This is a genomic window from Aliidiomarina minuta, from assembly GCF_003987145.1.
GTDB classification, from domain to species: Bacteria; Pseudomonadota; Gammaproteobacteria; order Enterobacterales; family Alteromonadaceae; genus Aliidiomarina; species Aliidiomarina minuta.
Map to the genome: position 1 here is coordinate 1090292 of NZ_PIPL01000001.1, position 57073 is coordinate 1147364.

Annotated in this window: 57 protein-coding genes and 9 tRNA genes (2 of these 66 cut by a window edge); 25 read left to right on the forward strand and 41 right to left on the reverse strand. The window is 49.9% G+C overall.

Going from position 1 to position 57073, the window contains the following annotated elements; translation table 11 throughout:
• On the reverse strand, positions 1–810 hold the 5' portion of the coding sequence (alaS, locus tag CWE09_RS05220; RefSeq protein WP_126802942.1) for an alanine--tRNA ligase. The gene continues 1791 nt to the left of window position 1, outside the view; 810 of the gene's 2601 nt are visible here — the first part of the coding sequence; it begins with the start codon at positions 808–810; its stop codon lies beyond the left edge, outside the window.
• A 115-nt stretch (positions 811–925) separates the two neighbouring features.
• On the reverse strand, positions 926–1399 hold the full coding sequence (locus tag CWE09_RS05225; protein WP_126802943.1) for a regulatory protein RecX: 474 nt from the start codon (positions 1397–1399) through the stop codon (positions 926–928).
• 81 nt (positions 1400–1480) lie between these two features.
• Between CWE09_RS05225 and CWE09_RS05230 the strand changes: the two genes are divergently transcribed.
• A complete protein-coding gene (locus CWE09_RS05230) occupies positions 1481–2152 on the forward strand; it encodes an SIMPL domain-containing protein (protein WP_126802944.1) in 672 nt (223 codons plus the stop codon).
• Here the strand turns inward: CWE09_RS05230 and CWE09_RS05235 are convergent.
• From CWE09_RS05235 to CWE09_RS05260, 6 genes are read right to left on the reverse strand one after another with little or no spacing between them, the layout of a single operon-like run.
• The gene (locus CWE09_RS05235; RefSeq protein WP_126802945.1) at positions 2133–3188 is read right to left on the reverse strand and encodes an agmatine deiminase family protein; all 1056 of its coding nucleotides are present in this window, start codon (positions 3186–3188) and stop codon (positions 2133–2135) included. The genes CWE09_RS05230 and CWE09_RS05235 overlap by 20 nt on opposite strands.
• The gene (gene rluB, locus CWE09_RS05240) at positions 3169–4143 is read right to left on the reverse strand and encodes a 23S rRNA pseudouridine(2605) synthase RluB (RefSeq protein WP_126802946.1); all 975 of its coding nucleotides are present in this window, start codon (positions 4141–4143) and stop codon (positions 3169–3171) included. The genes CWE09_RS05235 and rluB overlap by 20 nt, the downstream gene beginning before the upstream one ends.
• A 2-nt stretch (positions 4144–4145) precedes the next feature.
• A complete protein-coding gene (gene scpB / locus CWE09_RS05245) occupies positions 4146–4757 on the reverse strand; it encodes an SMC-Scp complex subunit ScpB (protein ID WP_126802947.1) in 612 nt (203 codons plus the stop codon).
• Complete coding sequence (locus tag CWE09_RS05250) at positions 4754–5578, reverse strand: segregation and condensation protein A (protein WP_126802948.1); 825 nt, start codon at positions 5576–5578, stop codon at positions 4754–4756. Before CWE09_RS05250 ends, scpB begins: the two co-directional genes overlap by 4 nt.
• An 18-nt stretch (positions 5579–5596) precedes the next feature.
• The gene (locus CWE09_RS05255) at positions 5597–6220 is read right to left on the reverse strand and encodes an L-threonylcarbamoyladenylate synthase (RefSeq protein WP_126802949.1); all 624 of its coding nucleotides are present in this window, start codon (positions 6218–6220) and stop codon (positions 5597–5599) included.
• Between the two features lie 7 nt (positions 6221–6227).
• Positions 6228–7073, reverse strand: a complete 846-nt coding sequence (locus CWE09_RS05260) for a PHP domain-containing protein (protein ID WP_126802950.1) — start codon at positions 7071–7073, stop codon at positions 6228–6230.
• Positions 7074–7426: 353 nt separating this feature from the next.
• Here CWE09_RS05260 and CWE09_RS05265 point away from each other — a divergent pair, with 353 nt between their 5' ends.
• The 6 genes from CWE09_RS05265 to trpA are packed head-to-tail and all read left to right on the forward strand — an operon-like array spanning position 7427 to position 14023.
• Positions 7427–9007, forward strand: a complete 1581-nt coding sequence (locus CWE09_RS05265) for an anthranilate synthase component 1 (RefSeq protein WP_126802951.1) — start codon at positions 7427–7429, stop codon at positions 9005–9007.
• Positions 9007–9627 carry an aminodeoxychorismate/anthranilate synthase component II gene (locus CWE09_RS05270; RefSeq protein WP_126802952.1) on the forward strand — a complete coding sequence of 207 codons (621 nt, stop codon included), beginning with the start codon at positions 9007–9009 and terminating at the stop codon, positions 9625–9627. The genes CWE09_RS05265 and CWE09_RS05270 overlap by 1 nt, the downstream gene beginning before the upstream one ends.
• A complete protein-coding gene (gene trpD / locus CWE09_RS05275) occupies positions 9615–10616 on the forward strand; it encodes an anthranilate phosphoribosyltransferase (protein WP_126802953.1) in 1002 nt (333 codons plus the stop codon). The genes CWE09_RS05270 and trpD overlap by 13 nt, the downstream gene beginning before the upstream one ends.
• Before the next feature lie 4 nt (positions 10617–10620).
• Positions 10621–12024 (forward strand): bifunctional indole-3-glycerol-phosphate synthase TrpC/phosphoribosylanthranilate isomerase TrpF, encoded by a 1404-nt coding sequence (gene trpCF / locus CWE09_RS05280; RefSeq protein ID WP_126802954.1) that lies wholly within the window; start codon positions 10621–10623, stop codon positions 12022–12024.
• Positions 12021–13211 (forward strand): tryptophan synthase subunit beta, encoded by a 1191-nt coding sequence (gene trpB / locus CWE09_RS05285; RefSeq protein ID WP_126802955.1) that lies wholly within the window; start codon positions 12021–12023, stop codon positions 13209–13211. The genes trpCF and trpB overlap by 4 nt, the downstream gene beginning before the upstream one ends.
• The gene (gene trpA / locus CWE09_RS05290) at positions 13211–14023 is read left to right on the forward strand and encodes a tryptophan synthase subunit alpha (protein ID WP_126802956.1); all 813 of its coding nucleotides are present in this window, start codon (positions 13211–13213) and stop codon (positions 14021–14023) included. Before trpB ends, trpA begins: the two co-directional genes overlap by 1 nt.
• A 2-nt stretch (positions 14024–14025) precedes the next feature.
• On the opposite strand, the gene CWE09_RS05295 is transcribed toward trpA, so the two are convergent.
• Together CWE09_RS05295 and CWE09_RS05300 are read right to left on the reverse strand one after the other, a co-directional pair.
• The gene (locus CWE09_RS05295; protein WP_126802957.1) at positions 14026–14322 is read right to left on the reverse strand and encodes a hypothetical protein; all 297 of its coding nucleotides are present in this window, start codon (positions 14320–14322) and stop codon (positions 14026–14028) included.
• 1 nt (position 14323) lies between these two features.
• The gene (locus tag CWE09_RS05300; protein ID WP_157982816.1) at positions 14324–15418 is read right to left on the reverse strand and encodes an AI-2E family transporter; all 1095 of its coding nucleotides are present in this window, start codon (positions 15416–15418) and stop codon (positions 14324–14326) included.
• Positions 15419–15564: 146 nt separating this feature from the next.
• On the opposite strand from CWE09_RS05300, the gene CWE09_RS05305 reads away from it, so the two are divergent.
• Positions 15565–16458 (forward strand): TIGR01777 family oxidoreductase, encoded by an 894-nt coding sequence (locus tag CWE09_RS05305; protein ID WP_126802958.1) that lies wholly within the window; start codon positions 15565–15567, stop codon positions 16456–16458.
• Between the two features lies 1 nt (position 16459).
• On the opposite strand, the gene CWE09_RS05310 is transcribed toward CWE09_RS05305, so the two are convergent.
• Together CWE09_RS05310 and CWE09_RS05315 are read right to left on the reverse strand one after the other, a co-directional pair.
• Positions 16460–18958 carry an ABC transporter permease gene (locus tag CWE09_RS05310; protein WP_126802959.1) on the reverse strand — a complete coding sequence of 833 codons (2499 nt, stop codon included), beginning with the start codon at positions 18956–18958 and terminating at the stop codon, positions 16460–16462.
• Entirely contained in the window at positions 18948–19628 is a 681-nt protein-coding gene (locus tag CWE09_RS05315) for an ABC transporter ATP-binding protein (RefSeq protein ID WP_126802960.1), read from the reverse strand. The genes CWE09_RS05310 and CWE09_RS05315 overlap by 11 nt, the downstream gene beginning before the upstream one ends.
• On the opposite strand from CWE09_RS05315, the gene CWE09_RS05320 reads away from it, so the two are divergent.
• Together CWE09_RS05320 and folK are read left to right on the forward strand one after the other, a co-directional pair.
• On the forward strand, positions 19629–20264 hold the full coding sequence (locus tag CWE09_RS05320) for an arylesterase (RefSeq protein WP_241974303.1): 636 nt from the start codon (positions 19629–19631) through the stop codon (positions 20262–20264).
• On the forward strand, positions 20261–20827 hold the full coding sequence (gene folK / locus CWE09_RS05325; RefSeq protein ID WP_126802961.1) for a 2-amino-4-hydroxy-6-hydroxymethyldihydropteridine diphosphokinase: 567 nt from the start codon (positions 20261–20263) through the stop codon (positions 20825–20827). The genes CWE09_RS05320 and folK overlap by 4 nt, the downstream gene beginning before the upstream one ends.
• Here the strand turns inward: folK and CWE09_RS05330 are convergent.
• From CWE09_RS05330 to CWE09_RS05390, 13 genes are all read right to left on the reverse strand, one after another.
• Complete coding sequence (locus CWE09_RS05330) at positions 20816–21529, reverse strand: SDR family NAD(P)-dependent oxidoreductase (RefSeq protein ID WP_126802962.1); 714 nt, start codon at positions 21527–21529, stop codon at positions 20816–20818. The genes folK and CWE09_RS05330 overlap by 12 nt on opposite strands.
• Positions 21530–22356: 827 nt before the next feature.
• A tRNA-Glu gene (locus CWE09_RS05335) sits at positions 22357–22432 on the reverse strand.
• Between the two features lie 144 nt (positions 22433–22576).
• Positions 22577–22652, reverse strand: a tRNA-Glu gene (locus CWE09_RS05340).
• A 63-nt stretch (positions 22653–22715) separates the two neighbouring features.
• A tRNA-Glu gene (locus CWE09_RS05345) sits at positions 22716–22791 on the reverse strand.
• Positions 22792–22815: 24 nt separating this feature from the next.
• Positions 22816–22891: transfer RNA gene (locus CWE09_RS05350), tRNA-Ala, on the reverse strand.
• Positions 22892–23055: 164 nt separating this feature from the next.
• A complete protein-coding gene (gene can, locus CWE09_RS05355) occupies positions 23056–23694 on the reverse strand; it encodes a carbonate dehydratase (protein ID WP_126802963.1) in 639 nt (212 codons plus the stop codon).
• Positions 23694–25103, reverse strand: coding sequence for a glutamate--tRNA ligase (gene gltX, locus CWE09_RS05360; RefSeq protein ID WP_126802964.1), 1410 nt, complete (start codon positions 25101–25103; stop codon positions 23694–23696). The genes can and gltX overlap by 1 nt, the downstream gene beginning before the upstream one ends.
• A 70-nt stretch (positions 25104–25173) precedes the next feature.
• Complete coding sequence (locus tag CWE09_RS05365; RefSeq protein ID WP_126802965.1) at positions 25174–25860, reverse strand: glutathione S-transferase N-terminal domain-containing protein; 687 nt, start codon at positions 25858–25860, stop codon at positions 25174–25176.
• Positions 25861–25998: 138 nt separating this feature from the next.
• Positions 25999–26074, reverse strand: a tRNA-Val gene (locus tag CWE09_RS05370).
• A gap of 61 nt (positions 26075–26135) precedes the next feature.
• Positions 26136–26211 (reverse strand) — tRNA-Val (locus CWE09_RS05375).
• A gap of 65 nt (positions 26212–26276) precedes the next feature.
• Positions 26277–26352, reverse strand: a tRNA-Val gene (locus CWE09_RS05380).
• A 106-nt stretch (positions 26353–26458) separates the two neighbouring features.
• Positions 26459–28468, reverse strand: a complete 2010-nt coding sequence (gene uvrB, locus CWE09_RS05385; protein ID WP_126802966.1) for an excinuclease ABC subunit UvrB — start codon at positions 28466–28468, stop codon at positions 26459–26461.
• A gap of 8 nt (positions 28469–28476) precedes the next feature.
• Complete coding sequence (locus CWE09_RS05390; RefSeq protein ID WP_126802967.1) at positions 28477–29886, reverse strand: MATE family efflux transporter; 1410 nt, start codon at positions 29884–29886, stop codon at positions 28477–28479.
• A 183-nt stretch (positions 29887–30069) separates the two neighbouring features.
• Here CWE09_RS05390 and CWE09_RS05395 point away from each other — a divergent pair, with 183 nt between their 5' ends.
• The 3 genes from CWE09_RS05395 to CWE09_RS05405 all read left to right on the forward strand — a co-directional run bounded on the left by CWE09_RS05395 (position 30070) and on the right by CWE09_RS05405 (position 32133).
• On the forward strand, positions 30070–31257 hold the full coding sequence (locus CWE09_RS05395) for a pyridoxal phosphate-dependent aminotransferase (RefSeq protein ID WP_126802968.1): 1188 nt from the start codon (positions 30070–30072) through the stop codon (positions 31255–31257).
• A gap of 688 nt (positions 31258–31945) precedes the next feature.
• Positions 31946–32022 (forward strand) — tRNA-Asn (locus tag CWE09_RS05400).
• Between the two features lie 34 nt (positions 32023–32056).
• Positions 32057–32133, forward strand: a tRNA-Asn gene (locus CWE09_RS05405).
• Between the two features lie 28 nt (positions 32134–32161).
• On the opposite strand, the gene CWE09_RS05410 is transcribed toward CWE09_RS05405, so the two are convergent.
• On the reverse strand, positions 32162–32689 hold the full coding sequence (locus CWE09_RS05410; RefSeq protein WP_126802969.1) for a phosphatase PAP2 family protein: 528 nt from the start codon (positions 32687–32689) through the stop codon (positions 32162–32164).
• 184 nt (positions 32690–32873) lie between these two features.
• Here CWE09_RS05410 and rsxA point away from each other — a divergent pair, with 184 nt between their 5' ends.
• Genes rsxA through nth form a run of 7 tightly spaced genes read left to right on the forward strand, consistent with a single transcriptional unit; the run spans position 32874 to position 38888 of the window.
• Positions 32874–33458: an electron transport complex subunit RsxA gene (gene rsxA / locus CWE09_RS05415; RefSeq protein ID WP_126802970.1), complete on the forward strand. Its 585-nt coding sequence runs from the start codon at positions 32874–32876 to the stop codon at positions 33456–33458.
• Entirely contained in the window at positions 33455–34024 is a 570-nt protein-coding gene (gene rsxB / locus CWE09_RS05420; RefSeq protein WP_126802971.1) for an electron transport complex subunit RsxB, read from the forward strand. Before rsxA ends, rsxB begins: the two co-directional genes overlap by 4 nt.
• Entirely contained in the window at positions 34024–35748 is a 1725-nt protein-coding gene (gene rsxC / locus CWE09_RS05425; RefSeq protein WP_126802972.1) for an electron transport complex subunit RsxC, read from the forward strand. Before rsxB ends, rsxC begins: the two co-directional genes overlap by 1 nt.
• The gene (gene rsxD, locus CWE09_RS05430; protein ID WP_126802973.1) at positions 35748–36824 is read left to right on the forward strand and encodes an electron transport complex subunit RsxD; all 1077 of its coding nucleotides are present in this window, start codon (positions 35748–35750) and stop codon (positions 36822–36824) included. The genes rsxC and rsxD overlap by 1 nt, the downstream gene beginning before the upstream one ends.
• Positions 36821–37498, forward strand: a complete 678-nt coding sequence (gene rsxG, locus CWE09_RS05435) for an electron transport complex subunit RsxG (protein ID WP_126802974.1) — start codon at positions 36821–36823, stop codon at positions 37496–37498. Before rsxD ends, rsxG begins: the two co-directional genes overlap by 4 nt.
• Positions 37495–38241: an electron transport complex subunit E gene (locus CWE09_RS05440; protein WP_126802975.1), complete on the forward strand. Its 747-nt coding sequence runs from the start codon at positions 37495–37497 to the stop codon at positions 38239–38241. Before rsxG ends, CWE09_RS05440 begins: the two co-directional genes overlap by 4 nt.
• A gap of 11 nt (positions 38242–38252) precedes the next feature.
• Positions 38253–38888, forward strand: a complete 636-nt coding sequence (gene nth, locus CWE09_RS05445) for an endonuclease III (RefSeq protein WP_126802976.1) — start codon at positions 38253–38255, stop codon at positions 38886–38888.
• Positions 38889–38896: 8 nt separating this feature from the next.
• Here nth and CWE09_RS05450 read toward each other — a convergent pair whose 3' ends face one another.
• Entirely contained in the window at positions 38897–39805 is a 909-nt protein-coding gene (locus CWE09_RS05450) for a flagellar protein MotY (protein WP_126802977.1), read from the reverse strand.
• 127 nt (positions 39806–39932) lie between these two features.
• Between CWE09_RS05450 and rnt the strand changes: the two genes are divergently transcribed.
• Positions 39933–40571 carry a ribonuclease T gene (gene rnt / locus CWE09_RS05455; protein WP_126802978.1) on the forward strand — a complete coding sequence of 213 codons (639 nt, stop codon included), beginning with the start codon at positions 39933–39935 and terminating at the stop codon, positions 40569–40571.
• Positions 40572–40622: 51 nt separating this feature from the next.
• Here rnt and CWE09_RS05460 read toward each other — a convergent pair whose 3' ends face one another.
• Entirely contained in the window at positions 40623–41228 is a 606-nt protein-coding gene (locus tag CWE09_RS05460; RefSeq protein WP_126802979.1) for a peroxiredoxin, read from the reverse strand.
• 80 nt (positions 41229–41308) lie between these two features.
• The gene (gene grxD, locus CWE09_RS05465) at positions 41309–41668 is read right to left on the reverse strand and encodes a Grx4 family monothiol glutaredoxin (RefSeq protein ID WP_126802980.1); all 360 of its coding nucleotides are present in this window, start codon (positions 41666–41668) and stop codon (positions 41309–41311) included.
• Positions 41669–41908: 240 nt separating this feature from the next.
• Here grxD and CWE09_RS05470 point away from each other — a divergent pair, with 240 nt between their 5' ends.
• The gene (locus tag CWE09_RS05470; protein ID WP_126802981.1) at positions 41909–42490 is read left to right on the forward strand and encodes a superoxide dismutase; all 582 of its coding nucleotides are present in this window, start codon (positions 41909–41911) and stop codon (positions 42488–42490) included.
• Positions 42491–42617: 127 nt separating this feature from the next.
• Here the strand turns inward: CWE09_RS05470 and fadR are convergent, their stop codons facing one another.
• Entirely contained in the window at positions 42618–43328 is a 711-nt protein-coding gene (gene fadR / locus CWE09_RS05475) for a fatty acid metabolism transcriptional regulator FadR (RefSeq protein ID WP_126802982.1), read from the reverse strand.
• Between the two features lie 184 nt (positions 43329–43512).
• Here fadR and CWE09_RS05480 point away from each other — a divergent pair, with 184 nt between their 5' ends.
• Entirely contained in the window at positions 43513–44064 is a 552-nt protein-coding gene (locus tag CWE09_RS05480; RefSeq protein ID WP_157982817.1) for a disulfide bond formation protein B, read from the forward strand.
• Here the strand turns inward: CWE09_RS05480 and CWE09_RS05485 are convergent.
• From CWE09_RS05485 to CWE09_RS05530, 10 genes are all read right to left on the reverse strand, one after another.
• Positions 44061–44549: a YcgN family cysteine cluster protein gene (locus CWE09_RS05485; protein WP_126802984.1), complete on the reverse strand. Its 489-nt coding sequence runs from the start codon at positions 44547–44549 to the stop codon at positions 44061–44063. The two genes, CWE09_RS05480 and CWE09_RS05485, sit on opposite strands and share 4 nt — an antisense overlap.
• A 1-nt stretch (position 44550) precedes the next feature.
• Entirely contained in the window at positions 44551–45225 is a 675-nt protein-coding gene (locus CWE09_RS05490) for a fumarylacetoacetate hydrolase family protein (protein WP_126802985.1), read from the reverse strand.
• Between the two features lie 4 nt (positions 45226–45229).
• Complete coding sequence (locus CWE09_RS05495; RefSeq protein ID WP_126802986.1) at positions 45230–46216, reverse strand: lytic murein transglycosylase; 987 nt, start codon at positions 46214–46216, stop codon at positions 45230–45232.
• 7 nt (positions 46217–46223) lie between these two features.
• On the reverse strand, positions 46224–46508 hold the full coding sequence (locus CWE09_RS05500; protein WP_126802987.1) for a YcgL domain-containing protein: 285 nt from the start codon (positions 46506–46508) through the stop codon (positions 46224–46226).
• A gap of 41 nt (positions 46509–46549) precedes the next feature.
• Positions 46550–47698 (reverse strand): ribonuclease D, encoded by a 1149-nt coding sequence (gene rnd / locus CWE09_RS05505; protein WP_126802988.1) that lies wholly within the window; start codon positions 47696–47698, stop codon positions 46550–46552.
• Positions 47695–49353 (reverse strand): long-chain-fatty-acid--CoA ligase FadD, encoded by a 1659-nt coding sequence (fadD, locus tag CWE09_RS05510; protein WP_126802989.1) that lies wholly within the window; start codon positions 49351–49353, stop codon positions 47695–47697. The genes rnd and fadD overlap by 4 nt, the downstream gene beginning before the upstream one ends.
• A gap of 120 nt (positions 49354–49473) precedes the next feature.
• Positions 49474–50307: an alpha/beta fold hydrolase gene (locus CWE09_RS05515; protein ID WP_126802990.1), complete on the reverse strand. Its 834-nt coding sequence runs from the start codon at positions 50305–50307 to the stop codon at positions 49474–49476.
• 12 nt (positions 50308–50319) lie between these two features.
• Complete coding sequence (locus CWE09_RS05520; protein ID WP_126802991.1) at positions 50320–50997, reverse strand: Slp family lipoprotein; 678 nt, start codon at positions 50995–50997, stop codon at positions 50320–50322.
• Positions 50998–51014: 17 nt separating this feature from the next.
• A complete protein-coding gene (gene tsaB / locus CWE09_RS05525) occupies positions 51015–51713 on the reverse strand; it encodes a tRNA (adenosine(37)-N6)-threonylcarbamoyltransferase complex dimerization subunit type 1 TsaB (protein WP_126802992.1) in 699 nt (232 codons plus the stop codon).
• Positions 51710–53656, reverse strand: a complete 1947-nt coding sequence (locus tag CWE09_RS05530) for a DNA repair helicase YoaA (protein ID WP_126802993.1) — start codon at positions 53654–53656, stop codon at positions 51710–51712. Before CWE09_RS05530 ends, tsaB begins: the two co-directional genes overlap by 4 nt.
• 144 nt (positions 53657–53800) lie before the next feature.
• Here CWE09_RS05530 and CWE09_RS05535 point away from each other — a divergent pair, with 144 nt between their 5' ends.
• Positions 53801–55753 carry a YfiR/HmsC family protein gene (locus CWE09_RS05535; protein ID WP_198679632.1) on the forward strand — a complete coding sequence of 651 codons (1953 nt, stop codon included), beginning with the start codon at positions 53801–53803 and terminating at the stop codon, positions 55751–55753.
• 3 nt (positions 55754–55756) lie between these two features.
• On the opposite strand, the gene CWE09_RS05540 is transcribed toward CWE09_RS05535, so the two are convergent.
• Positions 55757–56050 (reverse strand): hypothetical protein, encoded by a 294-nt coding sequence (locus tag CWE09_RS05540; protein ID WP_126802995.1) that lies wholly within the window; start codon positions 56048–56050, stop codon positions 55757–55759.
• 358 nt (positions 56051–56408) lie between these two features.
• Between CWE09_RS05540 and hisG the strand changes: the two genes are divergently transcribed.
• Positions 56409–57073: the 5' portion of an ATP phosphoribosyltransferase gene (gene hisG, locus CWE09_RS05545; RefSeq protein WP_126802996.1), read on the forward strand. 235 nt of this gene lie beyond the right edge of the window; only the first 665 of its 900 coding nucleotides appear in the window; the start codon lies at positions 56409–56411; its stop codon lies off the right edge, out of view.

A 57073-nucleotide genomic window follows, 5' to 3' on the forward strand; every position in this document is an offset into this window, starting at 1 on the left:
CTGCTCTTGTAAATCATCCACACCGACCTGGGTAGCGGCTGCTTTAATCAGGGCCTGAAAGGTGTCGGTTTCATAATTAGAATGCACACCCTGCATGATTGCGGCAATGCGCTCCAGTCCCATACCCGTATCAATCGACTGCTTGGCTAAGGGTTGCATTTCCCCGCCAGGCTGTCGGTTATACTGCATGAAAACCAGGTTCCAGATCTCTATATAGCGGTCGCCATCTTCTTCCGGTGTACCCGGTGGTCCACCCCAAACCTCTTCACCATGGTCAAAAAATATTTCCGAACAGGGGCCGCAGGGACCGGTATCGCCCATTGACCAGAAATTATCTTTTTCGCCAATCCGACTAACGCGATCCGCAGGCACGCCGATTTCATTAACCCAGATATCATGCGCTTCATCGTCAGTTTCAAAAATGGTAACCCAGAGTTTCTCAGCCGGAAGCTTTAACTCTTTTGTCAGAAAGTCCCATGAATACTGAATAGCCTCGCGCTTAAAATAATCGCCAAAACTGAAATTACCCAGCATTTCAAAAAACGTATGATGACGTGCGGTATAGCCAACATTTTCCAGATCGTTGTGTTTACCACCGGCACGCACACAGCGCTGCGCACTGGTTGCCCGGGTGTAGTTACGCTTGTCCGAGCCCAGAAATACGTCTTTAAAAGGCACCATACCGGCATTAGTAAACAGCAGGGTGTCGTCGTTATGGGGGATCAGCGAGCCACTGGGTACGATTTCATGGCCGCGGTCAGCAAAATAATTAAGAAACGCGGAACGAATTTCAGCGCTGGTCATAGTCATTCGATAATCCTAACTGTTCGTCAATTCAAGGTTGGGGCAAGGCCCACAACGACTTCATGAAAATATTTAAGGGGTCAAGAATAGCATGAAAATACAGCAAAAAGCAGCCGCAAAATCACCCTTCCTGCTGCTCAATACGATGGTAGGCAGTACGTACCTGATCCGGTAAAAAACCGCGCTGATACAAATGACGCAAGCGGCGCGCCCGTTCTTTTTCGTCTGCTGCCGGTGTTTCACCGAAGCGGCGCACATAACGCTGCCGGGCCAGTTCTACCCAATCCGTTTCCTGCGCTGCCAGTAATTCTTCAATCATCGAGGACGCAATGCCTTTTTGCTGTAGATCAAAACGAATTTTTAACGGTCCATAACCATTTTCTATACGCTGCCGGATATAACTTTCGGTAAACCGTTGATCGCTTTGCCAACCGCGTTCAGCGAGTAGCTCCAGCACTTCATCTATAGGCTCTGCAGCAAAGCCTTTTTGCCGCAGTTTACGTTTTAATTCCGCTGCACTGTGCTCACGGCGCCCCAGCAAATGCACCGCTCGATGCTCAATCGCCTTTACATCTTCTTCTGCATCCGCTTTCATTAATTACTCCGGAATATAAGTGCGGGAACCTTTATAGCAAGCCATACTCAAAATCTGCAACTCAATTTAGGAAAATCAGTTATGTCACACAAGTTATGGATACTTATAAGCATTGCGTTATTCAGTTTGAGTTCGCTGGCGCAGGCAGATGATACAATACAGGTACAGGCCTCGGGAACCGCTCAGGGAGTTCCTGACACCATTCAGTTTAGTCTTTGGGTAGAAGCTGAAGGTGGCAAATTAAGCCCGCTCAAAACTCGCGCGGATCAGATTACTGAAACTATTTTGCGTGATCTGCAGCAACGTGATGTTGCCCGCGAAGACATGAGTTCTTACCAGCTACGCATCCAGCCTCAGTATGAACGCCATAACAATCAAACCCGGCAGAAAGGTTTTTTAGTGTCCCGTCAGATTCAAATCACGCTGCGTAATACTGATGACTTTGATCACCTGATCGACTTTGCCCTGGCTCAGGGAGTCACCCGCGTCGGTCAAATCAATTATATCATCGCCGACAGCAGTGAGCTGGCGCAGCAAGCGCTGTTAAACGCCGTCGATGAAGCCCACAATAAAGCGCAGTTAATGGCCAAACACAGTAATCGTGAACTGGGTGATATTGTTAATATCCGCGAACTCAGCGAAGGCGGAGGACCTGGCTTATTTATGCGCGCCGAGTCCAGCGCTATTAACCTCTCAGAACCTGGTCAACAGGAAGTGACTGCACGTATTGAAGTTACCTTTCGACTACAGTAGGCAAGGTATGGCTGGCGCAATGCCAGCCACCCCCACCCACCAATAAATCCCGTGCGTCTACCGACACAATAGTAAAGTCCGGTAATGCTTGCTGTAAACGATCCAGCGCAATGCTGTCTTCTTCACAACCAAACACTGGCAACAGATAATAACCGGGCAGACAAATACCATTGCAATAACTGGCGCTCAACGGCATGCCCGGCCGCCGCGCAAAAACACCTTCGACAGGCTGAATCGCTTGCGCTTCAGCACGACTTAAGTACAACTGTGGCAGCGGTAAAGGGATAAGAGTAAAAGGGTGGCCTTGCAGGTTACATAAGCCCTGGAGCTCAGTGAAAACCCGGTAACAGCGCTCATACTCAGGGTGCGTTGGGCTATCCGGAAGAGTTACCGCAATATGCTGCGCATCCAGAAAACACAGCAGATTATCGACATGCCCCCCGGTTTCATCGCAACTCAGCCCCTCAGGCAGCGCCAGCAACTGCTCAATACCCAGATAAGTCGCAAGCATTGCGGCGAATTGCGAATGGCTCAGAGCAGGATTGCGCCCTGCGGTTAAAACGCTACTGGCAACATAAACCGCAGTACCAGCGCCGTCGGTGTGCAAGCTTCCGCCCTCTAAGACCAGGGGCAATTCAGATGCCTGCAGTGCGAAGCTTTCCAGTAACTGTTGGCGTCCGATAAGATCATCATGGTAAGCCGGATCCAATCCCTGCCAGCCGTTAAAGCCGGCTAACCAGGCTTGCCCGTCTGCGGTATAGAAAGGACCGCTGTCGCGCAACCAGATATCGGCATAAGTAGCTTGCTGCAAACGGACATAGACAGGCAGCTGAGCGGCCGCCTGTTGATAACAGGCGGCAGTGACCTGCACCACCACCTGCATCTCAAGCGTCCTCATTAAGGGTTCGATATCCTGCAGCAGCTTAATCAGGCTACGCTGCGCTGCTAATCCAGCATCAGGCCAGATATCAGGCCGCCAGGGCCAGCGCAGGCAAAGAGCACGACGCGGTGACCACTCAGGAAGAAGAGCTGCCATTATCCGATTGCGGGTTATTGCGGCGACTACTTTGCGGTTTGCTCTTTATTTTGCCTTTCGGTTTTGCTTTAGGCTTGGCTGCGGCACTGGCTTTTTGTTTAGCCTGCGCCCGGGGATCGGCCTTCTCTGCACGGTTACGACGCACAGCACGGCGTGCCTGCTGCAATTTCCGCTGACCGTCTTTTTTATCCACCACATTAACGAAACTTTGTAATTCGGCTTCCATACCGACCAGTTTACGTAAGTAGTTAACGCGCTCCAGCGGCATTTCAATCCAGGCACCCTGTACCAGCCCTTTCTCCAGTAACACGTCACCATAACGAACCCGTATCAGACGGCTCACCTGCAGCCCCTGAGATTCCCATAAGCGCCGTACTTCGCGATTACGCCCTTCCGTCAGAGTGACATTAAACCATTGGTTCATGCCTTCCCCACCGGTATGCACAATACGCCGGAAACGCGCCGGACCATCTTCTAATTTAACTCCGCCACGCAGGTTATGCAGGTGGTGCTGGCTGACTTCACCGAACACCCGTACCGCATACTCGCGTTCAACTTCGCGACTGGGGTGCATTAAGCGATTCGCCAGCTCACCATCGGTAGTAAACAGCAATAATCCAGACGTGTTCACATCCAGTCGGCCTACCGCAATCCAGCGCGCACCATGGAGTTTTTGCAAACGGTCATAGACAGTAGCCCGCCCTTCCGGATCCTTGCGGGTAACCAGCTCACCCTCAGGTTTGTGATACATGAGCACACGACATACCTGGGAGGCTTCATCTTTAACCACCACCCGGTGGCCATCAATAAGCACATCCGCATTACCATCAATGCGCTCACCGAGCTGCGCCACATGCCCATTAACGCGAATGCGGCCGTCAGCAATTTTCTGTTCAATCTCGCGACGTGAACCATGCCCTGAACGGGCCAATACTTTCTGTAACTTCTCAGTCATAGTTAATGCAACATAGCCTTAGTTTCGCCACGCTCTCGCGTGTCGCTCTGTTCACTGGCGTCATCTTGTTCCGCCATAAGTTCCAGCTCTGGTCGCTGTTCCGCCAGCGCTGGCAGGTCTGCAATAGATTGCAGAGAAAAATAATCTAAAAACGTTTTGGTAGTGGCATATAAAGAAGGTCTGCCGGGCACTTCTTTCTGACCGACAATTTTAACCCAGTCCCGTTCCTGCAGCGTACGCATAATGCTAGTGCTTACCGACACCCCCCGCACCGCTTCAATTTCACCGCGGGTGATGGGCTGTCGCCAGGCTATTAAGGCCAGCGTTTCCAGCAATGCCGCGGAATAACGGGGAGCCCGTTCCGACCACATTTGCGCCAGTGCTGGTGCCAGATCAGCACGGGTCTGAAAACGATAACCCGATGCCACTTCCACTAATTGTACCCCACGTTCCTGGTAGTCTGCTATTAAATCATCCAGAACCTGCCGTAAACGGGGGCGGTTCAGCTTATAACCCGCCAGCACACCCTGCTGCAACTGGTCCAGAGTCAGGGCCTGATCCGCTGCAAATAAAGCGGCCTCTACCAGTTGTTTTAATTGCGTATCCGATATCATGCCAGTTCCTCCTGACTCACCGCCATAGTTCCTGCATCGACATAAATAACAGAAAAACTATCTGCCTGAGTTAAGCGGATCATGCCTTCCTTGTTCAGTTCAAGCAAGGCCAGAAAGCTAACCACCACACCAGCCCGGCCTTCGGTGCGGGTGAACAGTTCGGAAAAGGTGACCCGCTGCCCCTGCTGCAGACGATCCAGGATCTGGCTCATGCGTTCACGAGTCGATAATCTTTCCCGGCTGATATGGTGATGCTGTTGTGCATCCACCTGTTGCATCACTGACTTCATCGCCTGTAACAGATCATCAAGTCCTATTTGCGGCGGTGCAGCGGGTTGTTCTTCAATCTGCGGCTGCGCCGTGGCAACAAAGAAATCACGCTCCTGTTGCGGTTGAGCATCCAGTTGCCCGGCACCCTCACGGACAATTTCATATTCGCGTAATCGCCGAATCAGCTCCGCTCTGGGGTCCTCTTCTTCATCATCTTCAGTCGGTGGTTTAGGCAATAATAAGCGGCTCTTAATTTCCGCCAGCATCGCCGCCATGACCAGATAATCCGCCGCTAACTCCAGTTTCAATTCACGCATCAGCTCAACGTAAGCCATATACTGGCGCGTGATATCTAAAATCGGTAAATCCAGAATATCCAGCTGCTGACGCCGGATTAAATACAGCAATAAATCCATAGGGCCACTGAAAGAATCCAGCATCAGCTCCAAAGCGTCTGGCGGAATGTACAGATTCTCCGGTTGTTCAAAAACCGGCTCGCCGCGCACAAAACCCAGAGGCAGAGACTGTTGTTCCGGCGACTTCTCACTCATCAGCGGATATCTGCCTGCTCAGAGCTGAAAAGGGCTGGGATCACCCTGCCCGACACGACGAATAACCATTTCGTCATCGGCTAAATCAACCACGGTAGTTGGTTTTTCACCAATGCTGCCGCCATCCACAATAAGCCCTACCTGTTTTTCCAGCAGGTCACGAATGCGTTCCGGGTCCGACTCCGCCATTTCATGACCAGGCAAAATCAGGCTGGTCGACATTAAGGGTTCGTTCAGCTCTTCCAGCATCGCCATCGCAATCGGATTTTCCGGCACCCGCAACCCGATGGTTTTACGTTTCGGGTTAAGCAGCCGCTTAGGGACTTCTTTAGTGCCCTTCAGCACAAAGGTATAAGGACCTGGCGTATTGTTTTTAAGTAACCGGAAGGCCGTGTTATCAACACGGGCATAGACCGAAAGTTCGGACAAATCACGGCACATCAGCGTAAAGTTATGGTCCTTGCCGATTTCACGAATACGGCAAATCTGGGTCAGCGAGTCTTTGTCGCCGATGTGACAGCCAATTGCATAACCGGAGTCGGTGGGGTAAACCACCACATGGCCTTGACGAATCAGGTTGACCGCCTGCTGTATCAATCGCTGTTGTGGATTTTCCGGGTGTATCTGAAAAAATTGACTCATGTTGCATTTATTCCGTTAATGACCAGCTTTGCCACACAGGTTCACTGATTTCTGGTAGCTGTAAATTGCGGCCCAGCTCACGCCACTGACTGGGTCCATGAAAATCTGAGCCCGCCGATGCCTTAAGTTTATAATCATTAGCTAATTCAGCAAGTTGCTGACGGTGCAGCTTTTCCTGTTGACCACTGGCTACCTCAAGTGCATCACCACCCGCGGCGCTAAAGTCACGCAGCAGGCGTTTTAGCCATTTGCTGCTCAATTGATATGCCAATGGGTGTGCCAGTCCCGCATAACCGCCAGCGCTTTGAATCGCCGCCACCGCTTCCTCAATGCTACACCACTCCGGCTGCACATAAGCACAGTTGCCTTTGCCTAGATAACGACGAAAAGCACTGTCGATATCTTTAACATCGCCAGCGGCAACCATAGCATCGGCAAAGTGCTTACGCGTCAGGTTATCGCTGGAGCTCGCAGCCACCTTATCAAGAGCTTGCCGGGACACGCCAGCCGCCTGCAACTTTTCGGCTATCTGAGCGGCGCGTTCGCGGCGTCGCACATGCTGTTGCTCCAACAATTGAGCCAGCTCAGCAGCTTCTGTGTCCATCTGCCAGCCTAATATATGTATTTCAAAACCCTGCCAGCGACAACTGATTTCGACGCCAGGAATAATATGCAGCGGGCTGCTGGCCGGCAGCTTTGCTGCCGCCTGCTGTGCCGCTTCAATGCCGGCAACAGTATCGTGATCGGTAATCGACAGATAACGAATCTGCATAGTATGCGCACGCTGTACTATCTCAACAGGTGTCAGCTTGCCGTCAGAGGCTGTGGTGTGACAATGTAAGTCTATTCTCATGCCCGTATCATACCCGTTTTACACTGATTTCGCTATGCTGAGCACCTTTCTCTGCCTTTGTTCTTGACAGCCAGCTGCCTGGCCCGTTATGGTATCTCTAATTGTTAGACAACTTGTTTTGTTTCTTTACGGAGAAAATTAACTTATGCGCACAGCGAAGACTGCATTTCATGGTCGTTGGTGGTGGCATCACAGCAATAAGCGGGTGATGTACGCTGGTGTGTGCGCAAGTTAGAAATGCATAACAACTAAGTATCGTACAGAAGGCCCGCCTAATTAGCGGGCTTTTTTTATGGGCGGCCCGCTGACTTAAGCAGTGCTCTTATTTTTAATCAGCGACAGGAGTTTCCGGCATGCAGCCATCGCTTTCTATACAACCTGGTCAGGTAACGCCTATCAGTATGATACTGGATTACCAGGCCGACCCACTGAGCGTGTTAAACACACTACAGGATAAAAACGGCGAGCATATTTTACTCGAGTCCGCCGAGGTCGATTCCAAAACCAATCTGAAAAGTCTGTTAATGGTCGACGCCGCATTACGCCTGACCTGCTATGGACAGGAAGTAAAGGTAAAGGCATTGAGCGACAGTGGCCGTGCTTTGTTACCCTGGTTTGTCGAACAGGTACAAACACAACTGGACGTTACTCAGGATGCTGATGAACTCACTCTGAGCTGCCCACCTCCCGATCCGGACCTGAATGAAGATCAGCGACTGCGCAGTGTCAGTAACCTGACACCACTGCGGGTGTTACAGCAACAATTAAGAAATACTCGCGAGCACCCTTTTGCCATCTTTCTTGGCGGTATCTTCGGTTACGACCTGATTGCCAGCTTTGAACAGCTGCCTGCAGTGCCCGAAGGCCACAACAACTGTCCGGATTATGTGTTTTATCTGTCAGAAACCCTGCTGATTATGGACCATCAGGCGCAGCGTACCGAACTTATCGGAAGCCTCTTTTCCGGACCTGATATTGATAAACGCCATCAGCATTTGTGCCAGCGCATGGGCGAGTTAAGTGCTCGTCTGCAGCTACCCCAGGCGGTGCCAGCGGTGACTGGCGGTATGCCTGCTGATGTTATTGCCACACCAGATGCAGCCACTTTTGCCGCCAATGTAGATAAACTAAAAGAGTCCATTATTGCCGGCGATATTTTTCAGGTCGTGCCATCGCGCCAGTTTAAACTGCCCTGCTCTGATGCGCTCACTGCCTACCAACAGCTTAAATCTGATAACCCCAGCCCGTATATGTTCTATGTGAAAAGCGCTGATTTTGAACTCTTCGGTGCCTCGCCTGAGTCCGCATTAAAATATCAAAGTCAGAATAACCAGGTCGAGCTTTACCCTATTGCTGGTACCCGTATACGTGGCAAAGATGCCCAGGGCAATATCCGCCCCGACCTTGATTCGCGTATTGAACTGGACCTGCGCAATGACCAGAAAGAGCTGGCAGAACACATGATGCTGGTGGACCTGGCACGTAATGACCTGGCTCGCATCGCTATCACTGGCAGCCGCTACGTCGCTGACTTGCTAAAGACCGACCGCTATTCCCATGTCATGCACCTGGTCTCCCGAGTGGTGGCTCAGCTACGCCCTGAACTTGACGCACTGGATGCTTACCGCGCTTGCATGAATATGGGCACCCTGACCGGAGCACCTAAAATCAGTGCTTCACGGCTTATCCGTGAGGTCGAAAATGAACGTCGCGGCAGTTACGGGGGCGCCGTTGGTTACCTGACCGGTCAGGGCGACATGGATACCTGCATTATTATTCGCTCAGCCCTGGTTCGCGACGGCACTGCGGTAGTTCAGGCGGGTGCTGGCGTGGTCTATGACTCAGTGCCCAGCGCTGAAGTGGCCGAAACCGAAAATAAAGCACAGGCTGTGATCAACGCCATTCAACGCAGCCAGACAGCGGAGATCCTATAATGAGTAACGGACGTATTTTTTTACTCGATAATGTCGACAGCTTTGCCTACAACCTGGTTGATGAACTTGCTCAGCTGGGTTTTGAACTGGAGGTTTACCGGAATCAGGTGGCAGCAGATACTATTATTCAGCGCATGCAACAGGCGGCGCAAAAAGAGCCAGTGCTGCTTTGTTTGTCGCCGGGTCCAGGCCACCCCAGCGAAGCGGGTTGCTTACCCGAGCTGTTAGAAAAAGCCAGTGGCCGCTTTCCCATGCTGGGTATTTGCCTTGGTTTTCAGGCATTGATCGAACATGCCGGAGGCAGCGTCGGTCGTGCGGAATTCGTCATGCATGGTAAAACCAGTGCTCTGCAGTTGAGTCCCCATCCTGTTTTTGAAGGCCTGAGTTCGCCCTTGCAGGTAGCTCGCTATCATTCTCTGCAAGCTATCCAGGTCCCCGAACAGGTACAGATTATCGCCAGCTACGAAAACATTCCGATGGCACTCTATGATGCGAAAAACGCCAGCATTGGCTACCAGTTTCATCCCGAATCAATAATGACAACTTATGGCAGTAGCCTGCTACAAAATACCGTTAACTACCTTTTAGCCCAGGCGGAGAAACTTGAATGCAAGAATTAGCGCGAGTACTAGACGGCGAAACCCTTGACCTGGCAGCCACTGAAAAGCTCTTTCAGCACCTGATTGCCGGTCAGCTCACCGATGCCCAGATCGCAGGCATGTTAGTCGCCATGAAAATACGCGGCGAAACGCCGGCGGAAATAGCCGGTGCGGCCAAAGCATTGCGGGGCGCTGCAAAACCCTTTCCCGCTCCGGATTATCCGATTGCCGACACCTGTGGTACAGGCGGTGATGGCAGTAATACCATTAATATTTCTACCGCTGCGGCACTGGTGGCCGCCAGTATGGGGGTCGCCGTTGCCAAACATGGAAACCGCAGTGTCTCCTCCCGCTCCGGTTCAGCCGACGTACTTGAATCTCTGCATATTCCTCTGGACGGTACTCCGGATAACGCGCGCAAGATGCTCGACAAGCATAACTTCTGCTTTCTGTTTGCGCCCCATTATCATCCGGGCGTTAAATACGCCATGCCCACCCGGCAGGAACTGAAAACCCGAACCCTGTTTAACCTGCTCGGTCCGTTGATCAATCCAGCTCAACCTCAGGTACAGCTGCTCGGGGTTTATAAACCTGAACTTTGCCGCCCTATGGCAGAAACCCTGCAGCTGCTCGGATGCCCCCGGGCCATGGTTGTGCATGGCACCGGGCTGGATGAAATCGCATTGCACGGACCGACCCGAGTAGTCGAAGTCAATCAGGAGCAGATTCAGGAATACGAATTAAATCCGACTGACTTTGGCGTACAGGACGCGCCAATAAGCAGCCTGCGAGGCGGCGACGCGGATCAGAATGCACGTTTGTTAAAGGCGGTACTGGAAGGTCAGGGCAAACCCGAGCACCGCGATGCTATTGCTATGAACGTCGCGGCGCTGCTTTATATGACAGGGTCCAGCGACAGCTTGCAGGATGCCACCGCCGCGGTTCTGCAGCACCTCTCAGAAGGCCATGCCGCCGCTCACCTCACCCGTATGCAACAAGGAATCAGCTAAGCTTATGAGCGATATACTGCAACGTATTACTAATCAACGTCGTGAGCGCATTCAGGAGCTGGCTCAGGACTACCCCCTGGACAGCCTGCGCCTTAAGCTAGAGCAACTGCCAGAGCGGCCAGTTCGCAGCCTTCACCGGCAGCTATCGCGGGCAGACAAAGGGTTTATTCTGGAATGCAAAAAAGCATCGCCCTCAAAAGGCCTGATTCGGGAAAATTTTGATCCTCTGGCTATCGCTCATACTTATCAGCCTTATGCCGCTGCTATTTCGGTGTTAACTGAACCCGACTTTTTCCAGGGTAGTTTTGCCTATCTGCAAGCAGTCAGCCGTCAGGTTCAGGTACCGGTATTATGCAAAGACTTCATCGTCGATCCTCTGCAAATTTACCTGGCGCGTTATTTTGGTGCTGATGCCATATTGCTGATGCTGTCCTTACTGGACGATGCCCAATACCGCAAACTAGCAAACCTGGCTGAAGAACTGGGACTGGAAATACTCACCGAAGTCAGCAATGTTGAAGAAATGCAGCGCACTCATGATCTGAACGCCGCTATTATCGGTATCAATCATAGGGACTTGCGGGATTTGTCGATCGATTTAACACGCAGTCAGCAGCTTGCCAAACTGGCTCCGGCTGGCGCCCTGCTGGTGGCCGAATCAGGCATCAGTAGCAATCAGCAGGTTCGTGATATTGGCCGCCATGTGGATGGCTTCCTGGTCGGTAGCCACCTGAGTGCTCAGGCAGATATCGATCAGGCCTGTCGCCGCCTGATTTACGGTGACCATAAAGTCTGTGGTTTAACTCGCCCGGATGACGCGCTGATGGCAAAAAGTGCCGGCGCTATTTATGGCGGTCTTATCTTCGCAGCCCGATCACCTCGCTTTATCGACATCAAACAGGCTCACGACATTATTGACGCCGTGCCGGCTCTGAACTACGTAGCCGTGATTACCGAACACAGCGTCAGCGGCGTGCTGGCACTGGTCGACGAATTGCCTTTGCACGCAGTTCAGCTACATGGTCAGCAGTCACCGCAATTTGTTAACGAGCTGGTGCAAAAACTCAACGGCCGTTGCCAGGTCTGGTACGCCCTCAAAGTAGAGAGTGCAGTGAGTTTACCGGATTTACCGGTTGATCGTTTCCTGCTTGATAATGGTAACGGCGGCAGCGGTCAGACATTTGACTGGCAGCACCTGCCCGCCAATCAGCGTAATACCTGCATGCTCGCTGGTGGCCTGAGTCAGGATAACATTGAGGCAGCCGCCCAACTGGGCGTCGCTGGCCTGGATATAAATTCGGGTGCAGAAATAAAAGCAGGCGAAAAAGACGGCGCCACTCTGCATGCTATTTTCAGTAAACTGTCGGCCTGTTACCGCAAGCCGACAACACAGGAGATGCCATTATGACATCCAAGCTTAACCCTTATTTCGGTGAATTCGGTGGCCAGTACGTACCCGAGATACTGTTGCCAGCCTTAGATCAGCTAGAACGTGCTTTTGAGGATGCGCAGCGAGACGATCTCTTCCGTGCCGAGTTTAATGATCTCTTGAAAAACTATTTAGGCCGGCCCACTCCGTTAAGCCTTTGCCGTAACCTGCCCCGTCATGGCAGCAGTAAGATTTATCTTAAACGCGAAGATCTGCTGCATGGCGGCGCTCACAAAACGAATCAGGTACTAGGGCAGGCACTGCTTGCCAAGCGCATGGGCAAACGTCGGATTATCGCCGAAACCGGTGCCGGACAACATGGTACGTCAACAGCCCTGGCCTGCGCCCTGCTCGATCTTGAATGCGTCATTTACATGGGCAAGAAAGATATGCAGCGGCAACAGCCAAATGTCTTTCGTATGGAGCTAATGGGCGCCAAAGTGGTTGCCGTAGACACCGGTAGTGGCACCTTAAAAGACGCGGTGAATGAAGCCCTGCGCGACTGGACGGCCAGCTATCAGACCACCCATTACCTGCTGGGCACCGCTGCCGGACCTCACCCTTTTCCAACCATAGTGCGTGAATTTCACCGCATGATCGGCGAGGAAGCGAAAAAACAGATTATCGATCAGGCGGGTCGCCTGCCCGATGAAGTGATTGCCTGTGTCGGCGGTGGCTCAAACGCCATTGGTATGTTTGCTGATTTTATTGGCGAAACCAGCGTTCGTTTAACCGGTGTTGAGCCGGCCGGTAAAGGCCTCAGTTCGCATGAGCACGGTGCCACCTTAAGTGCCGGCAAACCAGGCTTGCTGCATGGTTGTTATTCTTACCTGATGCAAACTGGTGAAGGTCAGATTGAAGAGTCTTATTCGGTTTCCGCCGGCCTCGACTACCCCGGCGTAGGGCCACAGCATGCTCATCTGCATGCCACCGGACGGGCGCAGTATGTGTCGGTTACTGATGATGAGGCACTGGAAGCTTTTCGTCTGTTATCCAGCCATGAAGGCATTATTCCCGCTCTGGAAAGTGCTCATGCCTTAGCTTACGCCATTAAAGTGGCCGAAAGCAGCAGTGAACCACAGATATTGCTGGTAAACCTTTCGGGCCGCGGTGACAAAGACATTGATCATGTACGTACCATATTCAAAGACCAGGAAGGTGCCTGATGCAAACCCGTTATAATCAAATGTTTGACCAACTAAAAAAAGACAATCAGGGCGCTTTTATTCCATTTGTGACTTTAGGTGACCCGGGACTGGAGCAAAGCGAGCGTATTATCAAGCAGTTGATCGACAGTGGCGCTGATGCTCTCGAGCTTGGCTTCCCGTTTTCCGATCCTGTCGCCGATGGTCCTACCATTCAAAGAGCATCCATCCGCGCCCTGGATGCAGGTGTCAGTATCGCCGACTGCTTTGAACTGCTACGCCGTATCCGGGACTATAACGCCGACATTCCAATAGGTTTGCTGGTCTATGGCAACCTGGTGATGGCCAAAGGCCGGGACCTTTTTTATCAGGAGCTGGCTGCGGCAGGGGTCGACTCGGTGCTTATAGCTGACGTACCGGTACGTGAGGGAGACCCCTTTCGCAAGGCCGCATCAGACGCTGGCATAGCACCTGTTTTTATTGCGGCGCCAGATTCCTCTCACCTTAGCCTCAACGCCATTGCGCGAGCCAGTGAGGGCTACATCTACCTGCTTAGTCGCGCCGGTGTCACCGGTGCGGGTCAGGAGTTACAGGCTCCAGCCAGTAGCTTAATCAAAACCTTAGATGAAGCCGGAGGTCCGCCGTCCATCTTAGGTTTTGGTATTTCTAAGCCAGAGCATGTGAAAACAGCCATTGAAGCCGGTGCGGCGGGCGCCATTAGCGGTTCTGCGGTCGTTCAGAGAATTGAAGATAACCTGCAGGATGAAACCGCGATGTTAAAAGCGCTGGGAGATTTTGTGACACAGATGAAGGCAGCAACTCAACGTAGCTGAGTTTATGCCCAGGCGTCGATGAGGTTGCCTACAGGACCAACACCACGGGGTTCATTAACCCCGTTTCGCATCGACGCCCCGGCATTAATTTGCGGGTCTCCTGGCCCTATACGGCTTATCTGGTCACGGTTAACGCGATACATTTCTTCACGAGGAGCTTCGCGCATATTCGCCAGCCGTTGCTCATTCTGTGCATGATTCTGCCGTTCACGAAAAACCGCAGGACCGGTTTTAACACGCTGGTTCTGCGCATTCCGGCCCTGCGATACTGTATTTTCTCCGACTAAACGACTGGACACGTTATGGCTCCTGTTTTGAGACCGTGACTATTTCCTCAATAGTATTATTGTTATCGGCGGCTTTCATAATTTCATCACCCGATAATAAAATCGCCAGCCAACGGGTGCTGTCGTTTTCCGCCAATGCAATTTTAGCCACCATCGTCAGCGGAACCGATAAAAACATGCCTACAGGCCCCAGGATCCAACCCCAGAATATCAATGACAGGAACACCACCAGTGTCGACAAACCCAGTCCGCGGCCCATAACCCGGGGTTCAATCATGTTACCCATCAACATATTAACTGCCAGAAACAGCAGTGCAACCAGGCCAGCCATGGTCGGGCTGAATTGTATTAACGCCATAAGCACTGCTGGCACTGCGGCAAGAATGGAACCTATATTGGGGATGTAGTTAAATAAGAATGCCAGCACCCCCCATAATACATAATGGTCGATGCCCATTAACCAAAGACCAAAACCAACAATAAAACCCGTCACCAGGCTAATTAAGGTTTTCAGCGCCAGGTACTTATTTACCGCACGTAGAATCGAATGCACCTGCCCCATGGTTTTATCCGGACGGTTAAATGCCAGCCGTAGCTTGTGTGGAGTAATGCTCGCCTCGGCCAGCATAAATACCACGATCAACAGAATTATGACCGAACTGGTCATTATGCCACCCACTCCGGATAGCATGTTGATAGTAAGATTGATCGCTCGCGATGGATCGAGCTGCCCCTGCACGAATTCCCAATTCAATGAGATATTATAGGTTTCGGCCTGCTCCGCCAGCCAGTCAAAGCGCTGCGTCATCAACTCGCGGTAAGCGGGCAGATTTTGTAAAAATTCGTTAATTGACTGCACCACCAGCCCCGCTAACGCCAGTACCAGCACCAGCATAACCAGTACCACTGAAATAACAGCCAGGACTTTATGCAGCCCCATGCGTTGAAACAGCACTATGATCGGCTGACAGATAACCGCAATAAAAAGGGCCAGCAATACAGGAACTACAATAACACTGGCTGCTTTAACGCCAGCCAGAATAATGACCACCGCGGCCATGATGAGGCAGACACGACTAATAGATGTTAATGGCTGACTCTGATCCATTCTATTTCTCAGATTAGTTTTTAATTAGGACTAGTGTAATGGCTTCGCCATTATTCAGCAATTGCGCGAGTAACAAACCAAGTTAACACTATTTACGTATACGTGCTTAAATTGAATAACAATAACAGGCAAACGAAGGAGGTATTATGAGGGCTTTAATTACCGGGGGAACCGGTTTAATTGGCACCGCGCTGATCAAAAAATTACGCAATCAATATCGAATTACGGTACTTACCCGGGACTCAGTTAAGGCTTATAAGAAACTGGGGCACGATATAGACACGCTCAATGATTTGTCATCTCTGAGCAGCCTGGACAGTTTCGATGCGGTTATCAATCTGGCTGGCGAACCTATTGCCGATAAACGCTGGACCGACAAACAAAAAGAACGTATCGAACAAAGCCGTTGGCAGATCACTGAGCAGCTGGCGCAACTCTGTCAGGCTTCGGAGGAGCCTCCGGAAGTGCTTATTTCAGGTTCTGCAATCGGTTATTACGGCCGCCAGGGTGAAGAGCCGGTGACAGAAGCAGAGCCTCGCGTACATGATGAGTTCACGCATCGTTTATGCGCACACTGGGAACAACTGGCGCTCACTGCTGAAAGCGAAAAGACCCGTGTTTGTCTGTTACGAACCGGTCTGGTCATGGCGCCTTCAGGCGGAGCCCTGGCCCGTATGAGCCTGCCTTTTAAGCTAGGTATGGGAGGGCCCATCGGACATGGAAAACAAATGATGTCCTGGATTCACCTGGACGACATTGTCGACTTAATCATTTTTCTACTTAATAACGAAAAGTGCAGCGGTCCTTATAATGCTACCGCTCCGCATCCTGTCAGCAATGAAGAATTCAGTAAAACCCTGGGCAAGGTCTTACATCGCCCGGTGTTCTTGCGAGTACCAGCCTTTGTGATGAAAGGTTTGCTCGGAGAAATGGCCGATATGCTATTAACCGGCCAGGCTGTACTTCCTCAGCGAGCCCAGGAAGCGGGCTTCCAGTTCCGCCATGCGCAACTCAGGGAAGCCCTGCAACACTGTTTTTAAATCAACTCAGATTGCGTATTAATGTAGCCGCATTCTGTGCCAGTAAACGGCGGCATACAAAGCGCCCCAGCACGGCCACAATGACGGCTCCGGTTACGGGCCCCAATAGCCAGAAACGCCAATGCAGCGACGGCTGCATGCCAAATGCCTGAGTTTGCAGCAGGAATACGGATAATTCCATCGCGATCGCTGCAATCAGGCCGGCGAGCGCTCCCAGAATGAGAAACTCATAGGTAACCGCCCGGGACAGCAACTTAGTGGGCGCTCCCAATGTGCGCAGTATAACCAGTTCCTGCTCGCGCTCCTCAAGCGTTGCCTGAACCTGAGCCACCAGTACCAGGCCACCGGCCAATACTACCAGCACCAGTACAAAGGTGATCGCCAGCGACACCTGCTGAATCACTTCACGCAACTGCTGAATAATGTCATCCACATCAATCAGCGATACCTGAGGAAAGTCACTGAACAGGTTATACAGCTCTGCCTTACGCGATTCGTCAAGATGGAAACTAGCAATATAGGTTGCAGAACTGTCGGTCAGAACGGCCGGATCAAAAATCATATAGAAATTCGGCTGCATAGTGTTCCAGTCAACTTCCCGAATGCTGGTCACTGGCACAGTAAATTCATCGCCTCCTACCCTGAAGCTCAACTCATCGCCAAGGTTAAGCCCGAGCCTGTCAGCTACCTGAGACTCGACAGAAACCTCGCCACTACTGTCCTCGGCAAACCAGCTACCCCTCACTATCTCATTATTAGGAGGCAGATCTGCCAGCCAGGTCAGTTGCAATTCACGGCCAAAACCTTCCCGGAATTCGCTTGCATCGCGCTCTTCTTTACTCACTTCATCACGTACAAGCTCATCATTAATAGCGGTTAAGCGTCCCGGTACCATAGGGTATAAGCTGGTCGCAGAAACCTGCTCCCGCTCAAACATTTCGCTCATGGGCTGCACCTGATCCGGCGCTACGTTAACCACAAAATAATTAGGCGCATCATCCGGTAACTGGTCCTGCCAATCCGCCAGTAATTCATTACGTAATGCCAGCACCAGTAAAAACAGCATCAGAGCAGTCGCAAAACTGATCATCTGCACTGAGTTCTGCCGCGCACGACGCTGTAAACCTGCCATAGCAAGGCGCCAGCTGCTTCCCGCCTGCATACCTGCCTGTCGACTGGCACGAATAAACAAGCGGCTGATACCCATCAGCAATAACACCGCCAGTGAACCACCGGCCAATAAGGCGGCTGACAACAACCAACTGCCGCTGTACATCACCATCAGCACATAAATAGTGGTGCCGCCTAATAACCACTGAAGCCAGGCGCGAACACTGGACCCGCCTAGCTCCCGATGGAGTACCCGTAATGGAGGCACTTTAATCAGACGTAACAATGGGTACAAACTAAACATCAGGGCACATAACAAGCCGGTAGCAATCGCCAGACCATAAGGCCCCGCTCCCGCTGCAGGCAATGACTGCCCCAGCTGGCTACTGACCCAGATAATAACGGCTCCCTGCAATAGCCAACCCAGTACCAGCCCAAGTATGATGCTGAAAAACGTGAGCAGCAGCAGATGCAATGTGAAAATACGCTGAATAGTACCTTTACGGCCGCCCAGTGTTTTCATAATAGCCACAGCATCATAATTGCGCTGGCAATAACGCTGAGCCGCTACGGCCACAGCCGTTGCGGCTAACACCACACCCAGCAGGCTGGCCAGCAGCATAAACTGCTCTGCACGCTGTAAAGAGGCTGCCAGCGGTGTATCGCCATCGGTAATGCCCCGCCAACGCTGGGTTACATCATCCAGCTGCGGCAACAACCAGTCTTCATAACGCTCAATGGCTGCGGGCTCACCGGCAAATAAATAATTATAATTAACCCGGCTACCAGGCTGAATAAGGCCAGTCGCCTCGAGATCCTGATAGGCAATGAGTACATTGGGACTGTCGGTAAATACATTAAGTCCCGAGTCGGGCTCGTGGGTAAGTACCCGGGTCACAATAAATACTGAATCACCTACTTCCAGTTCATCGCCAATATTCAGCTGCAAACGCTGAAATAACTGCGAATGAACCCAGGTCTCACCGGACTGCGGTAAATCAGTAGTCACTTCGCCGCTGGCATAAGGGCTGTCTGCAGTTTCCAGTTGTCCACGCAAGGGATAACCAGCGGACACCGCTTTAATATCCACCAGGGCCAGCTCTTCAGCAGCAAACGCCATAGAATTGAAGCTAACCCGTTGGGCCCACTGCAGGCCTTCCTGCTCTGCGCGGGTCAGCCATTCGGTATTTATCTCAGCTCGTGAGCGTAACACCCGGTCAGCCGCCAGGAATTCAGCGCTGCGCTCCAGCAAACCGGCCTGTAAACGTTCACTGAAAAGCGAAAGTGACAGCACCGCACAGACCGCCAGACTAACAGCAGCCGCCATGATAGTCAGTTCACCGCGCTTTAACTCATGTTTGAGCAGGCGCCAGGAAATCTTATGCCACATGCTCTGCCCGCTCCGTCAGCTGTCCTGCATCCATTTCAAATACCCGTTCACAACGCGTCGCTAATTGTTGATCATGAGTCACCACAACCAGGGTGGTATTAAACTCACGGTTAAGCTCAAACAGAAGCGCTTCGACCTTGCTGCCGGTGCCACTATCCAGGTTACCGGTAGGTTCATCGGCGAACAGAATTTTAGGGGTGCCGATAAAAGCACGGGCAATAGCAACACGCTGTTGTTCACCACCCGAAAGCTGATTCGGATAATGAGTCAGGCGTTCGGAAAGGCCTACAGTTGCCAGTAACTCTTTCGCCTGATGCTCTGCATCCTTACGACCCGCAAGTTCTGCGGGTAACATAACGTTCTCTAAAGCAGTCAGGCTAGGTATCAACAGGAAAGACTGGAAAATAAAACCAACCTTGTCTGCGCGAACTTTGGCACGTTGCTCTTCATCCAAATCGCCAATATTTACGTTATCTATAAGAACCTGACCACTGCTGGCTGTGTCCAATCCGGCAAGCAATGACAACAGAGTCGACTTACCAGAACCTGAGGCGCCAACGATAGCAACCGATTCACCCGCTTTTATTGCAAGATCAATTGCGTGTAGAATGGTGAGTTCACCATTGCTGGTATCAACTTTTTTACTAACTGATTTGGTTTCAATTATCATATGATGAAAAAATCCCTGTTCAATTTCAGTCTCATTTTATTACTTCTGGTGTTTATACGGCCAGCAGCGGCAAATGTTTCACTTTTAGTTTTAGGCGACAGCCTGAGTGCCGGTTATGGCATCTCTGAAGGTGACACCTGGGTTGCTGAAATCCAGCGCCAATGGGAGCAGGAACAACCTGATTACCAGATTATCAACGCCAGCATCAGCGGCGACACCACTCAGGGCGCCCTGAACCGACTCTCTTCCGTCATCGATCGACACCAGCCTGACGCCGTTTTTATTGAGCTAGGTGGCAACGACGGGTTACGCGGCTTCGCCATCGAGAGTATTCGTAATAACCTCAGCGAGATGATCGACTACCTACATGGAAGAGGAATATACGTGGCACTCAGCCAAATTGAAATACCCCCCAACATGGGCCGTCGTTACACATCCAGCTTCAATGCTGTTTTTCGCGAGGTTGCTGAAAATCACGAGGTCACTCTGGTGCCATTTTTTATGCTGGAGATCGCTATTGACAGCGACCTGATGCAAAGCGACGGCATTCACCCGAACCTGGACGCACAACCTGTTATCGCTGAAATAATGGAACCGGAACTACGGCAGATCCTGGATAGGGTAAAACAGCTGTGAATCACCCCTGTTATTACTATCTGGGACTGGGCAGCAACCTTTTACCTGCAAGTAACATAGCCCGTGCGCTTAACCTGCTACAAGCACAGTTTGCTCAATTATTAGTCTGGCCTGTCATTGAGACTGTGCCAGCCGACATTGAAACCAACCACCACTTTTACAATACGCTGGTAATAATCAGCAGTAATCTGCCCCCGAAGCAACTCAAACAAACCCTTAATGATATGGAGAAAAGGCTCGGCCGGGACCGTAGTGACCCTGCCAGTAGCGAGAAAGACAGAACCATAGATATTGATATTCTGGCGCAACAGAGCGAGCTCAACTTCGCTATCACTGAGCAGTTTACTGAACCCTACGTGCGTCAGGTGCTGACAGCTGGTAGCAAACCCAATGGTCAGTGTCGTGAAATCAGCATTGAAGGGCAATCGTTACAAAATGAAGCAAGTACCCTGATTGACGGGCACAAGCTGCATAACAGTTTCATTATTGAAGATGGAATTAGTGTGCTCTTCGAGCGCTTTCGGGAATTATCTCAAGTAAAGGTTACCGATTTAGCAAAGTAAGCGGCCACCATCCACACGAACCACACTGGCGGTCATATAATGATTATCCAGTATTGAGTAGATAGCTTTTTCCAGGGCTTCAAATCCCCCTTCAGTGGCTAACATAGTCTCGCTTAGTACCTTTTCCTGCTCTTCAGCAGAATGTCCGGCTAAAAATTTAACCGGCCCCGGCTGAATAGCATTCACCCGCACCGAAGGCGCGAGCCGCTTCGCGAAGCTGATCATCAGATTTTCCGAAGCCGCTTTCGTCGAGCAATACAGAGCGTAATCAGGATTCGGGTTATCCACATAGATATCAGTCACATGAATAATGTTGGTTTGTACTTCTGAGGTCTGGAGCAAATCACTAAGCTGGGTGTTGATGCGCGCCGGTAACTTCATATGAATCTGATAAAGTGCATCATAAAAGGACATGAAGTCATCTTTATGTTGCTCATCTTTTTCATAGATAGACGCATTGTGCAGAATAAAGTCCAGTCGTGTGAACTGCGCGCGCACAGCCTGAATAGCCCCATCCATACTTTCATCGTCCAGTGCATTACAATTAATTTGGGTCAGGTTTCGCTGATCCAGCTGCTCCAGCTCTGGACTTCCGCTACGGGTAAAAACCACCACCTGCCAGCCTTTAGCCAGCAATGAACGGGTCATGTGCAAGCCTAAACGCTGGCTGGCACCGGTAATTAAGGCTACAGATTGAACCATATTGATTCCTTACAGAGTGTGGTAATTGATAATACGCGATAATTCAAAGAAGGATCTACCAAAAGCGCGCGACCACACCGTAGGGCAGGCTTCGCCTGCCGTGGTAGCTATATGCTGGCACCATGTAACGTCCGCAGGCGCAATTTCATCCACGGTGCCATATAGGATACATATATTCGATAGCAGGCAGAAAACCAAAGACATGGAGGTGACCCAGCCCTTCCACGGCAGGCCGAGCCTGCCCTACCAGAAAGCGCGCGACCACACCGTAGGGCAGGCTTCGCCTGCCGTGGTAGCTATATGCTGGCACCATGTAACGTCCGCAGGCGCAATTTCATCCACGGTGCCATATGGTGCATATATTCGATAGCAGGCAGAAAACCAAAGACGTGGAGGTGACCCAGCCCTTCCACGGCAGGCCGAGCCTGCCCTACCAGAAAGCGCGCGACCACACCGTAGGGCAGGCTACGGAAAACCAAAGACGTGGAGGTGACCCAGCCCTTCCACGGCAGGCCGAGCCTGCCCTACCAGAAAGCGCGCGACCACACCGTAGGGCAGGCTACGCCTGCCGTGGTAGCTATATGCTGGCACCATGTAACGTCCGCACGCGCAATTTCATGCACGGTGCCATATGGTGCATATATTCGATAGCAGGCAGAAAACCAAAGACATGGAGGTGACTCAGCCCTTCCACGGCAGGCCGAGCCTGCCCTACCGGAAAACACGTAATATATACGAAGGGTTGGACATGCCAAAGGTTCAGCGCGGTGTCCTGGGACATCGCCTCACGGCATAAAATATGGGATATTGATCAGGCTGGCAAGCAATGGCGTCCCCAAGGGGATTCGAACCCCTGTTACCGCCGTGAAAGGGCGGTGTCCTAGGCCTCTAGACGATGGGGACCCGGACTTGCGCAGTGTTGCTGTAGAAAGCTGCAGAAATTGAATGGCGTCCCCAAGGGAATTCGCTACCCCTGATACCGCTGTGCCAAAGGTTCGGCGCGGTGTCCATGGGCACCGCCTCACGGCGGTCAACTTCAAAATTGAATGGCGTCCCCAAGGGGATTCGAACCCCTGTTACCGCCGTGAAAGGGCGGTGTCCTAGGCCTCTAGACGATGGGGACGCATCTTCAATTGCTTTTCAACTAAGTTCGGGAAAGGCGCCAGTTTTTCTTTCACAAAACTAATGGCGTCCCCAAGGGGATTCGAACCCCTGTTACCGCCGTGAAAGGGCGGTGTCCTAGGCCTCTAGACGATGGGGACCCGGACTTAGTTGAAGCAGAGTTTTGGTGGAGCTAAGCGGGATCGAACCGCTGACCTCTTGCATGCCATGCAAGCGCTCTCCCAGCTGAGCTATAGCCCCATCCTAATAAACCAGCCAAATTTCGGCCGCTTTACCCTGACAGCGGGGCGAATTCTAAGTGTCCACTGAAAAAGAGTCAATACTTTTTTCGTCTTAACTCACTGTTCGCTCATTTTTTTAACACTTCGCCGTAAAAATAGACAGTAGCGCTTATTTATCAGCTTTTACTTTTCTTCACCATCTAAATGATAAATCCGCTCTACGCCTTCTTTATCCGACATAGTTACGCCCAGATCTTTCGCCAGACCATCCTTTATACTGTATATCCAGCCGTGTATTGTCAGCTGCTGACCACGGTTCCAGGCTTCCTGTATGGTATAACTCTTAGCCAGATTACGTACCTGCTCAATGACATTCAGTTCACACAGGCGATCCAAGCGAGGATTATCTGCAAGTTGTTCTAATTCCTTGCGATTTTCACGATAGATATCTTTTATAGGAAACAGCCAGTTATCCACCAAGCCATGCGCGCTATTATCCATAGAGGCGGCTACACCACCACAACCATAATGCCCTACCACCAGGATATGTTTAACTTTTAAGGCTTCTACTGCAAATTGCACCACAGACAAGCAATTAAAGTCAGTTTGTACAATCTGATTAGCCACGTTGCGGTGCACAAATAGTTCACCCGGTGCCATACCTACTATTTCGTTAGCCGGAACGCGGCTGTCCGAGCAGCCGATCCATAAATATTCAGGTTTCTGCTGGTTCGCCAGCCGATTAAAAAAGTCTTTATCCTGCTCAACCTGCTCCCGTGCCCATTTTTTGTTGTTCTCCAATAATTCTTTTATCTCTGGCATTAAGCTTGCTCCTCACGCGCTTTGATAAAGTCCAGTGCCAGGTTGATACGTGCCACGGCGGTTGCCTGAGGCAGTGCTGCCAGGGTTACATCCAGTGAAGGCGAATTGCCACCGCCGGTGACCGCCACACGCAATGGCATACCCACTTTGCCCATACCGACATCAAGCTCCTCACAGGTTTCTTGAATAACCTGTTGCACGGCTTCTGCCTGCCACTCTGTTAAGGATTCCAGCTTATCGCGAACTAACGCCAAAGCAGATCCGGCCACTGGACGCAGGTGTTTCTTAGCTGCCGCAGGGTCAAACTCAGTCACTTCCTGATAGAAGTAACGGCTGATATCAGCCATTTCAGTCAAGGTTTTAACCCGGTCAGCCTGCAATTTAACAATTTCAGTCAACGCCGGGCCGGCGCTGGTATCTACACCCAGGCGTTGAAAATGCCAGCCCAGCTCAGCAGCGACTTCTTCAGCTGGCAGGGTTTTCATATAATGTTGATTCAGCCAGTTAAGTTTTTCAGTATTAAAGGCCGAAGCAGCTTTATTAATATCAGAAAGTTTAAACAAGCTGATCATTTCGTCGACAGTAAAGACTTCCTGATCACCATGGGACCAACCCAGACGAACCAGGTAGTTGAGCAGCGCCTGAGGTAAATAACCTTTATCACGATACTCCATGACGCTAACTGCACCATGGCGCTTCGACAGCTTCTTGCCATCGTCACCCAGAATCATAGAGACATGGGCATACTCAGGCACAGGTGCGCCCAGGGCCTTGAGGATATTTATCTGGCGTGGGGTATTATTAATATGATCTTCACCACGTACTACGTGAGTAATGCCCATATCCCAGTCATCCACTACAACGCAGAAATTGTAAGTCGGAGTACCGTCGGTGCGGGCAATAATAAGGTCATCCAGTTCCTGATTTGAGAACTCAATATGACCCCGGACGTGATCATCAAAAGCAACCGAACCTTCTTGCGGGTTACGGAAACGGATCACATAAGGCTGACCAGGCTGCCCTTCTTTATCCCGGCATAAACCGTCATAGCGTGGCTTTTCACCCGCTGCCATTTGCTCTTCACGCATTTTATCCAGGCGTTCTACCGAGCAGTAGCACTTATAGGCCTTCCCTTCTTCCAGCAAACGATCCAGAAGTTCGCGGTAACGGTCAAAACGGTCGGTCTGATACACAGGGCCTTCATCATAATCCAGTCCCAGCCATTGCATGCCCTCTAAGATGGCATCGATGGCTGGTTGCGTGGAGCGTTCACGGTCGGTGTCTTCAATACGCAATACGAATTTGCCACCAGCAGCCTTCGCCACCAACCAGGAATACAACGCCGTACGAGCGCCCCCTACATGCAAATAACCAGTAGGGCTCGGGGCAAAACGGGACACAATACTCATAATCTACTTAACCTTCAGCTGTCAGAATCGACTTACAAATGCCGGCTAGTTTAGCAGAATTCACCCCATGTTAGTCATCCAGATTATTAAATAAGTGCTTACGCATGCTCTCAGATACCTCGTCCGGGCGCTCATAGTCGCGTTCCCAACGATAAGCACGCACCGTTGCTTCACGGTTGCCCACCCGCTCTACCCAGTCGCGTACATGAGGGTAATCTTTTAAGTCAATTTGCTGATCCTGCCAGTGTTTACACCAGGGATAACAAGCCATATCAACAATGCTGTATTCGCCGCAGACATAAGGTTTATCCGCCAGTTGCTTATCCAGCACCGCATATAAGCGCTGGCTTTCTTTGAGGTAGCGTTTTTGCGCATAAGGAATGGTTTCCGGCGCATATTTAAAGAAATGATGATTCTGACCCAGCATAGGACCTAAACTGGCCATCTGCCAGAACAGCCACTGCAGAGCCTGATGCTTTTCTCTTGTTTTGGCGGGCAAAAAGCGACTGTGTTTTTCCGCCAGATAAAGCAGAATTTCACCAGACTCAAATAATGCCAATGGTTCGCCACCGTCTTCAGGTTCATGATCCACCAGAGCGGGCATTTTATTATTCGGGGAGATTTTCAAAAACTCAGGCTGATGTTGATCGCCATTCATAATATCCACGGTTTTAATGGTATAAGGCAGATCAAGCTCTTCCAGCAGCATGGTAATTTTATGGCCATTGGGAGTCGGAAAGTAATACAGGTCATACATAGAAGGCACCTTTAAAACTACAAGAAAAATCTCTTCAGATAGTTATGCACTATGACCGCTATAAGTACAACAGTAGTAGAAGCAAAAACTCTATAAGTTCAGGCTTGTATTTTCTTTAAAGGAATTATTATCAGGAAGTGGTGGGTGGTACTGGGCTCGAACCAGTGACCCTCGCCTTGTAAGGGCGATGCTCTCCCAGCTGAGCTAACCACCCATCGTGGTTGACCTTGCGGTCCTGGTAGCGCCTGGCGGCCTACCTGGGATACTTGAAATGCTGGTGGGTGGTACTGGGCTCGAACCAGTGACCCTCGCCTTGTAAGGGCGATGCTCTCCCAGCTGAGCTAACCACCCATATACGGTGTATCTCAGCATTTCTTTGTTTTACTTTCTTTGTCGTACTACGTGCAGCCACAAAATGGTGGGTGGTACTGGGCTCGAACCAGTGACCCTCGCCTTGTAAGGGCGATGCTCTCCCAGCTGAGCTAACCACCCATATTTCGCCGGACTGCGGGGCGCTATTATAGAGACACGCCGGGATCTGTCAATAAAAAAGTATACTGCAAAGTACTAAGTGCTGCAAAAACAGGCAATCACAAGCTTAACCGTACTCCTTGAGTTGCTCACGCAGCTCGTGAAGTTCATCGCGCATAGAAGCGGCTTTTTCAAACTCCAGATCCTGCGCCGCTTTGTACATAGCTTTTTCCTGCGCGGTAATGGCCGCCAGAATGTCTTTGCTGTTGCGGTAGACTGGCAAATCTTTTTTCAGACGCGCGACTTCTTTTTTACGTTTACGCGCGGCACCGCCACCTAAGTCCATCACATCAGTAATGCGTTTGTTCAGACCCAGTGGGGTAATGCCATGTTCTTCATTGTAAGCAATTTGCACAGCACGACGACGCTCGGTCTCATCCATGGCTCTTTGCATCGAACCGGTAATACGGTCTGCATATAAAATGGCACGCCCGCTCAGATTCCGGGCCGCCCGCCCTATCGTCTGAATCAATGAACGTTCAGCACGCAGAAAACCTTCTTTATCGGCATCCAGGATGGCTACCAGCGAAACCTCCGGTAAGTCCAGGCCTTCCCGTAACAGGTTAATGCCCACCAGACAGTCAAATTCGCCCAGGCGCAGGTCACGAATGATTTCCATGCGCTCTACAGTATCAATATCCGAATGCAGATAACGCACTTTAATGCCATGTTCATCCAGATAATCGGTCAGATCTTCGGCCATTTTTTTGGTCAGCGTAGTCGCCAGTACCCGCTCATTGAGTTCCACCCGCATGCGCACCTCAGACATTAAGTCATCTACCTGAGTCGCCACCGGGCGCACTTCAATGACAGGGTCCAGCAAACCTGTGGGTCTGACCACCTGCTCTACGACCTCGCCATTGCAACGTTCAATTTCATAATTGCCGGGGGTTGCCGACACGTACATGGTCTGTGGCGCTATGGCTTCAAATTCATCAAACTTCAAAGGCCGGTTATCCAGCGCTGAAGGCAAACGGAAACCATAACCGACCAGGTTTTCTTTGCGCGAACGATCGCCCTTATACATGGCCCCGATCTGAGACACCGTCACATGAGATTCATCAATAATCAGCAAGGCGTCGTCCGGCAGATAATCCATCAGCGTCGGTGGCGGCTCGCCGGGCGCCCGACCGGATAAATAGCGCGAGTAATTTTCAATGCCTGAGCAATAGCCCAGTTCCAGCATCATTTCGATATCAAAATGAGTGCGTTCGCGAATGCGCTGTTCTTCAATCAGTTTGTTTTCACCAAAAAACTGTTCGCGGCGATCTTTTAATTCTTCTTTTATATGATCAATGGCTTCAATGATTTTTTCACGCGGTGTCACATAGTGGGTTTTCGGGTACACTGTAAAACGCGCGATGTCTGCCTGAAAGACTTGCCCGGTAAGAGGTTCGAACAAGCTGATACGCTCAATCTCGTCATCAAACATTTCCACTCGTACCGCCATTTCATCAGATTCCGCCGGGAAAATATCTATCACTTCCCCGCGCACCCGATAGGTACCGCGCTCAAATGCCTGATCGTTACGTTTATACTGCAAGGTCGCCAGAGTACGCAGCATTTCACGCTGGTCAACAATATCGCCACGCCGCAAGTGCAGCATCATTTTCATGTAAGACTCAGGATCGCCCAAACCATAAATAGCCGATACCGAAGCAATCAGTATAACGTCACGACGCTCCATCAACGCTTTAGTCGCTGACAGACGCATCTGCTCGATATGGTCATTTACGGACGCATCTTTTTCGATAAAGGTATCTGTCGTTGGCACATAAGCTTCCGGCTGATAGTAGTCATAATAGGAAACAAAATATTCCACCGCGTTGTTGGGGAAAAACTCTTTCATTTCGCCATACAGCTGCGCGGCCAGGGTTTTATTATGCGCCATGATCAGCGTGGGTCGCCCGGTGCGCTCAATGACGTTGGCCATAGTAAAAGTTTTACCCGAGCCCGTAACACCCAACAGGGTCTGGTGCGCCAGACCTGCATCAATATTTTCAATCAGCTTTTCAATAGCCTGAGGCTGATCGCCTGCGGGCTTATATTCTGATACCAGTTCAAATTTTCGCGCCATAACTTAACTCACTTATGAACTCGGTGACTTTCAGCACCAGGAGGATGCACAGCTTCGTGCTGCGGCTCATTCTGTTCTTGTTTAGCCAACATCTTCATGAACCAGCGATACGAAAGCAACGCTGTAATCAGGTTTGCCACCACGCCACCAATAAAGAGCCCCGGCAGGCCGCCCAGATGACTTCCCAGGTAGGACAGCGGAACAAAAAAGACGAATAACCGGGCAATGCTCAACAGTAATGCATGCAAAGGTTGATGCAAGGCATTGAGCGCTGAATTAGAAATAATAATACAGCCCTGTACCCCATAACCTAAAGGCATAATCCAGATAAAAAGCGCCAGTACCCGGGCCACTTCATCTTCGCGGGCAAAGGCATGCTGGATTAACGGCAATAAGGCTATGAGTAATACATATATAAGCGCCTGCGAAACCAGCACAAAAACCAGCGCTGTTTTATAAGCCCCCGCCACCCGCTGCATGCGACCGGCACCAAAATTCTGGCTAATGAAAGGCGGTAAGCTCATCGACAGTGCAAGTATGACAATGCTGGCCAGCGATTCAAGCCGGATACCCGCACCAAAACCGGCCACCGCAGCCGCTCCGTAAGTCGCCACAATGGCTGTTAAGACCCCCATGGCCAGGGGCGTTAACATATTTGCTCCGGCGGCTGGCAAACCTATCGCCAGCAGTTTGCGTGACGAACGCACAAATTCAGCCACACTGGGAGGTAAGGGATCAATCAGGCCACGTTTCACCACCAGCCAGTATATGATCAGAACAAAACCCACACCCCAGGCCAGTACACTGGCTAATGCCGCCCCCTGCATGCCCATCGCAGGCACCGGGCCCAGACCGAAAATAAGTATAGGGTCCAGCACCGCATTCATCAGACCGCCAAGGGCCATAATAATAGACGGTGTTTTAGTATCTCCGGATGCGCGCAGAATGCTGTTACCTATCATAGGAATGACCAGCATCACCGCACCGAGGAACCAGATATTCATATACTGCATAATAAGGGGCATCAGATCATCACCGGCGCCCATCATGCTAAATACCGGCCGTGCAAAAATAAAACCTAATAAAGATAAAAAGCCAACCAGTAAGGCAGAGAGATAAAGCGCAGAGCTACCGCAATAACGGGCTTCTTTCTCATTGTCAGCACCCAGTTTGCGCGCTATCACTGCGGAGGTACCAATGCCAAGGCCAATAGTGAGACTGATTACAGTAAAAGTCACCGGAAAGGTAAAACCTATTGCAGCCAGTGCTTCAGTACCCAGCAGGCTGATAAAGAAGGTATCGACCACATTAAAGCTAATCAGCGTTGCTACGCCCAGCATCATCGGCCAGGTCATGCTCCACAGAGTTTTGCCTATGGGGTCGTGCAACAAGGCTCGGGCCGGTTTGCTTTGGCTCATACTGCTCCTGTATCTAAAGCCGGAAGTGAACTGCGAAGAAGCGCCTATGATAGCTAAAATAAGCTATTAACGCCATGTTCCAGAACGCCTGTCGTCTGGACATTAGCGATTCAGACACTTACTATGAGAACGGCACTTATAAAGGTGCTTTCCTTTCAATTTTGTACGAAAAAGGGTGCTCTGGTGGATTACAAACTTTCGCGTCGTGTGAACGCAATTAAACCTTCTCCTACACTGGCCGTCAGCCAAAAAGCAGCTGAACTGAAAGCCGAAGGCAAGGATGTTATTGGCCTGGGAGTCGGCGAACCTGATTTCGATACTCCTGAATTTATCCGCGAAGCAGGTAAAAAAGCAATTGACGACGGTCATACCCGCTACACAGCGGTAGATGGCATTGCCGAACTAAAACAAGCTGTTTGCGACAAATTCAAGCGCGACAATCAACTTGAGTATGACCCCGCAAACATTCTCATATCCAGTGGTGGTAAGCATAGTATTTTCAATTTACTCACCGCCTGGCTGGATGAAGGCGATGAAGTTGTTATCCCTGCACCCTACTGGGTTTCTTACCCGGATATGACGTTACTGGTCGGCGCTAAACCGGTCGTTGTAGAAGCCACTATCGACCAGTCTTATAAGATAACAGCTGAACAACTGCGGTCAGCCATTACTGATAAAACCCGTCTGATGTTTATCAACAGTCCATCCAACCCAACTGGCATGGCCTATACCGCTGAAGAACTGGAGTCACTGGCCACTGTACTGCGCGATTACCCGCAGATTCTGATTGCGACTGACGACATGTATGAGCACATTTTATGGGACAAGTCCTCATTCGTGAATTTGCCAATGGTCGCGCCCGATCTAAAAGACCGTACGGTCATTCTGTCAGGTGTCTCTAAAGCCTATGCCATGACTGGCTGGCGTATTGGTTACGCCGCTGGACCTAAACCCATTATAGCAGCGATGAAAAAAGTACAGTCACAAAGCACGTCAAACCCAGCCGCAGTTTCCCAGCACGCCGCCTTAGCTGCGCTACAAGGGGATCAGAGTTGTATTGATACCATGATCAAAGCATTTAAAGTACGCCACGATTATCTCGTAGCGGCTTTGCATGCCATACCAGGCATCCAGTGCCTGCCTGGCCAGGGTACTTTCTATACCTTCCCCAATGTCACCGGACTGATGCGCAAAGCTGGCGTCGACAGCGACATTAAGCTCTGTGAGCGATTATTAGAAGAAGCTAATGTCGCTTTAGTACCAGGGTCAGCCTTCGGCGCACCAGGCCATTTCAGACTGTCATTTGCGACCAGCAGTGATGTACTGGAAGAAGCCGTAAAACGCATTCAGAGTTTTGCAGAAAGCCTGTAATTAGCGCTTTCACCCTAAAAGCCGGTCGCTGTTGCACTGCGACCGGCTTTTTTTATCTGGATAAGCTCCTTACAGCTACAAAAACAAGTAGTTTTAAAAAAATATTTTTTATTACGAATTGATTACAAAGCAACCAGCTAATGCCGAAGCCGTTTTCCAGAAATGAAACAGCAAGTGGTCCAGGATACAAGACCTTTTTATGTAAAAAATGGCTTGACTAGCAAAAAAATACACAGGCAATTTCACATAATTCGAAATATTTGCTCAGGAAAGCGTCATTCCGTTCAATTCTAAATCAAAACACATAAACTACTGATTAATATAGATATATATAAATCATGCCAATAATTAACCAGATCTGAAAATTGGCTACAAGACCCATGAACCCTTGCCGCTCACAGACTTAACCACAAGGTTATCCACAGAAAAAGTGGATAAGATCCGCAACCGCTTACAGCACCAGAGTTCTGGCTTACTGTGGATAAAAAACAGGACAGCGAACCATAACAAAAGCCATAATACAAAAACTGACATGTTCGATAAAAGGAGTAATTTGCTGCTTTCAGCATAAATAAGGCTGAAAAAGCCTAAAATCTAAGCAAACAATTATAAGCAAGCTATTTTTATCGCTTTTTATAGTTGACAGTCCCACGCAAGGCCTTTAATATTTCGCCCCGTTGAAGGCTGTTCCCCAGTAGCTCAGTTGGTTAGAGCGGTGGACTGTTAATCCATGTGTCGTTGGTTCGAATCCAACCTGGGGAGCCAAACGCCTCAACTGCTGCAAGCAATTCCTATCTATTCCCCAGTAGCTCAGTTGGTTAGAGCGGTGGACTGTTAATCCATGTGTCGTTGGTTCGAATCCAACCTGGGGAGCCATAGTGCTCTATAACTAGTTAGCTTTTCTTTATATCGGCATTTGCAGGACAAAATAAGCGATTCCCGAACCCAATACAGCGCCGGCAATAATATCGCTAGGAAAATGCACACCCAGCGAAACTCTCGCCAAAGCCACTAAACCAGCCCACATGTAATAAAGCAACGCCCAGGCCGGAAAACTGGCAGCCGCCAGTCCAGCAAACAAAAATGCGGCAGTCGCGTGGCCAGAAGGGAAACTAAAACGGTCAGCGGGTTTTATAGCAGGCCGGAACGAAATCCTGTCCATAGCAGGACGGGCCCTGCGTAATGTATTTTTCAGCCACCAGAATAAGGGAAGTTCTATGGCAAAACCGATCAGCGTACGCTGCATAAAAGTAACACTGCCTTCTACAGCCAGCGTTACAATAATAGCCAGAACCAGTACGTAATAAGGACCATCACCACTGCGGGATACCCAAAGTGCCAGACTGCTATCGCGCCACCATCGTGTGAAGCGAAATAACCAATAAAAAGTAACTTCGTCAACATGACGAATACTTTTAAACAAATCGGTCATTCACTCTCCCATTGATTAATATCAGGCTGAACGGCCCTTCCAAAGACTTCATAATAGCCTGAAAACAGCCAGCTTTACGAGTAGCGCACTAACTTTTGCAAAAACCTGCTCGCTGTAAGTTGTTTATGAACGCTTAAACCCCGATAATATATACCGATTTTTAAATTAAGACCGCCTGGTGCCGATGACTGACTATTTATTGCTACTGATCGCGACTGTACTGGTCAACAACTTCGTGCTGGTCCAGTTCCTTGGGCTATGCCCCTTTATGGGTGTTTCCAACAGGCTGGAGACTGCCATAGGCATGTCCGCAGCCACCACCTTTGTGTTAACGCTGGCCTCGGTCTGCAGTTACCTGGTTAATCAGTATATTCTGCAACCTTTTGATCTGATGGCCCTGCGCACTTTGAGTTTCATTCTGGTTATTGCCGTCGTAGTGCAGTTCACCGAAATGGTGGTGCATAAAACCAGCCCAACCCTATATCGCTTATTGGGCATCTTTCTGCCCCTCATCACTACTAACTGTGCGGTACTCGGGGTTGCTTTACTTAACGTCAATGAACAACACTCGTTTATGCAATCCATAGTATTTGGTTTCGGTGCGGCCGTCGGTTTTTCGCTGGTTCTTATTCTTTTCTCAGCCCTGCGCGAGCGACTAGCCGCTGCTGACGTGCCATTGCCGTTTAAAGGCGCGGCTATTGGCATGATAACAGCGGGCTTAATGTCGCTTGCCTTTATGGGCTTTACCGGTTTGGTGTCGGTTTCATGAGTGTAGTTACAGGTATTCTGGCGCTGGTCGTACTGGCGCTCATCTTTGGTTTGATTTTAGGTTTTGCGGCAGTGCGTTTTCGTGTCGAAAGTGACCCTATTGTCGAGCAAATCGACAGTATTTTGCCGCAAACTCAGTGTGGACAGTGTGGTTATCCGGGTTGCCGCCCCTATGCCGAGGCCATTGCTAACGGCGACGATATCAATAAATGTCCACCCGGCGGTGAAACCACAATTCAACAGCTGGCTGACTTGCTCGGCCGCGAAGCAAAACCACTGGATGCGGCCCACGGCATAGAAGATGAAAAGAAGGTTGCCTATATTCGCGAAGACGAATGCATCGGCTGCACCAAGTGTATTCAGGCCTGTCCGGTAGATGCCATTCTGGGCGCGGCCAAGCAAATGCACACTATCATTGCCGATGAGTGCACGGGTTGTGATCTCTGCGTCGACCCCTGCCCGGTAGACTGTATTGATATGATTACGGTAAAAACGGCGCCTGAGCGCTGGAAATGGGATTTACAAAAAATTCCGGTTGAAGTGGTCGATGCCGGAGGTAAATCCTGATGACCGTCAAATTTTTACATACAGAAGAAATTCAAGCCGGCAACCTGTGGCGTTTTCCTGGTGGTGTGCATCCCCCTGAGCGCAAATCTATAGCCAATAGCAGCCCTATCCAGCGCATGCCGATCCCTAAACGTCTTATTTTGCCGTTTAAACAACATATCGGGCAAGCTGGCATTCCATTAGTGGCTGAAGGTGACACAGTAGTTAAAGGCCAACCATTGACCGAACCCGGTCCAAATGCCGGTTTAATCATACATGCACCGACTTCCGGCTATATTAAAACTATCGGTGACTATCGAAGTGCGCACCCTTCTGCACTTAGCGTACCTGCTTTTGAATTAATTCCAGATGGTCTGGATATCTGGGGCCAACGTCATCCTATTACGGATTACAGCACCCACAGCAGTGCCGAATTACTGGCCCACATCAGCGCTTGTGGTATCGCCGGATTAGGCGGAGCTGGTTTCCCTACGGCGCAAAAGCTGGCGGCCCAGGGTAAACTCGACTACCTGATTATCAACGGTGCCGAGTGCGAACCCTACATTGTTTCCGACGACCGCCTCATGCGCGAACACGCCGCTGGTATTATTCGCGGCACTCGTATTCTGCTGCACATAGCCGGTCTGCAAAAAGCGCTGATAGCCGTAGAAGACAATAAACCAGAAGCCATACGTGCGTTACGTGACGCCTGTGGCAAAGACGAACACCTTGCAGTGCGGGTCATTCCAACCCAATACCCTTCTGGCGGGGAACGTCAGTTAATTCAGATACTGACAGGCCGCCAGGTACCCAGTGGCTCGCTACCAATGGACGTTGGACTGCTGATGCAAAATGTCGGCACCGCTTACGCCATTTATCGCGCAGTGGTATTTGGTGAACCGCTGCTGGAACGTGTCATTACCGTCACAGGAGAAGCATTAGAACGTCCCGGGACCGTATGGACACTCCTGGGTACCACCGTTGAAGAACTCCTACAGTTTTGCGGTTATCAAAGTTATCCCAAAGCACGGGTCATCATGGGTGGGCCCATGATGGGATTTACCCTGCCCACACTGGATGTCCCTGTTATTAAAGGCAGTAACTGCATTCTTGCTCCGGCACGCAAGGAATTGCCACAACCAGGCAGCGAAATGGCCTGTATTCGCTGTGGTGCCTGCGCCGATGTGTGCCCTGCTTCATTACTGCCTCAACAGCTTTACTGGCTGGCACGGGCTAAAGATGCTGACGGTTTACGTCAGCATAACCTCGCCGATTGCATAGAATGCGGTGCCTGTGCCTATGTATGCCCCAGCGAAATTCCACTGGTGCATTATTATCGCCAGGCCAAAGCCGAACTGCGTGAACAGTATATTGAAAAGCAAAAAGCAGAAGTTGCCAGGCAACGTTTCGAAGCCCGTCAGGCCCGACTTGAACGGGAAAAGGAAGAACGGCTTGAACGCCATCAGCGCGCTGCAGAAGCACGCAAAAAAGCGCAACAGGAGCGACAGGCACAAAGCAGTGACGACAGCGTTCCTCAGGATCCCGTCAAAGCGGCTGTTGCTCGCGCCAAAGCGAAAAAAGCAGCGCAAAATAAAAACACAGATGCCACTGTCGACGACAAAAAAGTCGACGACAAAAAAGATAAAGTTGCCGCTGCTGTGGCCAGGGCCAAGGCTAAAAAACAGGCTGAAGCACAAAAGAAACAGCAATCCAGCATTTCTAACCCGGATAATGAGTCAAACTGATGAGCTTTTATATCGCGTCTTCACCCCATACCCGGCAGCGGCGTACAACTTCATCACTGATGCGACTGGTATTGCTGGCCCTCATTCCCGGCATTCTGGTGCAATGGTATTTTTTTGGCTGGGGTATATTTTTCCAGTTAACTGTTGCCATTCTGGTAGCGTACGGCACCGAAGCCTTATGCTTACATGCACGGGAACGCGGTGCCATGAGTGGTCTGCGTGATAACACAGCTCTGGTCACGGCTGTCCTGCTGGCCATTAGCATTCCTCCCCTGGCCCCCTGGTGGGTCATTGTAATCGGCACCATCTTTTCGATTGCTGTGGTTAAACATTTGTACGGTGGTGTGGGACAAAATCTGTTCAATCCGGCAATGGCAGGTTACGTCGTCTTATTAATTTCTTTTCCCCTGCAAATGACCAGCTGGCTGCCTCCGGTCAGCCTGACCGATGGTCACCCTGGGCTGTGGGAAAGCCTGCATCTGTTTTTATTCCAGTACACCAGCGATGGCTACAGCGTCGAACAAATACGTATGGTGGGCACTGGCGAACTGCTTGACGCCATTGTCATGGCGACTCCCCTCGATCATATACGTAACGATCTGAGCCAGGGACTAACCTTAAGCGAAGCCACTCAGGCGCCTATTTTTGGTGGTCTGGCAGGTATTGGCTGGCAATGGATTAACCTGGCATACCTGGGCGGAGGACTGTTATTACTGCAACAGCGCGTAATTCAATGGCATATTCCGCTGTCTTTGCTTGCAGCGTTAACCATCATGGCTGCTGCGGGCAGCCTGATAGCACCAGACACCCTGCCGGGTATTGATATTCATCTGTTCAGTGGTGCTACTATGCTGGCAGCTTTCTTTATTGCGACCGATCCGGTATCTGCAGCCACTTCGGCCCGGGGCCGGTTAGTCTACGGAGCCATTATTGGAATCATTATTTACCTCATCCGCACCTTCGGCGGTTACCCGGACGCTGTAGCCTTTGCGGTACTACTGGCTAATATGAGTGTTCCGATCATTGATCAGTACACCAGACCCACCACCTATGGCCATGGAGGTAAATCATCGTGATTCAGCAAATGCGCCGCAATGGCTTTATTCTGGCCGCCTTTGCCCTGGCGGCTACCACACTGGTGCTGATCGCGCAGTGGCTTACCCAGGACAGAATTGATGCTCAACAACGTCAGGAACTGCAAAGTACGCTTAATTTATTAATACCACCAGCGCAATATAATAATGACCTTTATGCGGACTGTACTCTGGTTCAGGCCCCTGAAGCCCTGGGGCTCGAGCGAGCGCAACCGGTATACCGGGCACGTTATAATGGCGAGCCTGTCGCGCTGGCCTTGCGCACCACAGCTCCCGATGGCTACAGCGGCAATATCCATCTGTTAGTAGCCGTGAACAATGAAAGTCAGGTAAAAGGCGTGCGCGTATTACAACACCGTGAAACACCCGGCTTAGGGGATAAAATCGAAGCTCGTCGTAGTGACTGGATTTTAGGCTTCGATAACCGCCGTGTAAGTGGCGAAAACGATTCACGCTGGGAAGTGCGTCGCGACGGCGGCATCTTTGACCAGTTCTCTGGTGCTACTATTACCCCAAGAGCCGTGGTCAATGCGGTGCAACGAACTGTGCTGTATGCTGATAATAACCGTGAAGAACTGTTTTCCGCAGCCTCTTCCTGTACCGAGCAGACACCAGAAACACCCGGTCATCCAGCTGACGATGGAGAAATACCATGAGTGACGTGATTAGCGATGAAGAACAAAACGAGCTCGCTAACAGCTCCGAAAGCAGCGAATATCAGGAGTTAACCCGTAACGGCTTGTGGAGCAATAACCCGGCCCTGGTCCAACTTCTGGGCCTGTGTCCTCTGCTTGCGGTAACGGGTACAGTAACTAATGCGCTGGGACTGGGGCTGGCTACGCTGCTCGTTCTAGTTGGTTCTAATGTCACCGTATCGCTGGTCCGTATCTGGATACCCAGCGAAATTCGTATTCCTGTTTTTGTCATGGTCATCGCAACTTTCGTGACTCTGGTAGAGCTTTTCATGCATGCCTTTACCTACGGCCTGTTTATGGCGCTGGGTATTTTTATCCCGCTGATAGTAACCAACTGCGCCATCATCGGCCGCGCCGAGGCCTATGCTTCTAAAAACCCCTGGCATTTATCTGCCTTCGATGGACTGGTAATGGGGCTAGGTTTCGCGGCCGTACTTGTCACATTAGGAGCTATGCGTGAAATCCTTGGTCAGGGTACGCTCTTTGACGGTGCTGAACTGTTACTGGGCCAATGGGCCAGTGTATTGCGTATCGAGCTTTTTGCCGTCGACTATCCGCTCTTGCTGGCAGTCTTGCCACCGGGTGCTTTTATTGGAATGGGATTTATTATTGCCGGTAAAAACTGGATCGATCATAAACAGGCCCTGAAAGCGCAGCAGCAACCGACACCAAAAGCTGAACGCGCCCGCGTCACCTCACAATAATTTGCCGTATTATGAATAAACAAAAACGTCTGGAAATATTAAGCCGGCTGCGTGAAAACAACCCGCATCCGACCACTGAACTGAACTTCAATAACCCTTTTGAGTTGCTGATTGCCGTACTTTTATCAGCTCAGGCCACCGATGTCGGTGTTAATAAAGCCACTGGTCCGCTCTTTGCAGTAGCGAATAACCCAGCCGATATGTTGGCGCTCGGCGTTGACGGGGTAAAAGATTACATAAAAACCATCGGTCTTTTTAATACGAAAGCTGAAAACGTGATTAAAACCTGCCGCATTCTGGTCGAGCAACATGCTGGTCAGGTTCCTGAGGATAGAGAAGCACTGGAGGCTTTGCCTGGGGTGGGTCGAAAAACCGCCAATGTAGTGCTGAATACCGCCTTTGGCTGGCCCACTATTGCCGTTGACACTCATATTTTCAGAGTCAGTAACCGCACTAAGTTAGCACCGGGAAAGAACGTGGTCGATGTGGAGCAGAAGCTGATTAAAGTAGTGCCTGCGGAGTTTAAAGTCGACGTCCATCACTGGTTGATATTACACGGCCGCTATACCTGTATTGCCCGCAAACCGCGCTGTGGTTCATGCATTATTGAAGATCTTTGTGAGTTTAAAGAGAAAACCGAAATTTAGCCGTGCTTTTAATCAGCACGGCTGCTTAGCAAGGAAGGATTAAAAGGCCGCTTCATCTGAATCACCACGCGACGGTTTTTAGCTCGCTCCAACTCATTCTGGTTACCAGCAGAGTGGCGCATTTCGCCATGCGCATTCACCGCAATCTGCTCTTCTTCTACACCATGCTGTAGTAAAAAATCTTTCACCGACTGAGCACGTCGCTCAGCCAGTTCTTCGTTCTCTTCGTAGGTACCGTAAGAATCAGTATGCGCATCGACCAGCACCAGCTGAATATCAGTATCATGGCGTAAGTATTCGCTAATCTGCATGAGCCGGCGTTTCGAAGGGTTGGTTAACTGCTCAGTGTATTCCTGATAATTTAACACCGTAAAAGAAATATCTTCAAAGCTGTAGGGCAACAAGTTACTGATGCAATGTAAAAAGTCATCATAACGGTCATGGAAGTTGACTGCCGATAAACTGACCTGCACCGAATCTCGTGAATTGTGCCAGTCTTCATAAAAGAAAGTTGGCTTCATCCCCTTCTCAAGCTCAGTCAATACTGTCCACGCCATAGGTTTGTCCAATTCACTGCTGAACTGACGATAGAGATCCATATTACCCAGTTCCTGGCTGGCGACACCAGGACGCCAGTGCGGCGCCACCGATTTAACGCGAGCCACATCGTAAGTATCAGGCAAACGCATCATGTCCAGCTGCAGGCGCAGGTTCATATCGCGACTCGCTTCACTGACAAAACGCACATTACCATAACGGGGAATATCGTGCTCAAGGGTACATTGCAGCGGAGAGTATTCACTGACCCGCCACTCTGAGTTATCCAGGTTGGCTCCATACTGACGCACTGATGCATTAGCCGTCTGACTTGCTATCAAGCCTGCTAATAAAGATAAGGTCAGTACTTTTTTAAGCATGGATCGCTTCCTGTTCCGGGTTTGACTTATTTATCGACCCCTGGCCGTGCTTCTTTAGCATTTAAAACGCCTTTCTGGCATACTAGCCAGCGTTAAAATCACAGTGAAGATGGCACACAGGAGCTTCATGAGCGAGACCAGCCCCAGCACCAACAACAAAATGAAAGAGCGTTTTCGTGGTTATTTACCCGTAGTTATTGATGTCGAAACCGCAGGCTTTAATTCACAAACCGATGCCCTGCTGGAAATCGCCGCTGTTATCCTCGACTTTGATGATAACGGAGATCTACACCCGGTGGCCACCCATCATGCGCACGTCGAACCTTTTGCCGGCGCTAATATCGAGCAGGCTGCCATCGAATTTAACGGCATTGATCCCCATAGCCCCTTACGTGGCGCTATCAGTGAAGACGAAGCTATTAAGAAAATTTTCACAGCGGTACGTAAAGCGCAAAAAGCTGCCGAATGTCAGCGCTCAGTGCTGGTCGGGCACAATGCCACTTTTGATCACAACTTCATGATGGCCGCAGCCCAACGCAACAATATAAAACGCAACCCGTTCCACCCCTTTGTTACTTTTGACACCGCGGCACTAGCCGCTTTAACACTTGGGCAAACGGTACTTGCGAAAGCCTGTAAGACCGCAGGTATAGAGTTCGACGGCAACCAGGCCCACTCAGCCGTCTACGACACCGAACGTACCGCAGAACTGTTCTGCTGGATGGTAAACCGCTGGCGCGCCCTCGGCGGCTGGCCCCTCCCCTAACACGCACAAAAAAACCGCGCCGAAGCGCGGTTTTTTTTATTTCCGGTAGGCTTACAGCTTGCCAGAATTCTTAGACAGATAATCAGCAACGCCTGCAGCGTCCGCTTTCATACCTTCGTCACCTTCGTTCCAGCCAGCTGGGCAAACTTCACCGTGTTCTTCGTGAAAGTTCAAAGCGTCAACCATACGCAGCATTTCATCGATGTTACGACCCAGAGGCAAGTCGTTAACTACCTGATGACGTACCTGACCAGCTTCGTCAATCAAGAAAGACGCACGGAAAGCTACGCCTGCTTCAGGATGCTCTACATCGTATGCTTTACAGATTTCGTGCTTAACGTCAGCAACCAGTGGGTATTTAACTTCACCAATACCACCGTTATCAACACTGGTGTTACGCCATGCGTTATGTGAAAACTGAGAGTCGATTGAACAACCAATCACTTTAACACCACGCTTTTCGAATTCAGCCAGGCGCTTATCAAAAGCAATCAGCTCTGAAGGGCATACGAAAGTGAAGTCCAGCGGGTAAAAGAAAAGTACCGCTTTTTTACCTTTAATTTGCTCACTGAAAGTAAAATCTTCTACGATTTCGCCGTTGCCTAGTACTGCTGATGCAGTAAAATCAGGTGCCTGACGTCCAACTAATACAGCCATTTGTATGTCTCCGTTTGATAATCAATATTAAATTTATTCCTGCCCCATAAACGTTTGGGCAGAAACACGAAATTCAAGTTTTATTCTGCAGCCGGTTCTTCTGGTGCAGCCTCTTCGATCAAGGGTTGTAACTCACCCTTTTGAAACATTTCAATAATAATGTCACAGCCACCAATTAACTCGCCTTTAATCCACAACTGTGGAAACGTCGGCCAGTCCGCTATTTTAGGCAGCTCGGCGCGAATATCCGGGTTCTGTAAGATATCTACATAAGCAAATGGCTTTCCACAACCCATTAACGCCTGTGAAGCTTGCGATGAAAACCCACAGCTAGGCAGTTTCGGAGAGCCTTTCATATATAGTAAAATTGCGTTCTCTTCGATTTGCTGGCGAATACGGCTCGCGGTATCCTGCTCTGGCACTTCCTGATTCTCTTGCATTGAACACACCTCGTATCACTGCTTCTGGATAAAGACATAGTATAACACACAGGTATTTTTTTCTAAGCCCTTGAGATCCTAATCTATTACCACAATGTACTAGGGTAGGATACTTGCGTAGGCTGCGCTTATTTTTGCATCCGCTATACTGTAAGCGATTTAATTTGCAATGGCTTTCCAGATAGCAGCCTAAGCAAAGTGTTTCATGCATTGTTAACAAGAAAACGACGGAGAATCATTATGGCTTTTGAATTACCAGCCTTACCTTACGAGAAAAACGCCCTGGAACCACATATTTCTGCTGAAACGCTGGAGTATCATTATGGTAAACATCATCAGACTTATGTCGACAAACTAAACGCCGCTGTTGAAGGTACTGACAACGCCGGTAAATCACTGGAAGACATCGTAAAATCTGCTGATGGCGGTTTATTTAACAACGCCGCTCAGGTTTGGAACCACACTTTTTACTGGAACTGCCTGAGCCCGAACGGCGGTGGCGAAGCTTCAGGTTCTCTGGCTCAGGCTATTGAGAAAAAATGGGGTTCTTTTGCGGACTTTAAAGAAGCATTTACTAACAGCGCTATTGGCAACTTCGCTTCAGGCTGGACCTGGCTGGTTAAAACCAGTGACGGTGGCCTTGAAATCGTTAATACCGATGATGCAGAAACCCCGCTAACTGATAGCAGCGTGACTCCGTTGCTGACAGTAGATGTATGGGAACATGCTTACTACATCGATTACCGTAACGCTCGCCCTAAGTACATGGAAGCCTTCTGGGCTCTGGTCAACTGGGACTTCGCCGCTAAAAACTTCGGTTAATAGCTGCTAAATAAAAAACCGCGCTTTTGCGCGGTTTTTTTATGCCTGAAAGTGGAGAATAAATGGGGTCAGAGCTAAAACTAACCATTTTGAGTGGTTAGTTTTAGCTCTGACCCCGTTGTTTTTTTTAATCTACCAGGTTGGCGGGGATGCGTTCACGCAGGCTGAACCAGATTTTGGCTGACTCGTAACCATATTTACGTACCAAAGCAACTGACTCTTCGTACTGGCCTTTCTCAGCAAGTTCCTGCAGCTCAGCATAATATTTACGGGCAAGAGGGCGCGCTTCGTCGTTTGAGAAGTAAAACTGACCTATGCGTGCATACAAACCTTTAAAACCATTCAGCACCAGAATATAGATCGGGTTTTCTGAGGCCATTGCCAGTTCATGGTTCAATGTGTAATCGAAGTCTGCAAACGCCTTTGGAGTATCTTCCAATTGTTCCGCTTTTCTTAAAGCCTCAACTGCTTTTTCCGGGTTCTTACGAATCGCTGAACGAATATAAATTGTACTGATATTAGTACGTGCAGAGAGAAGCTGATCAACGAGCTTAGGCATACCTTCTTCGTCAAGACGTGCCAGAGTTTCCAAAATATTCAGTCCGGACGTTTCCCAGAAGTTGTTTACCTTGGTTGGTTTACCATGCTGAATAGTCAGCCAGCCATCACGAGCCAATCTTTGCAGAACTTCACGCAAAGTCGTACGAGTTACACCGATCAGCTCAGACAACTCGCGTTCAGCCGGTAAAATAGAACCCGGTGCAAAATGTCCGTTCCAGATCGATTTAACAATATATTCTTCGGCGAAGCCTGCCGGGCTTTGTGCTTTTATAATCATGTAGAACCCTTTGCTCAACCCTGTTGATATTTCAGTTGCATATGAATTCCTACACAACAGGTAAAAGAATGCTGCGATTCTAACGCGCTGTCATTGGTCGGACAAGTACTCGCGATGCTTTATTCACAGCTAACTGCTATTTATGATAATCTTTACGTCTATAAGTCTTTACCAGCATAGAGCCGTGACTTTCAGAGATTTCTTAACCAGTATAACAGTTCGGATTGCAAAATGGCCATCGCAGCGTCTGCCCTGGTTATTGCTTGCCCTGTCCAGTACCGCTCTGATTGTGGTTGCACTCTACACTCAATACGGCCCTCAACAGCTTATCCCCTGCGTACAATGCATTTACCAGCGCACGGCCATGATAGCCCTGACGCTATTCGCCTGGTTAGGGGTAACTGCTCCGCACTACCGGATGGTACGCTGGCTGGCCATTGTAGGTTGGATTATCAGCAGCGCCGTAGGCTGGTATGCCGCAAATCATCATGTCTGGTTACAGGAAGCAGCAAATCCGCTGTTTCAACCTTGCTCACCCTATCCTGACTTCCCAACATGGCTGCCATTGCATGACTGGATGCCCTGGTTATTCGGCGCCGGTGGTTTATGCGGTGATATTGACTGGCAATTTGCTGGCCTTTCCATGCCCGAATGGCTACGCATTATCTTTGCCACCTATCTGGCTATAGCGCTGGTCGTTGCTCTCTGTCGAATGGCTCACCATCCAAATCGCTAATTCAGCGGCCAGGTCACAATTCTAAGCCCGTAATCATCTTCGCTGATCTCTGCGTCAGAAAACGTGACATAGTTGCTAACACTCATACCTGCATCCCGCATGGCTTGTTGCGAGCCCTGATGTAACAAAGGATGCCATGATGGCAAACCTTTACCTTCATGAAGTCGCCGATAAGCACAACTGGGTGGCATAAAATGAATATAGGGTAAGTCAGCCAGGGTAATATTGACACAATCAGGAACCCGTTCCAGGCGCTCTGTATAACAGCCACAGCGGGCGTTTTTTGGATCCAGATAACGGCAGCGCACGTCGGTGTAAAACAGTGTTTCGTCGGCTCGCATATACAAGTCCGCTTCACTCGCTTCAGGCTCATCCTCATCGCTATCAATTATCTTATGCAAACAGCATTTACCACAGCCGTCGCACAGCGACTCCCATTCGGAATCAGACATTTGCGATAATGATTTAGATTCCCAGAACTCCATGTTAATCCGCTACCTGAGTATTCCAGGTCCATTGCCGGGTATTACTCTGCAGCTGCAGCATCAAATTATCGCGGCGCTTCAACCGGCCCACTCCAACTGGCGTGCCTGTCATGACAATATCACCCGGTTGCAGCGTGAACGCTGCAGCCACCTCAACCAGTAGCTCAGCGACCGGGAACAGCATTGACCCAGTCTCGCCAGCCTGGCGTACCTGCCCGTTAATTTGCAGTTCCAGCTGCAGTTGCTGCACGTCTTCTATTTCACTGGCGGGGATAAAGGTACCCATGGGACAGCTGCCCGCAAAAGCTTTTGCTCTTTCCCAGGGATAGCCCATCGCTTTAAGTTTATTCTGTTCATCTCTGAGCGTTAAATCGAGCCCCAGGCTATAACCCCAGACCGCCTGCATAGCTTGTTCCGGTGTTACGTTCGTTAATTCCCGATCAATCAAAATCGCCAGCTCCAGTTCGTGATGACAGCTGCCTAACGAATGCTGCCATTGAATAGAGTGCTCCATTGGCTGCAACGCACTGGGTGGCTTCATGAACAATAAGGGCCGTTTAGGGACAGCGTTGCCCAGCTCTTCAGCATGGGCTTTATAATTACGCCCTACACAGACCACTTTGCCCGGATTACAGGACAGCAAACGACCTTTAATATCTTTGTGCTGATAACCCATATACTCAGCGGCCTAATTGAATTCGGTCAGCCAGGTGCCCTACCGCCACCACAAAATAACTTGAACGATTCCAGCGCATCAACGCATCCCAGTTGCTATACGCCAGGTAAATACGACCTTGTTCATCATCCGGAATAATCAAAGACGCCGTGATATCGTCACGGGTTGGTAAATCACTGCCATCATAACGGCGTATACCCAGTTCCTGCCATTCAGCCAATGGTTTTTTGGTATCCAAGCCAGTTAATTCAGTATCAAAGTTATCAGGTATGCGCACCTGGCGTCCCCAGGTAACATCATCTTTCCAGCCCACATTGCTCAGATAATTAGCAGCGGAAGCAAAAACGTCAGGGTAGCTATTCCAGATATCAATTTTTCCGTCACCATCAAAATCAATGGCATAACTTAAAAAAGAGCTCGGCATAAATTGTGTCTGCCCCATAGCACCAGCCCAGGAACCGCGCATTTGCTCAGGTTCAATATGGCCTGCATCGACAATCTCCAGTGCCTGCATCAACTGGCGTTTAAAAAACTCTTCACGACGGCCCTCATAGGCCATGGTCGCCAGCGCTGAAATCACCCGGTAGTTCCCGGTATAACCGCCATAATTGGTTTCAATTCCCCATAAGGCAACGATAAAGCGCGGCTGTACACCAAACTCCTCACCGACAGCTTCCAATAACTCGCGATGCTCATTATATTTTTCAATGCCCTGCTGCACTTTCCAGTCCGGAACTGCCCGCGGCAGATAAGTATCCAGAGTAAGCACACGCTCAGGCTGATTTCTATCGGCGCTAACCGCCCGTTCATAAAATGTCATATCAGTAAAAGCGCGATCTACCCCGTCCTGGCTAATGCCATGTTCAAGAGCTTCCTGCTTTAGCTGCTCAACATAAGTTTCGTAGTCCGGTTTGTCCTCCGCCAGAGCATAAGCACTTACAGTAAAACTCAGGGCTGCGGCAGCCAGGCAGGTTTTTATAATTCTCAACATATTACGGTTACTCCGATTTCGAGGGTTGCGAACGCGCTTTAAATTCAGTCAGCAAGTCTTGCTGTGTGGGCGGTAATTGCAGAAAATAGCCATCCTGCTCTATATGATTGATAAGTTCAGCGCCCTGGAAGCGGGCAAATCGGCGTTCTGGCGTCACCTTGAGTGTAGTAACCAGGGTGTGCGGGGTAAAGAGCTGCTGCAATGTTTGCGGCAATTCGGAAAATAGTTCCTGATGCGGCAGATACAAATAAGTATCTGCCTTATTCAGAGATTTATAAATACTACACAACATACTGATGGGGCTCCCGGGACAATATCTGAGCGAAGTCTAACTCATGCCCGCGGTTGCAACAATGTCTCCAGCTCGCTTTTAAGTAAAGCTCCGCGCCAACCAGCTAACAGGTCTGGCACCGGTAAGCGTCTCTTCAATTCATCGTCGACAAACCAGCACCAGTGGAAAACCTCATTAATTTGCTTTCGCGAACCAACAAAGGAAGCACTGACTTCAAGCTCATCCGCTTTATCTTTCACCAGCTGTTTAGCTTTTTTAAATAACGCCTTATAACCCGCTTCAAAGTCCAGCCGCGGCATAGCCGGCGGAATCTCATCCACAGGCCGTTCCAGGCCGAGTTTAACCGCGGCAATAATAGCCTCACCATAACGGCGTATCGTCTGTGGATGCATATCGGCGACCTGACTCAATGCATGCAAGTCGGTGATTTCACCTCGCGCAATCTCGATCAAGGCGGCGTCTTTCACAATAAAACCCAGAGGTTTATCTTTCTTGCGAGCCGTCTGCAATCGCCAGGACGCCAGTTCCTGCAAACAGGCGCGTTGCTGGTCACTCACCTGCCAGGCATTGCCTAAATCGCGCCAGGCTAAATCTAAAGGCAACTCTCGGGTTCGTTTGGCAATCTGCAAAGCGCATTCATCAGCAACCAGGCTTAAGCGATCGCGATCTGTGAGCTGTTGCATTAATTGCGGATATATTTTTGCCAGGTAATAAGCATCAGCCACGGCATAAAACTCCTGTTCAGGAGTCAAAGGACGCGCCAGCCAATTGGTTCGAGACTGCGACTTATCCAGCTCCACGTCAAAGAAGTGCAACACCATAGCGGCATAACCCATGGCGTCACCTATGCCTAACACCGTGCAGGCTATCTGGCTATCAAATACGTTTTGCGGTAACAAACCGCTTTGCTGATGCAGTAACTCAAGATCTTCACCGCCAGCATGCACTACTTTAACCACTTCAGGATCTGCAAGCAGTTGCCACAGAGATGACATATCAATTTCTTGCAAGGGGTCAAGAAGCACATTCTGTTCAGGGATAGCTAACTGCACCAGACCCAACTGGGCAAAATAAGTACGCTCGCGTACAAACTCAGTGTCCAGTGCCAGCCAGCCTGATTCACGTGCCTGATCGCAAAACGCCACCAGTTCCCCGGTGGCGTTTAAAAAGCGATAGTTCATATCGCTCATTCTTCTTCCCGTAATTCACGACGCAGGATTTTACCTACGTTCGTCTTCGGTAACTCATCACGGAACTCAACCAGTTTAGGCACTTTATAAGCGGTCAGATTTTCACGACAGAACTCAATCACTTCTTTCTCTGTCAATGACGGATCTTTCTTCACCAGTACCACTTTCACCGCTTCGCCAGAAGACTCATGAGGTACACCAATAGCGGCAACTTCAAGCACTTTCTCGTGACTAGCGACGACTTCTTCAATCTCGTTAGGGTATACATTGAAACCCGAAACCAGAATCATATCTTTCTTACGATCGACAATACGGAAGAAACCATCTTCGTCCGCTACAGCCATATCACCGGTAGCAAACCAGCCATCTTTAATGGACTCTGCAGTAGCATCCGGGCGCCCCAGATAACCAGGCATCACCTGCGGGCCTTTTACCCACATTTCACCAGGCTCACCAATAGGTAACTCTTTGCCATCTTCATCGACGATCATAATGTCAGTCGATGGCACTGGAATACCAATGCTGCCAGTATAATGTTCAATATCGTACGGATTGGTCGTCACCGCCGGAGCACATTCAGTCAGACCATAAGCTTCCAGCAAGGGTGACTTGGTCAATTTTTCCCAACGGTCCGCCACTGGTTTCTGCACTGCCATGCCACCACCCAAAGCTATTTTCAAAGATTTAAAATCAAGATCTTTGAAACCAGGGGTATTTAACAGACCATTAAACAAGGTGTTCACACCGGAAATAACCGAAAATTGATGCTTACCCAGTTCTTTAACAAAAGCAGGCATATCGCGCGGATTAGTAATCAGTACGTTCTTACCACCATGTTTCATAAAGGTCAGGCAGTTCGCCGTCAAGGCAAAGATATGGTACAGCGGCAACGCGGTGATAACGACTTCTTCGCCATCGTTCATCATAGGAGCAATAACCGCAGATACCTGCTCCAGGTTGGCCACCATATTACGATGTGTCAGCATGGCGCCTTTAGAAGGGCCCGTGGTACCACCTGTATACTGCAGAAATGCAAGGTCTTCGCCTTTCATCTCATGCTTTTCAAACTCAGCATTTGCTCCCTTTTTCAGCGCATCACGAAAATCCACGCCGTTCGAAAGCTTATAAGCCGGAACCATTTTCTTAATGTATTTAACAACAAAGTTTACGATCCAACGCTTAGGAACTGGCAACATATCGCCAATGCCAGTCAGGATAACCTTGTCCAGCTTCACATCATCTTTGATTTTTTCATAGGTATGCGCGAAGTTTTTCAGAATCACCAAGGCTTTTGAATTCGAATCTGCCAACTGGTGCTTGAGTTCACGAGCCGTGTACAGGGGGTTAACGTTCACCACTGTCATACCAGCACGTAGAATGCCAAACAACGCAACAGGATACTGCAACAGATTCGGCATCATGACCGCAACCGGATCACCTTTTTTCAAACCAATGCTTTGTAGATAAGCAGCAAAGTCGCGAGTTTGTTTGTCGAGTTCGTTAAATGACATTTCGTGATCCATATTCACATAGGCCACTTTGTCTTTATACTTCTCAACACTCTCGTCAAAGATTTCCACTAGCGATGCATAGTGATCCGCATCAATTTCATTGGGAACACCTTTGGGATAACGTTTTTGCCAAATTCTTTCCACCGTGACGCTCCTACTCTGTTTTATTCTTTTCAAGGTAACAAAAAACGCCCTATAGAAGGCGTCTGTCAAACTTATAGCGGATTATCTTCGCATATCCGACCAGTGAATCCTAGCCTCTTTTTAGTACCTGGCCTTTAGCAAAGCTGCTATCTGTTGTGGCTGTTGCATATGCACGTGATGTCCACCTGGTACTTCATGCACCGATTTATCAGTAACCAGATCGCCCCATTTCTCCAGCGCTCTGTGTAAATCCTGATGACCTTCACTACCTAATATTAATTGCACTGGCAGCCTGTAATTTTTCAAGATATCGCTTATCTGTTCGGGAGTAAACCGAAATGGTGACAGGGTGCGAACTCTGGGATCTGTGCGCCAGCTATGACCACCCTCTACCTGTTGTAAGTTGCGTTGTAAAAGCAGTTCAGCAAGCTCTGGGGTTAACTCTCCAGCCCGTGCTCTGGCCTGCACTAAATGATTCAAATCTGCATAAACCGGCGCGCGCCTGCCGTTCTGTTTAAAGCGGCTATCCAGCCCTTTACGTAATTGCTGTAAGGTCTCATCAGCTGCCGCGGGCAACAAACCAAAAGCTTCGATAAGGGTAAGTTTAGCAAAAGACTCTGGGTAGAGCGCGCCCAGCACTTCGGCTACGTATCCACCCATGCTATGACCCACGAGGTGTATATCCTGCCAGCCCTGTTGCCTAATCAGGCATTCAATGTCGTAAACCCAGTCGACAAAATAATAATGAGCATCCGGCGCCCGATGATCAGAATATCCATGTCCGGGAAAATCGATGAATAGCCAGTTATAATCGTTAAGATACGGTGCCATAGGCAAAAAGCTATGACAGTTGTCAAGCCAGCCATGTAGGGCTAACAACAAGGGGCCGTCTGGATTACCTCCAGACAGCCCCTGTAAACGAATATGAGGTAATTGAAACTCAACTTCCTGCATTAACTTCTCGCATTAACGCTCATGCCGCTCACGCGAAGACCCGTTTTGCTGCTGAATGGGTTCAGGTAAAGGGTTTCGTTGATGCATAGGCTCCCGCTGGCGCACTTCCGGACGGGGCGCGCGTATCGGATGGCGGTAATAGTACGGGTAATAGGGGTGATAAGGATGAATACCAGGACCGTAGAAACCCCGCCCATACCAGAAAGGATCATAGACACCGTAGCCGAAACCAACACCCACAGCGCCCCGGTTATCACGACGTGGCTGCCAGAGTTCAACACCGCTGGCCTGAATTACTGGGAATTTATAAACAAAATCACCAATAGCCCCTTCTTCGATTCCACTAAAGTCACCTAATGCGGTCACCTGACGACCTCTTTTATATACTTCAGGGTCCACAAAGCCATCTTTGTACACTACAAAACGACCATCGCTCTGGTCATCAACCTGAGGGCGTCCAAAATTATTTAAACGAAAATTGACGACTTCGATACGTGTCTGCTCTTCGCTATTTTCAACGCTTGCGATCACACCACCCCAGCGCGCGGTTTTTCCTGTATGTTGTTCAGGGTTTAATTGTGCCTGACGGAATTCAATCAGCTCAGAACTGTCTGTGCGAATGGGCTCAGGATAACGCGCTGCGCAGCCCGCCAGAAGCGTAATACCTAACACCAAAATTAATAATCGCATAATAAACCTCCTGCTGATTAACGTCCCGGCAATTTCTTCCAGGTCACCTCATTACGTAAATAGTGCGGCTCCAGATCTTCCGCCGCCACACGCTGACCGGCCTCGTAAGCCGCCGCGCCCAGTTGCAACATATCTAAAGCATGAGGTAAACGCACCTTATCTGCTGCTTCTATACTGACTCCGCCCAGCGCGCTTTTCAATGCTTGCTGATAAGTTTCCCAGCCAGTACCGCAGGCCCACCATAGAACTTCCTGCTCAAAAGGTACACTGACGTCACCAGGTGAGCACACTCGTTCCGGCTCAACCTTTACCATCAGACCTGATTGCAACTGGTAGGTTCCCCAGTACACTTCGCCCATGCGGGCATCTATCGCTGGTACTGCGTACTCAGCGCCATGTAACCGGGCTGCGGCTTGCGCCATAGCAGCCAGCGTGGACACCTGAACCAGCGGCAAATCACAGCTAAAGGCTAGCCCCTGAGCAATGCTCGCACCAATACGAACGCCGGTAAAACTCCCCGGCCCCTGGCTCACTACTATAGCGTCCAGCTCCTTTAATTCTACGCCAGCTTCAGCCAGAACTTCGTTAACATAAGGTAAAATCTGTTGCGAATGGCGCCGTGGAATTTCTTCCCCCCGGCTACAGGTATATTCTCCATCAGTATAAGCCACGGAGCAGAACTCAGTAGCACTGTCGATAGCAAGCAGTCGGGTCATTCGGTTTCCTGTGTTGTGTTATCAGTCTGCTGCAAAAAGCTTTTCACGCTCTCTAATGAACGGGTGCGCTGCATGGCAGGCAGACTTTGTAAAAAGGTTTTGCCATATTGACGGCTAACCAGGCGATTATCACAGACCACCAGCACACCGCTGTCGTTGGCGTCACGGATCAAACGGCCTGCCCCCTGTTTTAAGCTGATAACCGCCTGCGGTATCTGTACTTCGGCAAATGGATTTCCGCCGCGCAATTTACAGTCTTCAATGCGTGCCTGCAACAAAGGATCGTCAGGCGAAGCAAAGGGCAGTTTGTCGATAATCACACAACGTAGCGCGTCTCCTCTGACGTCCACGCCTTCCCAGAACGAACTGGTACCCAGCAATACCGCATCGCCAGCGGCTACAAATTGATCCAATAATTCACGTTTACTGGTATGCCCCTGCACCAGTACCGGTCGTTCCAGTTCGTTGATCAAAACGTCCGCAACCTTATTCAGCATGCGATAGCTGGTAAAGAGCAAAAAAGTACCGCCACGGTTACAGCTAATCAGCTCACGGGCAATATTCAATACCGCCTGATACATCGCAGGGTCGCTCGGTTGAGGTAAATAGCGCGGCATGCATAACAGTGCCTGCTTAGAAAAATCAAAAGGGCTGGGTAACACCAGCGTACGGGCACTCTGCAAACCTAAACGATGGGTGAAGTGTGCAAAACTATCGCCCACAGCCAGGGTCGCCGAAGTAAATACCCAACGCATTTTCTGGCTTTCAATATAATTGGAGAATTTATCCGCCACACTTAACGGGGTCTGATGCACACTAATCTGGCGCGGTGTCGTTTCATACCAGAAACTGTAGCCGGTGCGTTTAGTATCCATGAGCTGCTGCCAACGGCCTTTCAACAACACCATGCGTTCATAACATTGATCCAGAGTTTTGTTCCGTCCCAACGCCGCTTTAGTTATCGCCTGCCCCCGCTCCAACGCTTCCAAAAGCCGCGCCGAATCATTGAGCACCGCCTCCTTCTGCATCACCTCCCGCCAGTTACCGCGCTCAGGGTCCCGGGCAAACTGCAGGCGTAAATCGCGGGCACATTTTTCCAACTGATCTGCCACCCGATCCAGCTGTTTTAAATCCTTCAGCTCAGTACTGTATAAAAGACGCAGGTCTTGCGCTAATTCCGAGAGCTGTCGGCTGGACAAAGATTCACTGAAATACTGGCTGGCGATATCAGGGATCTGATGCGCTTCATCAAAAATAACCATATCAGCCTGCGGGATGAGTTCACCAAAACCTGTATCTTTAAGCACTGCATCGGCAAAAAACAAATGATGATTGACCACCACGATGTCCGCTTCCATAGCCTCTTTACGCGCCTTCACCAGGTAGCAGTCATCGTAGTCCGGGCAGTCACGGCCCAGACAATTATCCTGAGTACTGGTGATTTGTGGCAACACCAGGGCATCTTCCGGCAGACTGGTCAATTCGCCGATATCGCCACTGCGGGTCTGGTTGGCCCACTGCTTAACTATCTGTGCCTGCTGCAGCATGACTTTTTCGCTACGCGGTGGGCTGGCGACAAACTGATTCATGCGTTGGATACAAAGATAATTTGAGCGGCCTTTCAACAAAGCAGCCACGCAACCAGGTGCCAGCGCTTCGCGCAAACGAGGCAAATCGCGGTGAAAAAGCTGTTCCTGCAGGTTTTTTGTACCCGTCGAAATAATCACCTGCTGACGCTTGCCAGCCTGCCCCAGCAAAGCTGGTGCCAGATAAGCAAAGGTTTTACCGGTCCCAGTCTCTGCCTCTACTACTAGCAACGGCTGCTCATCACTCAGCTCCGCGATCGCCTGCGCCATTTCCTGCTGGGCCTGACGCGGCTGAAATCCTTCAATGGTCTTGCTCAGCGCACCGTCGGGCGCAAAAACGGCACTAATATCGGTCATAAAGCTGCCTGTTGATAAGTATACTGGTATTATTCCAACACTCTTCGATCTCAGATACAATCGCCCATTCGCTAAAATTGCAGGAAGGTTCAACAGGCTTATATGATAAACCGTTTTTTGCTGATTCTGTTAGCGGTTAGCCTAATGCTTAGTACTTCTCTAAGCTACGCCGTACAACCAGAGCCTCCACAACTAGAACCCGGTCAGGTCACAGTGGCCGATATTCGGGCAGCCTATCTGGTCAGTGTTATGCGTTATGTAAACTGGCCTCAGGAAGCTGAAAAAGAGACATTAACCATCGGCATTCTGGGCGAAAGCCCGGTTTATGACATTCTGAGCCGGCTACCTCTGACTCCGGTACGGGGTAAACCTATTAATGTGATTAGTTTAAGTCGCTCTTCGCAGATACCCCAGGTTGATTTACTCTATGTTTCGCCAAGAGCTTCAGCGTCTCTGGATCAGATTTTATCTCAGGCGCACCGCAATGCTGTGCTCGCTGTCACTGAAGATAAATCCATTCGCGATGATATGATGATTAATCTGGTCTCTGACCGCGACAACCGACTCGCCTTTCAGGTTAACGACAGCCGTATCCAAAGCACGGGTATTAACACCTCCAGGGATTTGCTGCTGCTACGCGGCAGTGAACTGGACTTAGTCGTGAATCATCATCAGCTACTGCGTGAAATGCAAAGTCTGCGGCAGGAAAAGCAGCTTCTGCTCAATCAGAGTAATGAACAGCAACGGCAAATTTTTCAGTTGCAGGAACGCATAGATTCGCTCGAACAGACTATCAGCGAACGTGACAACGTTTTACGAGCTCAGCAAGGTACGCTGGAAGATAAACAGCAGGTTATGGAGTCCCAGCAAAATGCACTAAATGAATTGTTACGCGAACTGGAAGAACAGCGCGACCTTTTATTTGCCCGTGAAGAACAATTGCATGTTATTCAGGATGCGTTGACTGAAAGCGAACAGGCCCTGGCACAAAAAGAGCAAGAATTAAGCGTTAAAGAAACACAGCTCGCGAATAAGGAGCGCGAGGGCGACGCCCTGGCTCAACGCATTACGGCTAACCGAGACATCCTCGCCGCCCAGCAGCAACAATTACGTGACCAACGTGCGGCGCTATCCGAGCAAGCGAGTTTAATCGAATCCAGAGAGCGCACTATTGACCGCCAGCGCGAATACCTGATTTACATCCTGATAGCGTTATTAATCGCATCTATACTTGGCGTATTGAGTCTTACGCTTTATGTCAACAAACGGCGTACCGCCAGCCAGTTAATGGACACCCTGAACGAACTGCACCAAGCTCAGGACAAACTGGTGGAGTCAGAGAAAATGGCCGCGCTAGGCAACCTTGTGGCTGGTGTAGCTCATGAAGTTAATACCCCTCTTGGGGTTGCCCTGACGGCTACCTCCATGCTCAATGACCGACGTGAAATTCTGGTTCATCATGTTCAGGAAGGCAGTTTAACCCGCGAGCAGTTGCTACGTTTCCTTAATCAGTCCGAAGAATCCCTCACTCTGACTGAGAAAAACCTGAGCCGGGTGGCGCGCCTCATCAGCAACTTTAAACAGGTTGCCGTCGACCAAATGGTGACCGAGCGACGCACTATCGATTTAGGCACTTATATAGAAGAGATAATGTCAGCCCTTTCTATTGAATTGAAACGAGCGCATATCGAATACCGCATTGATATCCAGGAAGAAATTGAGATGGATACTATACCGGGGGCTATGGCGCAGATTATGACCAATCTGGTGACTAACAGCATTCGCCACGGTTATAGCACCGATGAGCATGCAGAACATAAAGGTACTATAAGTATCAGTGCGCGCCGGGCTGATGGTAATAATGTTCAGCTTTCTTTCTGTGACGACGGTGCCGGTATGAACGAAGCCACCTTGCAAAAAATATTCGAGCCCTTCTTTACCACCAAACGTAACCAGGGCGGAACCGGGCTTGGCATGCCAATCGTCTACAATCTGGTAAGGCAACAGTTGAAAGGCGATATTACAGTCACCAGCACACCGGGAGCCGGTACCTGTTTTGAACTCATATTGCCACGTCACCTGCGCCTTCAGGATTAAAGGCTAAGCAAAGATATCCAGATTACGGCCTTTGTGCTCGTCATCATCGTCATCTTTTTCGTCTTTACGCGGATCTTCAGCGACAGGAGAAGGCTCCGGTGGCCCCTGCTTTTGTCGTGACTGATCGCGCAACCGCTGCCGTACCCGGGCTTCCTGAGTATCATCAAAGTCTTCTTCGTCAGAAACTGCCGGACTACGCGGTTTTTTCTGCACTCGGGTAATACGCCCATAAGTTGATTTCATATCAACCTGAGTGTTCCGTGGTAACAACGGAAATAATATATCCTGGTTTGCCATAACAACCTCGTTCTTTGCCCCTTATCTTTAGTATCGGCAAAAATACACACAAGTGAATAAAAATCACCCATTATTTACACTTGCAATCTGAACACGACTTGGTAGAATTTATACAACTTAAACAGATAGGCCCATCAACCTCTGGAAATCAACATGAAAACACTATACAACTTTAGCGTTATCAGCATTTTCCATCATCATCACCATCATATCTGACGGCCTTACTGATATGCTGGAAGGCCGTTATATCTAAGCGGTACCTTCCCAAGAGAAAACTATTTAGCCCCTGGAAGCGTACCTTCCGGGGGCTTTTTATTTATTCGCCTGAATTGAATTATTACATCGAAAAGGAAAGTTTATGAGCACAAGCAACCGTCTGACCATCGCCATTCAAAAGTCTGGCCGTCTGAGTAAAGAGTCCATTAACCTGCTGGCTGCCTGTGGCGTTAAATTTAATATGCATGAAGCACGTCTGATGGTGCACAGCACCAGCCACCCTATTGATTTATTGCGTGTACGCGATGACGATATCCCGGGGCTGGTTATGGACGGCGTAGTTGATTTAGGTCTGGTCGGCGAAAACGTGCTGGAAGAAGAAAGTCTGGAGCGGGAAATGAAAAAACAGGCCAGCCAGTACCGTTCGTTACGTCGTCTCGACTTCGGCCACTGCCGCCTGAGCATTGCTCTGCCTACTGAACAGACTTTCAGTAATATTCAGGATCTGGATGGCCTGAAAATAGCCACTACGTATCCACGCTTACTGGAGCGCTACCTTGGCGAGCAAGGCGTGAAAGCGAAAGCTGTGATGTTGACCGGCTCTGTTGAAGTGGCGCCCCGTGCCGGATTAGCCGATGCGGTATGCGATTTAGTCTCCACAGGTGCCACCCTGGAAGCCAATGGTTTGCGCGAGCAACAGGTGATTTTCCGCTCTCAGGTGCAATTAATTCAGCGTTGTGAAGAACTCAGCGACACAAAACAACAGATGATTGACAAGTTACTGGCCCGTATTGACGGTGTACAGCT

Excerpts from the sequence above, each read along its gene's own strand:
- CWE09_RS05225 (WP_126802943.1), bottom strand. The coding sequence starts at position 1,399 with ATGAAAGCGGATGCAGAAGAAGATGTAAAGGCGATTGAGCATCGAGCG.
- CWE09_RS05230 (WP_126802944.1), top strand. The coding sequence starts at position 1,481 with ATGTCACACAAGTTATGGATACTTATAAGCATTGCGTTATTCAGTTTG.
- CWE09_RS05235 (WP_126802945.1), bottom strand. The coding sequence starts at position 3,188 with ATGGCAGCTCTTCTTCCTGAGTGGTCACCGCGTCGTGCTCTTTGCCTG.
- rluB (WP_126802946.1), bottom strand. The coding sequence starts at position 4,143 with ATGACTGAGAAGTTACAGAAAGTATTGGCCCGTTCAGGGCATGGTTCA.
- scpB (WP_126802947.1), bottom strand. The coding sequence starts at position 4,757 with ATGATATCGGATACGCAATTAAAACAACTGGTAGAGGCCGCTTTATTT.
- CWE09_RS05250 (WP_126802948.1), bottom strand. The coding sequence starts at position 5,578 with ATGAGTGAGAAGTCGCCGGAACAACAGTCTCTGCCTCTGGGTTTTGTG.
- CWE09_RS05255 (WP_126802949.1), bottom strand. The coding sequence starts at position 6,220 with ATGAGTCAATTTTTTCAGATACACCCGGAAAATCCACAACAGCGATTG.
- CWE09_RS05260 (WP_126802950.1), bottom strand. The coding sequence starts at position 7,073 with ATGAGAATAGACTTACATTGTCACACCACAGCCTCTGACGGCAAGCTG.
- CWE09_RS05265 (WP_126802951.1), top strand. The coding sequence starts at position 7,427 with ATGCAGCCATCGCTTTCTATACAACCTGGTCAGGTAACGCCTATCAGT.
- CWE09_RS05270 (WP_126802952.1), top strand. The coding sequence starts at position 9,007 with ATGAGTAACGGACGTATTTTTTTACTCGATAATGTCGACAGCTTTGCC.
- trpD (WP_126802953.1), top strand. The coding sequence starts at position 9,615 with ATGCAAGAATTAGCGCGAGTACTAGACGGCGAAACCCTTGACCTGGCA.
- trpCF (WP_126802954.1), top strand. The coding sequence starts at position 10,621 with ATGAGCGATATACTGCAACGTATTACTAATCAACGTCGTGAGCGCATT.
- trpB (WP_126802955.1), top strand. The coding sequence starts at position 12,021 with ATGACATCCAAGCTTAACCCTTATTTCGGTGAATTCGGTGGCCAGTAC.
- trpA (WP_126802956.1), top strand. The coding sequence starts at position 13,211 with ATGCAAACCCGTTATAATCAAATGTTTGACCAACTAAAAAAAGACAAT.
- CWE09_RS05300 (WP_157982816.1), bottom strand. The coding sequence starts at position 15,418 with ATGGATCAGAGTCAGCCATTAACATCTATTAGTCGTGTCTGCCTCATC.
- CWE09_RS05305 (WP_126802958.1), top strand. The coding sequence starts at position 15,565 with ATGAGGGCTTTAATTACCGGGGGAACCGGTTTAATTGGCACCGCGCTG.
- CWE09_RS05310 (WP_126802959.1), bottom strand. The coding sequence starts at position 18,958 with ATGTGGCATAAGATTTCCTGGCGCCTGCTCAAACATGAGTTAAAGCGC.
- CWE09_RS05315 (WP_126802960.1), bottom strand. The coding sequence starts at position 19,628 with ATGATAATTGAAACCAAATCAGTTAGTAAAAAAGTTGATACCAGCAAT.
- CWE09_RS05320 (WP_241974303.1), top strand. The coding sequence starts at position 19,629 with ATGATGAAAAAATCCCTGTTCAATTTCAGTCTCATTTTATTACTTCTG.
- CWE09_RS05330 (WP_126802962.1), bottom strand. The coding sequence starts at position 21,529 with ATGGTTCAATCTGTAGCCTTAATTACCGGTGCCAGCCAGCGTTTAGGC.
- can (WP_126802963.1), bottom strand. The coding sequence starts at position 23,694 with ATGCCAGAGATAAAAGAATTATTGGAGAACAACAAAAAATGGGCACGG.
- gltX (WP_126802964.1), bottom strand. The coding sequence starts at position 25,103 with ATGAGTATTGTGTCCCGTTTTGCCCCGAGCCCTACTGGTTATTTGCAT.
- CWE09_RS05365 (WP_126802965.1), bottom strand. The coding sequence starts at position 25,860 with ATGTATGACCTGTATTACTTTCCGACTCCCAATGGCCATAAAATTACC.
- uvrB (WP_126802966.1), bottom strand. The coding sequence starts at position 28,468 with ATGGCGCGAAAATTTGAACTGGTATCAGAATATAAGCCCGCAGGCGAT.
- CWE09_RS05390 (WP_126802967.1), bottom strand. The coding sequence starts at position 29,886 with ATGAGCCAAAGCAAACCGGCCCGAGCCTTGTTGCACGACCCCATAGGC.
- CWE09_RS05410 (WP_126802969.1), bottom strand. The coding sequence starts at position 32,689 with ATGACCGATTTGTTTAAAAGTATTCGTCATGTTGACGAAGTTACTTTT.
- rsxA (WP_126802970.1), top strand. The coding sequence starts at position 32,874 with ATGACTGACTATTTATTGCTACTGATCGCGACTGTACTGGTCAACAAC.
- rsxB (WP_126802971.1), top strand. The coding sequence starts at position 33,455 with ATGAGTGTAGTTACAGGTATTCTGGCGCTGGTCGTACTGGCGCTCATC.
- rsxC (WP_126802972.1), top strand. The coding sequence starts at position 34,024 with ATGACCGTCAAATTTTTACATACAGAAGAAATTCAAGCCGGCAACCTG.
- rsxD (WP_126802973.1), top strand. The coding sequence starts at position 35,748 with ATGAGCTTTTATATCGCGTCTTCACCCCATACCCGGCAGCGGCGTACA.
- CWE09_RS05440 (WP_126802975.1), top strand. The coding sequence starts at position 37,495 with ATGAGTGACGTGATTAGCGATGAAGAACAAAACGAGCTCGCTAACAGC.
- nth (WP_126802976.1), top strand. The coding sequence starts at position 38,253 with ATGAATAAACAAAAACGTCTGGAAATATTAAGCCGGCTGCGTGAAAAC.
- CWE09_RS05450 (WP_126802977.1), bottom strand. The coding sequence starts at position 39,805 with ATGCTTAAAAAAGTACTGACCTTATCTTTATTAGCAGGCTTGATAGCA.
- rnt (WP_126802978.1), top strand. The coding sequence starts at position 39,933 with ATGAGCGAGACCAGCCCCAGCACCAACAACAAAATGAAAGAGCGTTTT.
- CWE09_RS05460 (WP_126802979.1), bottom strand. The coding sequence starts at position 41,228 with ATGGCTGTATTAGTTGGACGTCAGGCACCTGATTTTACTGCATCAGCA.
- grxD (WP_126802980.1), bottom strand. The coding sequence starts at position 41,668 with ATGCAAGAGAATCAGGAAGTGCCAGAGCAGGATACCGCGAGCCGTATT.
- CWE09_RS05470 (WP_126802981.1), top strand. The coding sequence starts at position 41,909 with ATGGCTTTTGAATTACCAGCCTTACCTTACGAGAAAAACGCCCTGGAA.
- fadR (WP_126802982.1), bottom strand. The coding sequence starts at position 43,328 with ATGATTATAAAAGCACAAAGCCCGGCAGGCTTCGCCGAAGAATATATT.
- CWE09_RS05485 (WP_126802984.1), bottom strand. The coding sequence starts at position 44,549 with ATGGAGTTCTGGGAATCTAAATCATTATCGCAAATGTCTGATTCCGAA.
- CWE09_RS05490 (WP_126802985.1), bottom strand. The coding sequence starts at position 45,225 with ATGGGTTATCAGCACAAAGATATTAAAGGTCGTTTGCTGTCCTGTAAT.
- CWE09_RS05495 (WP_126802986.1), bottom strand. The coding sequence starts at position 46,216 with ATGTTGAGAATTATAAAAACCTGCCTGGCTGCCGCAGCCCTGAGTTTT.
- CWE09_RS05500 (WP_126802987.1), bottom strand. The coding sequence starts at position 46,508 with ATGTTGTGTAGTATTTATAAATCTCTGAATAAGGCAGATACTTATTTG.
- rnd (WP_126802988.1), bottom strand. The coding sequence starts at position 47,698 with ATGAGCGATATGAACTATCGCTTTTTAAACGCCACCGGGGAACTGGTG.
- CWE09_RS05515 (WP_126802990.1), bottom strand. The coding sequence starts at position 50,307 with ATGCAGGAAGTTGAGTTTCAATTACCTCATATTCGTTTACAGGGGCTG.
- CWE09_RS05520 (WP_126802991.1), bottom strand. The coding sequence starts at position 50,997 with ATGCGATTATTAATTTTGGTGTTAGGTATTACGCTTCTGGCGGGCTGC.
- tsaB (WP_126802992.1), bottom strand. The coding sequence starts at position 51,713 with ATGACCCGACTGCTTGCTATCGACAGTGCTACTGAGTTCTGCTCCGTG.
- CWE09_RS05530 (WP_126802993.1), bottom strand. The coding sequence starts at position 53,656 with ATGACCGATATTAGTGCCGTTTTTGCGCCCGACGGTGCGCTGAGCAAG.
- CWE09_RS05535 (WP_198679632.1), top strand. The coding sequence starts at position 53,801 with ATGCTTAGTACTTCTCTAAGCTACGCCGTACAACCAGAGCCTCCACAA.
- CWE09_RS05540 (WP_126802995.1), bottom strand. The coding sequence starts at position 56,050 with ATGGCAAACCAGGATATATTATTTCCGTTGTTACCACGGAACACTCAG.